52 protein-coding genes (1 of these 52 only partly in view) are annotated in these 57,671 nt (G+C 71.2%); 18 read left to right on the top strand and 34 right to left on the bottom strand.

The window, feature by feature from the left end; all coding sequences use genetic code 11:
• Both LO763_RS17000 and LO763_RS16995 read left to right on the top strand, forming a co-directional pair.
• Positions 1–389, top strand: the 3' end of a protein-coding gene (locus LO763_RS17000) for a mechanosensitive ion channel family protein (RefSeq protein WP_230786479.1). 622 nt of this gene lie to the left of the window's left edge; the window shows 389 of its 1,011 coding nt (coding positions 623–1,011); the start codon falls outside the window, past its left edge; its stop codon occupies positions 387–389.
• Between the two features lie 76 nt (positions 390–465).
• Positions 466–906 carry a globin gene (locus tag LO763_RS16995; RefSeq protein ID WP_230786478.1) on the top strand — a complete coding sequence of 147 codons (441 nt, stop codon included), beginning with the start codon at positions 466–468 and terminating at the stop codon, positions 904–906.
• A gap of 267 nt (positions 907–1,173) precedes the next feature.
• Here the strand turns inward: LO763_RS16995 and LO763_RS29430 are convergent, their stop codons facing one another.
• From LO763_RS29430 to ettA, 5 genes are all read right to left on the bottom strand, one after another.
• Positions 1,174–1,983, bottom strand: coding sequence for a hypothetical protein (locus LO763_RS29430; RefSeq protein WP_304608844.1), 810 nt, complete (start codon positions 1,981–1,983; stop codon positions 1,174–1,176).
• Between the two features lie 224 nt (positions 1,984–2,207).
• Positions 2,208–2,984 carry a type III secretion system chaperone family protein gene (locus tag LO763_RS16980; RefSeq protein WP_230786474.1) on the bottom strand — a complete coding sequence of 259 codons (777 nt, stop codon included), beginning with the start codon at positions 2,982–2,984 and terminating at the stop codon, positions 2,208–2,210.
• Positions 2,985–3,322: 338 nt separating this feature from the next.
• Positions 3,323–3,889, bottom strand: coding sequence for a DUF8185 domain-containing protein (locus LO763_RS16975; RefSeq protein WP_230786473.1), 567 nt, complete (start codon positions 3,887–3,889; stop codon positions 3,323–3,325).
• A gap of 13 nt (positions 3,890–3,902) precedes the next feature.
• A complete protein-coding gene (locus LO763_RS16970) occupies positions 3,903–4,304 on the bottom strand; it encodes an acyl-CoA thioesterase (RefSeq protein WP_230786471.1) in 402 nt (133 codons plus the stop codon).
• A gap of 2 nt (positions 4,305–4,306) precedes the next feature.
• Positions 4,307–5,986, bottom strand: a complete 1,680-nt coding sequence (gene ettA / locus LO763_RS16965) for an energy-dependent translational throttle protein EttA (protein WP_230786470.1) — start codon at positions 5,984–5,986, stop codon at positions 4,307–4,309.
• A 163-nt stretch (positions 5,987–6,149) separates the two neighbouring features.
• On the opposite strand from ettA, the gene LO763_RS16960 reads away from it, so the two are divergent.
• From LO763_RS16960 to LO763_RS16950, 3 genes are all read left to right on the top strand, one after another.
• Positions 6,150–7,580, top strand: coding sequence for an alpha,alpha-trehalose-phosphate synthase (UDP-forming) (locus LO763_RS16960; protein ID WP_230786468.1), 1,431 nt, complete (start codon positions 6,150–6,152; stop codon positions 7,578–7,580).
• A 65-nt stretch (positions 7,581–7,645) separates the two neighbouring features.
• Positions 7,646–10,240, top strand: a complete 2,595-nt coding sequence (gene otsB / locus LO763_RS16955) for a trehalose-phosphatase (protein WP_230786467.1) — start codon at positions 7,646–7,648, stop codon at positions 10,238–10,240.
• A gap of 98 nt (positions 10,241–10,338) precedes the next feature.
• The gene (locus tag LO763_RS16950; RefSeq protein WP_230786465.1) at positions 10,339–12,162 is read left to right on the top strand and encodes a protein kinase domain-containing protein; all 1,824 of its coding nucleotides are present in this window, start codon (positions 10,339–10,341) and stop codon (positions 12,160–12,162) included.
• A 175-nt stretch (positions 12,163–12,337) separates the two neighbouring features.
• On the opposite strand, the gene LO763_RS16945 is transcribed toward LO763_RS16950, so the two are convergent.
• A complete protein-coding gene (locus LO763_RS16945) occupies positions 12,338–12,685 on the bottom strand; it encodes a hypothetical protein (protein WP_230786464.1) in 348 nt (115 codons plus the stop codon).
• A gap of 394 nt (positions 12,686–13,079) precedes the next feature.
• Between LO763_RS16945 and LO763_RS16940 the strand changes: the two genes are divergently transcribed.
• Positions 13,080–13,577: a DUF3145 domain-containing protein gene (locus tag LO763_RS16940; RefSeq protein ID WP_230786462.1), complete on the top strand. Its 498-nt coding sequence runs from the start codon at positions 13,080–13,082 to the stop codon at positions 13,575–13,577.
• A 54-nt stretch (positions 13,578–13,631) separates the two neighbouring features.
• Here LO763_RS16940 and LO763_RS16935 read toward each other — a convergent pair whose 3' ends face one another.
• Positions 13,632–14,279 (bottom strand): mycothiol-dependent nitroreductase Rv2466c family protein, encoded by a 648-nt coding sequence (locus tag LO763_RS16935; RefSeq protein ID WP_230786461.1) that lies wholly within the window; start codon positions 14,277–14,279, stop codon positions 13,632–13,634.
• A gap of 128 nt (positions 14,280–14,407) precedes the next feature.
• Here LO763_RS16935 and LO763_RS16930 point away from each other — a divergent pair, with 128 nt between their 5' ends.
• The gene (locus LO763_RS16930; RefSeq protein WP_230786459.1) at positions 14,408–15,259 is read left to right on the top strand and encodes a helix-turn-helix domain-containing protein; all 852 of its coding nucleotides are present in this window, start codon (positions 14,408–14,410) and stop codon (positions 15,257–15,259) included.
• 137 nt (positions 15,260–15,396) lie between these two features.
• On the opposite strand, the gene truB is transcribed toward LO763_RS16930, so the two are convergent.
• The 4 genes from truB to LO763_RS16910 form a co-directional block, all read right to left on the bottom strand.
• On the bottom strand, positions 15,397–16,296 hold the full coding sequence (gene truB / locus LO763_RS16925; RefSeq protein ID WP_230786458.1) for a tRNA pseudouridine(55) synthase TruB: 900 nt from the start codon (positions 16,294–16,296) through the stop codon (positions 15,397–15,399).
• A 226-nt stretch (positions 16,297–16,522) separates the two neighbouring features.
• On the bottom strand, positions 16,523–17,860 hold the full coding sequence (locus LO763_RS16920; protein WP_230786456.1) for an MATE family efflux transporter: 1,338 nt from the start codon (positions 17,858–17,860) through the stop codon (positions 16,523–16,525).
• Positions 17,857–18,306, bottom strand: coding sequence for a 30S ribosome-binding factor RbfA (gene rbfA, locus LO763_RS16915; protein WP_230786455.1), 450 nt, complete (start codon positions 18,304–18,306; stop codon positions 17,857–17,859). The genes LO763_RS16920 and rbfA overlap by 4 nt, the downstream gene beginning before the upstream one ends.
• Positions 18,307–18,412: 106 nt before the next feature.
• Positions 18,413–18,709 (bottom strand): DUF503 domain-containing protein, encoded by a 297-nt coding sequence (locus tag LO763_RS16910; RefSeq protein WP_230786453.1) that lies wholly within the window; start codon positions 18,707–18,709, stop codon positions 18,413–18,415.
• 149 nt (positions 18,710–18,858) lie between these two features.
• On the opposite strand from LO763_RS16910, the gene LO763_RS16905 reads away from it, so the two are divergent.
• The 4 genes from LO763_RS16905 (at position 18,859) to LO763_RS16890 (ending at position 22,770) form a co-directional block, all read left to right on the top strand.
• A complete protein-coding gene (locus LO763_RS16905) occupies positions 18,859–19,389 on the top strand; it encodes a DUF6069 family protein (RefSeq protein ID WP_230786452.1) in 531 nt (176 codons plus the stop codon).
• 76 nt (positions 19,390–19,465) lie between these two features.
• Complete coding sequence (locus LO763_RS16900; protein WP_230786450.1) at positions 19,466–20,731, top strand: sensor histidine kinase; 1,266 nt, start codon at positions 19,466–19,468, stop codon at positions 20,729–20,731.
• A 64-nt stretch (positions 20,732–20,795) separates the two neighbouring features.
• On the top strand, positions 20,796–21,443 hold the full coding sequence (locus LO763_RS29425; RefSeq protein WP_230786449.1) for a response regulator: 648 nt from the start codon (positions 20,796–20,798) through the stop codon (positions 21,441–21,443).
• Positions 21,444–21,576: 133 nt separating this feature from the next.
• The gene (locus LO763_RS16890; RefSeq protein ID WP_230786447.1) at positions 21,577–22,770 is read left to right on the top strand and encodes a sulfotransferase family protein; all 1,194 of its coding nucleotides are present in this window, start codon (positions 21,577–21,579) and stop codon (positions 22,768–22,770) included.
• Between the two features lie 42 nt (positions 22,771–22,812).
• Here the strand turns inward: LO763_RS16890 and LO763_RS16885 are convergent, their stop codons facing one another.
• From LO763_RS16885 to rimP, 5 genes are all read right to left on the bottom strand, one after another.
• Positions 22,813–24,264 (bottom strand): DUF7782 domain-containing protein, encoded by a 1,452-nt coding sequence (locus tag LO763_RS16885; RefSeq protein ID WP_230786446.1) that lies wholly within the window; start codon positions 24,262–24,264, stop codon positions 22,813–22,815.
• Between the two features lie 17 nt (positions 24,265–24,281).
• Positions 24,282–27,191, bottom strand: a complete 2,910-nt coding sequence (gene infB / locus LO763_RS29060; RefSeq protein ID WP_369432014.1) for a translation initiation factor IF-2 — start codon at positions 27,189–27,191, stop codon at positions 24,282–24,284.
• An 81-nt stretch (positions 27,192–27,272) separates the two neighbouring features.
• Positions 27,273–27,575 (bottom strand): YlxR family protein, encoded by a 303-nt coding sequence (locus LO763_RS29945; protein ID WP_369432013.1) that lies wholly within the window; start codon positions 27,573–27,575, stop codon positions 27,273–27,275.
• 46 nt (positions 27,576–27,621) lie between these two features.
• Positions 27,622–28,656, bottom strand: a complete 1,035-nt coding sequence (gene nusA, locus LO763_RS16870; RefSeq protein ID WP_230786444.1) for a transcription termination factor NusA — start codon at positions 28,654–28,656, stop codon at positions 27,622–27,624.
• A 74-nt stretch (positions 28,657–28,730) separates the two neighbouring features.
• Positions 28,731–29,207 carry a ribosome maturation factor RimP gene (rimP, locus tag LO763_RS16865; protein ID WP_230786442.1) on the bottom strand — a complete coding sequence of 159 codons (477 nt, stop codon included), beginning with the start codon at positions 29,205–29,207 and terminating at the stop codon, positions 28,731–28,733.
• Positions 29,208–29,289: 82 nt separating this feature from the next.
• Here rimP and LO763_RS16860 point away from each other — a divergent pair, with 82 nt between their 5' ends.
• The 5 genes from LO763_RS16860 (at position 29,290) to LO763_RS16840 (ending at position 34,426) form a co-directional block, all read left to right on the top strand.
• Positions 29,290–29,685: a hypothetical protein gene (locus LO763_RS16860; protein WP_230786441.1), complete on the top strand. Its 396-nt coding sequence runs from the start codon at positions 29,290–29,292 to the stop codon at positions 29,683–29,685.
• The gene (locus tag LO763_RS16855; protein ID WP_230786439.1) at positions 29,682–30,098 is read left to right on the top strand and encodes a DUF4439 domain-containing protein; all 417 of its coding nucleotides are present in this window, start codon (positions 29,682–29,684) and stop codon (positions 30,096–30,098) included. The genes LO763_RS16860 and LO763_RS16855 overlap by 4 nt, the downstream gene beginning before the upstream one ends.
• Positions 30,099–30,219: 121 nt before the next feature.
• The gene (locus tag LO763_RS16850; RefSeq protein ID WP_230786438.1) at positions 30,220–30,819 is read left to right on the top strand and encodes a PadR family transcriptional regulator; all 600 of its coding nucleotides are present in this window, start codon (positions 30,220–30,222) and stop codon (positions 30,817–30,819) included.
• A 19-nt stretch (positions 30,820–30,838) separates the two neighbouring features.
• Entirely contained in the window at positions 30,839–31,561 is a 723-nt protein-coding gene (locus LO763_RS16845; RefSeq protein ID WP_230786436.1) for an ABC transporter ATP-binding protein, read from the top strand.
• A gap of 12 nt (positions 31,562–31,573) precedes the next feature.
• Entirely contained in the window at positions 31,574–34,426 is a 2,853-nt protein-coding gene (locus tag LO763_RS16840; RefSeq protein ID WP_230786435.1) for an FtsX-like permease family protein, read from the top strand.
• A gap of 154 nt (positions 34,427–34,580) precedes the next feature.
• On the opposite strand, the gene map is transcribed toward LO763_RS16840, so the two are convergent.
• From map to LO763_RS16790, 10 genes are all read right to left on the bottom strand, one after another.
• Complete coding sequence (gene map, locus LO763_RS16835; RefSeq protein ID WP_230786434.1) at positions 34,581–35,477, bottom strand: type I methionyl aminopeptidase; 897 nt, start codon at positions 35,475–35,477, stop codon at positions 34,581–34,583.
• A 403-nt stretch (positions 35,478–35,880) separates the two neighbouring features.
• Entirely contained in the window at positions 35,881–36,408 is a 528-nt protein-coding gene (locus LO763_RS16830; protein ID WP_230786432.1) for a hypothetical protein, read from the bottom strand.
• 222 nt (positions 36,409–36,630) lie between these two features.
• Positions 36,631–37,809: a flavodoxin-dependent (E)-4-hydroxy-3-methylbut-2-enyl-diphosphate synthase gene (ispG, locus tag LO763_RS16825; protein ID WP_230786431.1), complete on the bottom strand. Its 1,179-nt coding sequence runs from the start codon at positions 37,807–37,809 to the stop codon at positions 36,631–36,633.
• A gap of 28 nt (positions 37,810–37,837) precedes the next feature.
• Entirely contained in the window at positions 37,838–39,100 is a 1,263-nt protein-coding gene (locus LO763_RS16820; protein WP_369432017.1) for a M50 family metallopeptidase, read from the bottom strand.
• A 15-nt stretch (positions 39,101–39,115) separates the two neighbouring features.
• Entirely contained in the window at positions 39,116–40,336 is a 1,221-nt protein-coding gene (gene dxr, locus LO763_RS16815) for a 1-deoxy-D-xylulose-5-phosphate reductoisomerase (protein ID WP_230786428.1), read from the bottom strand.
• 62 nt (positions 40,337–40,398) lie between these two features.
• Entirely contained in the window at positions 40,399–41,244 is an 846-nt protein-coding gene (gene purU / locus LO763_RS16810; protein WP_230786426.1) for a formyltetrahydrofolate deformylase, read from the bottom strand.
• Positions 41,245–41,380: 136 nt separating this feature from the next.
• Entirely contained in the window at positions 41,381–42,685 is a 1,305-nt protein-coding gene (locus LO763_RS16805) for an ABC transporter substrate-binding protein (protein WP_230786425.1), read from the bottom strand.
• 44 nt (positions 42,686–42,729) lie between these two features.
• Entirely contained in the window at positions 42,730–43,623 is an 894-nt protein-coding gene (locus tag LO763_RS16800) for a carbohydrate ABC transporter permease (RefSeq protein ID WP_230786423.1), read from the bottom strand.
• Positions 43,607–44,608 (bottom strand): carbohydrate ABC transporter permease, encoded by a 1,002-nt coding sequence (locus LO763_RS16795; RefSeq protein WP_230786421.1) that lies wholly within the window; start codon positions 44,606–44,608, stop codon positions 43,607–43,609. Before LO763_RS16795 ends, LO763_RS16800 begins: the two co-directional genes overlap by 17 nt.
• A gap of 212 nt (positions 44,609–44,820) precedes the next feature.
• A complete protein-coding gene (locus LO763_RS16790) occupies positions 44,821–46,983 on the bottom strand; it encodes an MMPL family transporter (protein ID WP_230786420.1) in 2,163 nt (720 codons plus the stop codon).
• A gap of 169 nt (positions 46,984–47,152) precedes the next feature.
• Between LO763_RS16790 and LO763_RS16785 the strand changes: the two genes are divergently transcribed.
• Complete coding sequence (locus LO763_RS16785; protein ID WP_230786418.1) at positions 47,153–47,923, top strand: TetR/AcrR family transcriptional regulator; 771 nt, start codon at positions 47,153–47,155, stop codon at positions 47,921–47,923.
• A 233-nt stretch (positions 47,924–48,156) separates the two neighbouring features.
• Here the strand turns inward: LO763_RS16785 and LO763_RS16780 are convergent, their stop codons facing one another.
• Positions 48,157–49,713: a Rieske 2Fe-2S domain-containing protein gene (locus tag LO763_RS16780; RefSeq protein ID WP_230786417.1), complete on the bottom strand. Its 1,557-nt coding sequence runs from the start codon at positions 49,711–49,713 to the stop codon at positions 48,157–48,159.
• Between the two features lie 130 nt (positions 49,714–49,843).
• On the opposite strand from LO763_RS16780, the gene LO763_RS16775 reads away from it, so the two are divergent.
• Positions 49,844–50,062, top strand: coding sequence for a DUF2631 domain-containing protein (locus LO763_RS16775; protein ID WP_230786415.1), 219 nt, complete (start codon positions 49,844–49,846; stop codon positions 50,060–50,062).
• A gap of 119 nt (positions 50,063–50,181) precedes the next feature.
• On the opposite strand, the gene LO763_RS30275 is transcribed toward LO763_RS16775, so the two are convergent.
• From LO763_RS30275 to rpsB, 7 genes are all read right to left on the bottom strand, one after another.
• Entirely contained in the window at positions 50,182–52,179 is a 1,998-nt protein-coding gene (locus LO763_RS30275; protein WP_230786414.1) for a DivIVA domain-containing protein, read from the bottom strand.
• A gap of 22 nt (positions 52,180–52,201) precedes the next feature.
• Positions 52,202–53,350, bottom strand: a complete 1,149-nt coding sequence (gene rlmN, locus LO763_RS16765) for a dual-specificity RNA methyltransferase RlmN (RefSeq protein ID WP_230786412.1) — start codon at positions 53,348–53,350, stop codon at positions 52,202–52,204.
• A gap of 100 nt (positions 53,351–53,450) precedes the next feature.
• A complete protein-coding gene (locus LO763_RS16760; protein WP_230786411.1) occupies positions 53,451–54,407 on the bottom strand; it encodes a phosphatidate cytidylyltransferase in 957 nt (318 codons plus the stop codon).
• A complete protein-coding gene (frr, locus tag LO763_RS16755) occupies positions 54,407–54,964 on the bottom strand; it encodes a ribosome recycling factor (RefSeq protein ID WP_230786409.1) in 558 nt (185 codons plus the stop codon). Before frr ends, LO763_RS16760 begins: the two co-directional genes overlap by 1 nt.
• Before the next feature lie 121 nt (positions 54,965–55,085).
• Positions 55,086–55,811, bottom strand: coding sequence for a UMP kinase (gene pyrH / locus LO763_RS16750; protein ID WP_230786408.1), 726 nt, complete (start codon positions 55,809–55,811; stop codon positions 55,086–55,088).
• A gap of 173 nt (positions 55,812–55,984) precedes the next feature.
• On the bottom strand, positions 55,985–56,797 hold the full coding sequence (tsf, locus tag LO763_RS16745; RefSeq protein WP_230786406.1) for a translation elongation factor Ts: 813 nt from the start codon (positions 56,795–56,797) through the stop codon (positions 55,985–55,987).
• 11 nt (positions 56,798–56,808) lie between these two features.
• A complete protein-coding gene (gene rpsB / locus LO763_RS16740) occupies positions 56,809–57,657 on the bottom strand; it encodes a 30S ribosomal protein S2 (protein ID WP_230786404.1) in 849 nt (282 codons plus the stop codon).
• Between the last annotated feature and the right edge of the window lie 14 nt (positions 57,658–57,671).

Raw genomic sequence — 57,671 nt, 5'->3', positions numbered from 1 at the left:
ACGTGCGCAACGGCCAGATCCTGCGGGTGGGGAACTCGAGCCAGGGCTGGGCGTACGTGGTGGTGGACACGCCGCTGCCGCCGACGGCGGACGTGGACGCGGCCGGGGAGAAGATCGTCGAGGTCGCCGAGGCCTTCGCCGCCGACGACGAGTGGCGCGACCACGTCCTCCAGGAGCCGGAGTACCTCGGTCCGGTCTCGGTCACGATCGACGAGATCAAGGTGCGCCTGGGCGTGCGGACCCTCTCCGACCAGCAGTGGGCGGCGGGCCGGGAGCTGCGCAGGCGCATCGCCGAGGCGCTGCGGGAGGCGGGGATGATCGACCTGGCCGCGGCCGGGCGGATCTACGTGCCGCGCGGGGCCGCAGGGGGCCCGGGGACGGCCCCGTAGGTGATGTGCGGCCCAATCGGTGTGACGCGCGCCTGATCGGCTTCCCAGCGGGGGCCGCGGTTGGCACGATTGACAGATGCCTAGTGACAGCCCGCGGGCCGTCGTGCCGATCGCCGCGAAAGTGGCGGCGCCGAACGGCCAGTCCGCCCCCCAGTCCTTCTACGAGGCCGTGGGCGGCGAGGAGACCTTCCAGCGACTCGTCGACGCGTTCTACGCCCAGGTCGCCGACGATCCGATCATGCGGCCGATGTACCCCGAGGAGGACCTCGCTCCGGCGGCGCGCCGCCTGAAGATGTTCCTCGAGCAGTACTGGGGCGGCCCGCACGCCTACTCCGAGGAGCGGGGCCACCCGCGCCTGCGGATGCGCCACGCGCCCTACACGATCGGCGAGCGCGAACGCGACGCCTGGCTGCGGTGCATGCGCCACGCGATGGACGAGGTCGCCCTGCCGGCCGAGCACGACCAGGCGATGTGGGAGTACATGGTCCGCGCGGCGGACTTCATGCGGAACGCATGAAGCATGGGCGCAGTATGCGGAACGCATGAAGCGTGAGCGCAGTATGCGGAACCCATGAAGCATGAGGGCAGTACGCGAACCCGGTGAAACGTGACCGCGGTACGCGGACCCGTGAAGCGCTGGCGCACTGTGCGGATCCAGTGAAACGTGAGCCCATCGCGCGGAACCCATGAAGCGAATCATCGACGAACGGGTCCGGCCCGACCGCTCAGCGGTCGGGCCGGACCCGTTCGTCGCACCCGGCGGCTCCGCCGCCGGTTCAGGGGGCTACGGCGAGCACCTGACGACCACTTCCTGGTAGAGCTCGGTGAGCTCGTTCTGGTAGTCGATGTACTCGTCGGTGAAGATCTCCTCGAGGTTCTCGGCGTTGGGGTCGATGTCGCCCTCGAACTCGAGGCTGTCGTACGCCTCGAAGGCGGTCTGGCAGGCCTCGTAGTCGTCGGCGGTGAGCTGGAGTCCGGCGAGGTCGCTCACGAGTTCGCTGTTCTCGGCTTCGAGCTCCTCCTCGGCGGCGAGCAGCTCCTCGATCTCGGCGGCGCGCGCGTCGGCCTCGCCGGCGGCCTGGGTGTACAGGTACGCGAAGGTGCCGGCGACCAGGGCGACCACCGCCAGGGCGATCGCCAGGGTGACGACCCCGGCCTTCGAGGGCCTGCGAGGGAGGGGCGGCGCGGGGAGCGCGCCGGTGGGGATCGGCCCGGTGGCCATCGGCGGCGGGGCGGCCGCGGGCGGGGGCGTCATGAACGCGCCCTGAGGCGGGGCGGGAGGGGGCGGCAGCTCTCCCGGCATGGGCGAGGGGGCGGGACCGGCGGGCGGCGCCGCGGGGAACGCGGGGCCGCCGGTGAGGGCGGTCTGCGGGCCGCTCGCCGGGGCCTGGGACGCGGCCGGAACGGCGGTCGGGGGCACGGTGGGGGTCCCGGCAGGAGGCGGGGAGGCTGCGGCCGCGGCGGGCCCGGGACTCGCCGAGGCGGCGAGGGCTTCGGCCGTCGGCGGTCCGGCGGGGTTTTCGGCCGTGGGCTGAGCGGGGTTCTCGGCCGCCGGGGGCTCGGCCCGCGGGGTCTCGGGGGTCGGGAGGGTCATGGGCGCTCCTGTATTCACTTAATGAAAAGGGAACTCACATATTACCCGCCATCCGGTGGCCGCGCGGTCCGGTTTCGTTCGGCACAGGGTCGTTTCCGCAGGTAATGGTCTCTTTTTCAGCGAACCGGACCGAAATCGACCGGGCAATGGGGATGATCGAGTCGCACCGGAACGAGAACGGGGCCGGACCGCTGTCGCGGTCCGGCCCCGTTACGACGGTGCGTCTAGAGCAGCTCGCCTTCGAGCCACTCGACGAAGGTGCCGGAGATGGCGGTGCCGCAGTCGATGAGCTCCTCGAGCAGGGCGGTGGTGATGCCGGGGCGGACGGGGACCTGGATCTCGCCGAAGACCGGGAGCGCGCCCGATTCGGTCGGCTCGCCGAGGTAGGCCTTCAGGAAGCGGCGGGTGCGGTTCCACTCGTTCATGGCGGCGTAGCCGCGCTCGGCCCACTCGCGGGGGACGGTCTGGTAGGCGCGGGCGCGCAGGACCAGGATGTCGGCGTCGGGGCCTTCGGCGCGGACCTGGACGATGTGACGCTCCCAGAGGGCGACGATGCCGCCGTTCTCGTCCACCAGGTAGCGGATGTCGAGGTTCTTCAGGGACGCGATGATGCGGTCGCCGTCGAGCGGCGAGGCCTCGTCGCGGGCGTCCGCGGCGATCTGCTCGAGGTCGCTGATGAACTCCGGGTCGATCTCGGCGAGGTCCTGCTTGATGAGGTGCCAGCGCTCGATCTCGGAGATCTGCTCCTCCTCGGGGCCGAGGAGGAGCTGCTCGGCGGTGAGCTCGTGCCGCAGCTCACGTGAGGCCAGGCCGACCTCGACCTCCAGCTCGGCGCTGTCGGTCTCGGGGGCCCCCTCGCGCTGCTCGGCGCGCGGGGTCGGGACCGCGCTGGGCTGGCTGCCGCGCGCCTGGGCGCGTTCGGCCGAGCCGCCGAGTTCGCTGTCGGTCTCGGTGATCGAGTCTTGCTGCGCGTCGCGTTTTCTGCTGCGCCACCATGCCATGGTGTTGTCCGCCTTCCCACCCAAAATGCGAATCACTGGCAATGCTTGGGTACTTCGTTGGCATTCCTGTTTGGCTGAACCATTGGTTGTGGTTGGTAGTGCTTCGCCGGGCAGTGCCAAGTTACGTCGCGTTGCAGGGAGCAGACTAGGGCTCGACACCGACTTGGCACAACCGTCAGCCAATCCTGACCAAAAGTATGAACCGTCGAGCGTTTGTTCGCAGGCCCCTTCTGGGTACTGTCACCGGTTTCATATGTATCAGAACGGGAAGGGCCGTCCCATCCTCCGGACGTCGGCAATGCGTCACTGAACAGCGGGTCGCGTCACAATGCGATCACTCAGAGGAGCGGGAGGCCCCGGTCGCGGTCCCAGACCGCGCCGTAAGTGGCGGCGAGGCCCACGCGGCGGCCCGCGCTGAGGACGCGGACGGGGTCGTCGGCGAGGAACCCCATGCGGCACAGGGCCGCCACGAGCCGGACCTCGACGGACCAGGTCGCGCCCCCGTGTTCGACGCTCAGGGCCACGTGGTCGAGCATGGCGTCCCGCAGGCGCCGGTCGCCGACGCCGTGGCCGCGCCGCTCCCGCAGGGCCGCGGCGGCCTTGCGGTCGATGTCGGCGACGTCGGCCGCGGGCACGGTCTCGACGGTCGTCCAGGGCCGCTGCGGCAGCCTGCCGCGCCACGCGGCGGCGGGGCGGGGCGCGCCGGCGCCGGCGGCGAGGTCGCCCGCGCGGTGGACGCCCTCCAGCGGCTCCCAGTGCTCCCCCGCGTCGCGGACGGCGAGGGCGCCGAAGGGCAGGGCGGCCCAGAGCCTGCCGTCGCGGACGAGCACGGGGGCGTCGGGGTCGAGCCGGGCCACGCGGGCCGCGAAGGCCGCGTGGTCGCCGGCGGTGGTCGCGTCGTTCATCGCGGGGTCGGCATCAGCCGGTCCACTGCTCGAGGAACGCGCGCTCGGTCGCGGTGATGCGCCGGGGCCGCTGGGTCTCGACGTTGAACGGGACCATGACGCTCTTCGCGCGCAGGGCGAGCTTGTCGTCGGCGCTGAGCTCGTACGCGAACGTGAACGAGGAGTTCCCGATCCGGTCGATCCACAGCTCCACGGCGGTCTCGGCGGGCACCGTCACCGGCAGCAGGAAGTCGACCTCGTGGCGGGCGACGACCACGCCCCGCCGGAAGCCGGAGACCCCGGCCTCCTCGGCGGCGGTGAACATCATCGCCACCCGCGCCTCCTCGAGCAGGACCATGAACTTGTTGTTGTTCACGTGCCCGAAGGTGTCCATGTCGGACCAGCGCAGGGCGACGTCGACCTTGAAGCGGGCCACGGCTAGTCCCGGGTGAGCTTCCGGTGGGTGACGCGGTGCGGCTTGGCCGCCTCAGCGCCGAGCCGGTCGACCTTGTTCTTCTCGTAGGACTCGAAGTTGCCTTCGAACCAGAACCACGCCGGCTCGCCGGTGGCCGGGTCGCCCTCCCAGGCGAGGATGTGGGTGGCGACCTTGTCGAGGAAGGCCCGGTCGTGGGAGATGACCACGGCGCAGCCGGGGAACTCCAGGAGGGCGTTCTCGAGGCTGGAGAGGGTCTCGACGTCGAGGTCGTTGGTGGGCTCGTCGAGGAGCAGCACGTTGCCGCCCTCCTTGAGGGTGAGCGCAAGGTTGAGGCGGTTGCGCTCGCCGCCGGAGAGGACCCTGGTGGGCTTCTGCTGGTCGGGGCCCTTGAAGCCGAACGCGGCGATGTAGGCGCGGCTGGGCATCTCGACCTTGCCGACCATGAGGTAGTCGAGGCCGTCGGAGACGACCTCCCACACCGACTTGTCGCCGTCCAGGCCCGCGCGGTTCTGGTCCACATAGGAGAGCTGGACGGTGCCGCCGACGTTGACCTCGCCCGAGTCGGGCTTCTCGAGGCCCACGATGGTCTTGAACAGGGTGGTCTTGCCGACCCCGTTGGGGCCGATGATGCCCACGATGCCGTTGCGCGGCAAGGAGAACGACAGCCCGTTGATGAGGGTGTTGCCGTCGAAGCCCTTGTAGAGGTCCTTCGCCTCGATCACCGTGGAGCCCAGGCGCGGCCCCGGCGGGATCTGGATCTCCTCGAAGTCGAGCTTGCGGGTCTTGTCGGCCTCGGCGGCCATCTCCTCGTACCGGCCCAGGCGGGCCTTGGACTTGGTCTGGCGGGCCTTCGCGTTCGAGCGGACCCACTCCAGCTCGTCCTTGAGGCGCTTCTGGAGCTTGGAGTCCTTGCGGCCCTCCACCTTCATGCGCTCGGCCTTCTTCTCCAGGTAGGTGGAGTAGTTGCCCTCGTACGGGTAGGTGCGGCCGCGGTCGAGCTCGAGGATCCACTCGGCGACGTTGTCGAGGAAGTACCGGTCGTGGGTGATGGCGATGACCGCGCCCGGGTAGGAGGCGAGGTGGCGCTCCAGCCACAGGACCGACTCGGCGTCGAGGTGGTTGGTGGGCTCGTCGAGGAGCAGCAGGTCGGGCTCCTCGAGGAGGAGCTTGCACAGCGCCACGCGGCGGCGCTCGCCGCCGGAGAGGTGGTCGACCGACTCGTCGCCGGGCGGGCAGCGCAGGGCGTCCATGGCCTGCTCGAGCTTGGAGTCCAGCTCCCAGGCGTTCGCGGCGTCCAGCTCCTCCTGGAGGCGGCCCATCTCGGCCATGAGCTCGTCGGTGTAGTCGGTGGCCATCTCCATGGCGACCTCGTTGAACCGGTCGAGCTTCGCCTGGATCGGCGCGACGGCCTCCTGGACGTTCTCCATGACCGTCCTGCCCTCGGTCAGCGGCGGCTCCTGCGCGAGCAGGCCGACCGTGGCGCCCGCGGCGAGCTTGGCCTCGCCGTTCGAGACCTGGTCGATCCCGGCCATGATCTTGAGCAGGCTGGACTTGCCGGCGCCGTTGGGGCCGACCACGCCGATCTTCGCTCCCGGGTTGAACCAGAGGTTGACGTCATCGAGGATGACCTTGTCACCGTGCGCCTTGCGCGCCTTTTCCAGGGAGAAGATGAACTGCGCCACGCTGATCCTTCGCTTTGCGACGAGCTGTACGGAACTGACCGGTACCAATGATGTCAAGCCCGGGGGGCGATCCGCCAATCGGGCCGTCCGCGGTACCGACTGCGTCACCGCGGCCCCCCGGCCACCGGCCGCCGGTAGGCTTGCGGAAAGGAGGAAAACCGAATTGAGCAACGCATCTTTCATTGTCGTGGCCAACCGCCTCCCCGTCGACGCCGTCGTCGACGACGAGGGAAACCGAACCTGGCGCCGATCCCCTGGCGGCCTCGTCACCGCCCTCGAACCCGTTCTCCAGGCCAACCAGGGCACGTGGATCGGCTGGGCCGGCATCGCCGGCGAGGCCCCCGCGCCCTTCGAGTCCGACGGCGTGACGCTGCTGCCGGTCGAGCTCAGCGAGGACGAGATCTTCCGCTACTACGAGGGGTTCTCGAACGCCTCGCTGTGGCCGCTCTACCACGACGCGGTCGAACCGCGCGTCTTCCGCCGGTCCTGGTGGAAGTCCTACTACGAGGTGAACGCCCGCTTCGCGGACGTCTGCGCCGCGGAGGCCGCACCCGGCGCGGTCGTGTGGATCCAGGACTACCAGCTCCAGCTGGTGCCCGGGATGCTCCGCGAGCGCCGTCCCGACCTGCGGATCGGGTTCTTCCTGCACATCCCGTTCCCGCCGGTGGAGCTGTTCATGCAGCTGCCCCACCGCATGGAGATCCTCAAGGGCCTCCTGGGCGCCGACCTGGTCGGCTTCCAGCGCCCGCTCGCGGCGCAGAACTTCCTGGCGCTCACCCGTCACCTCCTCGGCTACCGGCCGCGGGGCCACTACGTCACCGTCGACGACCGGCTGGTGCGCGCCGACGCCTTCCCCATCTCGATCGACACCGCCGCCAACGAGGAGGTCGCCGCCACCGAGCGGGTGCAGCAGCGGGCCAAGGAGATCCGCTCCGAGCTGGGCGAGCCCGAGACGGTCATCCTGGGCGTCGACCGGCTCGACTACACCAAGGGCATCCAGCAGCGCCTCAAGGCCTTCCGCGAGCTGCTGGAGGACGGGCGGCTCCAGGTGCCGAACGCGGTCATGGTCCAGGTCGCGACCCCCAGTCGCGAGCGGGTGGAGCAGTACCGGACGCTGCGCGACCGCGTCGAGCGCGAGGTCGGGCGCATCAACGGCGAGTACGGGCAGGTCGGGCTCCCCGCCGTGCACTACCTGCACCAGTCCTTCGACCGGTACGAGCTGGCCGCGCTGTACCAGGCGGCCGACGTCATGGCCGTCACACCGCTGCGCGACGGCATGAACCTCGTCGCCAAGGAGTACGTCGCGAGCCGCATCGACAACCGCGGCGCGCTCGTGCTCAGCGAGTTCGCCGGCGCCGCAGGCGACCTGCGGCAGGCCTTCTTGGTGAATCCGCATGATTTGACTGATTTGAAAGACGGATTTGTGACAGCGGCGAACGCGACAGCCGACGATAAGATGAAGAGAATGCGCGCGATGAGGCGGTACTTGCGCAAGCACGACGTGAGTCGCTGGGCTCGCAGCTTCCTCACGGCGCTAGGAGTTCCGGAGCGCAGCGCGGCGTACAATCCGGGCAGCCAGCCCGCCGCTGACTGAAATGCGGCAGAGGGACGGGTAGGCACACAGAATCCACAACGACGGTGTTGGAGAGATACGCCACGATGACCGCACCACGCCCTGAGGGCCCCGCGTCCGGAGACTTCAGTTCCTCCGAGGAACTGCGCTCGGCCCTCACCCTGCTCGCACGCGTTCCGCAGCTGCTGATCGCATGCGACTACGACGGCACGCTCGCCCCGATCGTCACCGACCCCTCGCAGGCCAAGCCGATCCCCGAGTCCGTCTCGGCCCTGCGGACGCTCGCGAACCTGCCGCAGACGAAGGTCGCGGTCATCTCCGGTCGCGCCCTGCGCGACCTGGCGGCCCTGTCCCGCCTCCCGTCCGAGATCCACCTGGTCGGATCCCACGGATCCGAGTTCGACGTCGGCTTCACCCGGGCGCTCTCCAGCGAGGACCAGCGACTGCGCGACAAGCTCGTGGCCGAGCTGTCGGCGATCGCCGAACGCTACGAGGGCGTCCGGGTCGAGCCCAAGCCCGCCGGGTGCGCGCTGCACGTGCGGGAGGCCTCCGAGGCGGACGCGGCCAAAGCGGTCGACGACGTCCGCGGCGGCCCCTCCACCTGGGACGGCGTGCAGACCACCGAGGGCAAGGCGGTCATCGACCTGTCGGTGGTCACCACCCACAAGGGCGACGCGCTCGACAAGCTCCGCCACCAGCTGGGGGCCTCCGCGGTCCTGTTCCTGGGCGACGACGTGACCGACGAGAATGCGTTTGCGCATCTCCATGGCCCGGACGTCGGCGTCCGGGTCGGCGCGGGACCCACCCGCGCGACCTATCGCATCGGCGACCCCGAGGACGTCGCGAAGCTCCTGGCGGGCCTGGTCGACACCCGCCGCGCCTGGCTCCAGGGCGAGTCCGCGCAGCTCATCGAGCGCCACACCATGCTCGCCGACGGCGCCAACCACGCCCTGCTGACGCCGGACGGGCGCGTCACCTGGATGTGCCACCCCAAGCCCGACTCCGGGTCGGTCTTCGCCGACCTGCTCGGCGGCGACCACGCCGGGCACTTCACCGTCCAGCCGGTCAACGCCGGCATCCCGCTCGGCCAGCGCTACGTGGCCGGCACCATGTCTGTCGAGACCCGCTGGTCGGGCCTGTCGGTCACCGACTGGCTCGACTCGACCCCGCGCCGCCGCGGCGACCTCAACGCCACGGTCCTGGTCCGCGAGATCACCGGCGAGATCCCCGTCCGGATCACCTTCGCGCCGCGCCCGGAGTTCGGGCAGCTGCCCGTGCAGCTCCAGCCGGTCGGCGACGACGGCCTCAAGGTCCTCGGCGGCCGCGAGCCGATCACCCTGCGCTCCCCCGGCGTGGACTGGCACATCGAGTACGACGGCCAGCACTCCCTCGCCGTCGCCACGGTCGACCTCGCCCAGGCGGGCGGCTCGCTCGTGCTGGAGATGCGGGCCGGCATGGACGACCTCCAGGAGTGGACGCCGCCGGTCAAGGTCCGGCGCCGCACCACCGAGGCCGGGTGGCGCAACTGGTCCGACTCGCTCAAGCTGCCGCGCGTGGAGACCGAGACCGTGGGGCGCTCGGCCCTGACGCTCAAGGCCCTGTGCTACCAGCCGACCGGCGCGATCCTCGCGGCCGGGACCACCTCGCTCCCCGAGGAGCTGGGCGGGGTGCGCAACTGGGACTACCGGTTCTGCTGGATCCGCGACGCGGCGATGACCGCGAACGCCCTCGTCGACCTCGGCTCGCTCCAGGAGGCCGAGTCGTACTTCGAGTGGGTCGCCGGGATCATCGACCGCACCGCGGGCCACCCCGAGCGCCTCGCGCCGCTCTACGACATCGAGGGCCAGCCGCCCTCGCCCGAGGCGATCATCGACACGCTGCCCGGGTACGCCGGGGCGCGGCCGGTGCGCATCAACAACGCCGCCTCCAACCAGGTCCAGCTCGACGTGTTCGGCCCCGTGGCGATGCTCATCGAGGCCGTGGCGCAGCGCCGCGGGCACCTCTCGGAGTTCGAGCAGCAGATCATGGGCAGCATGGTCGAGGCCGTCGCCAAGCGCTGGCACGAGCCCGACCACGGCATCTGGGAGGCCCGCCAGGCCCCCCGGCACCACGTGTACTCGAAGGTCATGTGCTGGGTGACGGTGGACCGCGCGCTCAAGGTCGCCGAGCAGTTCGGCATGGAGTACGGCCAGGACTGGCCCGAGCTGCGCGACCAGATCGCCCGGAACGTGCTGGAGCTGGGCTGGAACGAGGACGTCGGGGCCTACACGGCCGCCTACGGGCACGACGACCTCGACGCCGCCTCGCTGTGGATCGGGCTGTCGGGCCTGCTGGCCGCCGACGACCCGCGCTACCTCAAGACGGTCCTGCGGATCGAGGCCGGCCTGCGCTCGGGCGCGGCGGTCTACCGCTACCACCGCGACGACGGCCTGCCGGGCACCGAGGGCGGGTTCATCATCTGCGCCGCCTGGCTCGCCGAGGCGTACCTCCAGGTAGGCCGCCGCACCGACGCCGAGGAGCTGTTCGAGCAGATCCTCGCGTGCGCGGGCCCGACCGGGCTGCTGCCGGAGCAGTGGGACCCCATGGCCGAGCGCGGCCTGGGCAACCACCCGCAGGCGTACTCGCACCTGGGCCTGATCCGGGTCGCGAACCTGCTGAACGGCCCGACCGGACACATCTGAGGGATGCTCGGGGCGGAGGCTAATCTGTTCGGGAAGAGTGCTTCACACGGCGAAGCCCGCGAGCCGTGCACGACCGAGCCTGACAGGACGCCTCCGCCTTGAGCTCCCCCACTCCGGCAATCCCCGGCTACAGCGACTTCGAGATGGTCGCGCACGGGTCGACCGCGTTCGTGTACCGGGCCGTCCAGGACCGGCTCGACCGGACCGTGGCGGTCAAGGTCCTGCTCGTCGACGACGACATGACGACCGCGGACTCGGTGGAGAAGGAGCTCGAGGCGACGGTCGCCGTCTCCAACCACCCCCACATCGTCTCGATCATCGACACCGGGCACACCGAGGCCGGCCAGCCGTACATCGTCATGGAGTACTGCGAGGGCGGGTCCTACTCGGCGATCCTGAAGGCGGACGGGCCGCTCGCGGTGGCGGACGTGACCGACGTGGGCGTCAAGATCGGGCAGGCGCTCCAGGCCGCCCACAACGCCGACATCCTCCACCGGGACGTCAAGCCGCAGAACCTCCTGCGCGGCCAGTACGGGCCGGCCCTGGCGGACTTCGGGATCGCGCGCACGGCCGCGGCCCTGGCGGCGACGGCCGCGATCGACAAGCTCACGCCGCTGCACGCCTCCCCCGAGGCGCTGCTGCGGCAGGCCCAGACGCCCGCCAGCGACCTGTACAGCCTCGCCTCCACCATGTGGCACCTGCTCGCCGGGTTCGCGCCGTTCGCGAACCCCGCCGGCGGGACCGACCCGGACACGCACCGGCAGCGGGTGACCTCCGACGAGCCGCCGCCGAAGATCCCGCGCACGGACGTCCCCGAGTGGCTGGAGGGCCTGCTCGTGCAGGCGCTCTCGCGCGACCCGGCGAGGCGCCCGGCCTCGTGCCAGGCGTTCGCGGACGAGCTCCAGCGGGGCATGTACGGCGGCGGGGTCGGCAAGGCCGCGGCGCCCCAGGTCATCGGGGACGTCTCGAACGAGGAGACGGTCTACCGGCCCGAGGTCGCCTCGCGCGGCACGCGGGTGCCGCTGGACCCGTTCGCGCCCGTGCCGCCGATGCCGCACTCGGAGTACGGGAGCACGCTCGGCTCGACCGCCGGGGGGATGACCGGCGGCGGCACCGGCGGGTTCGGCTCGCAGCTGGGCCAGGCGTACGACCCGCGGTACGAGCAGCAGCTCGGCGGGGCCCCTCCGGGCGCGCCGCCGGTCTCGGCCGCACCGTTCTCGGGGGCACCGCTCTCGGGGGCGCCGCGCGGCGCCGTCCACGACGCCGCCGCGCCGAGCGTCGCGCCCTACTCGGCGCCGCCGCAGGCGCCGGTGAGCATGCAGCCCCCGCCCGCGCCGTGGACGCCGCAGCAGGCCCAGGCGGGCGCGCCGATGCGGCAGCACTCGGCCCCGCCCGAGCAGCAGGTGTTCGCCCCGCCCGTGATCGGGCGCGAGGGCGCGAAGCCGCGCAAGGCCAAGGCGTACAAGGCGCCCAAGCAGGTGCAGCCGCGCCAGAAGGACGGGCAGGGCCTCAAGTCCTACGTCGTGCTCGGCGTCGCGATCACGGTGGTGCTGGGCACGGTCATGACCGTGTGGCTGTGGCTCCTCTCGTCGAACAGGGGCGGCGACGACCTCGACCAGGCGAACACCGAGGGCCAGGGCGCGCCCGAGTCCGTGGCGATCGAGAGCTGGAGCGGGGGCGAGGTGACCCTGACCTGGGAGGCCCCGGCCGAGGGCGAGGAGGGCCTGCGGTACATCGTGTTCGCGCAGCGCGTGGGCGACGACAAGGCCGAGGCGCTCAACGAGCAGGGCACCACCGAGACCGCCTTCACCACAGGGGGTCTCATCCCCGAGGCGGACTACTGCTTCAAGGTCAGCGCATTGTGGAGCGTCGACAGCGTGCCGATGTCCGAACCGGTGTGCACCGCCGATCTCGCGGACTGAACGGGCGCCGGATCGCCCGATCGGGGGAACCGCTCGGGCCGGGCGGTTTTATTCGGGGGCCTCGGCAATCGCCCGACGGCCATTATCGAACAAATGATCGAGTAATTGCGGCGGGGAAAAGAAAAGCGCCCCACGCCCTCTCGGGCATGGAGCGCGCACTTCGCGGGTGCGAGGCCTAGGCCGCGACGGCCTCGGCGGCGAACACGTCCGCCTCCTCGAGGCCTTTGAGGGTGGCGTCCCAGCCCTGCTCCGCGGGGAGCGAGGCCGCGAGGCCCTCGATCTCGGCCTTGATCTTCTCGCCGTGGCCCGCGGCGGCGAGGGCCTTGATGGCCTCGGTGAACGCCTCGGAGCCGGTGGCGAGGTGCAGGGTCTTGCCGTCGGTCAGGTTGCGCAGGTAGACGTGCTTCCCGTTGTTGAGCGGGATCAGGTACTTGAACTCGCCGAGGACGTTGAGCCCGGCGCCGCCCTTGCTCTGGCCGGCCTTGACGGAAGCGCGTGCTGTCTTGGAAGTGTTGGCTGCCACGCCGGACTCCTCACCTTGTCGTGTAAGACGGATCTTCGGCCTGACACAGGAAGAGCAGCCCTTTGGGCGGGCACTGAACCTGGGTTGGACCACAAAAGAAAACCGACAGTCTGCCGGTCATGCGCAAGTGTAGCTCAGGTGCCGCCTGCGACGACTAGCACATGCACCCGGTGTGATGCATCGAATGATCGAAAAAGTGAGCGCCCGAGCCCCTTTAAGCCTAGCGCGATGCTTTCGAAGCTGTCAGTATGTAACTGAGCGGAATAGCGCGCCGGGTTCGAGTTCATCCCCCTCTCGACCCGGCCGATACCCGTTGCACGGCTTCATGTCGTAGCTGAATGACCACAAGGAGTGAGCCAGTACTCAGAAACGCCGATTCCCAAGGAGGTGCGCGATGCAGACACGCGGCGTGATCTACATCCACTCCAGCCCGCCGGCGGTCTGCCCGCACGTCGAGTGGGCGATCGGCCGTGTCCTGGATCGGTCCGCGACCGTGAAGATGGGCTGGACTCCGCAGGAGGCCGAGCGCGGCACCATGCGCGCCGAGCGCGCGTGGAGCGGCTACGCCGGCATGGCGGCCGAGTTCGCGAAGGCGTTGGCGCAGTGGCCGATGCTGCGCTTCGAGGTCACCGAGGACCCGAGCGCGGGCGTTGACGGCGAGCGCATCATGCACGTCCCCGGCCGCGGCGTCTACCGCGCCGTGACGAGCGCCGGCGGCGACATCATGATCGCCGAGGACCGCATCCGGGCGCTCCTGGCGACCACGACCAGCGCCGAGGCGCTGCGCAGCGGGCTGGACCAGCTGCTGGGCCTGGAGTGGGACCGGGACCTCAAGCCCTACCGGCAGGCCACCGGCGGCACCGAGCAGTCCTGGCTCTCCCAGGTCAGCTAGACCTTTCGAAGGACCGGGCCCCGCGCATCGCGCGGGGCCCGGTCCGCTGCCCCCCTAGAGGTCGAAGGCGAGGTTGTCGAAGTTCGGGCCGTCGGTGCGCGAGCGCTTGAGCTCGTAGAAGCCCGGCGTGGTGGTCACGGCGTAGACGCCGTCCCACAGCTTCGCGGCGGCCTCGCCCTGCGGCGCGGGCGTCACGACGGGGCCGAAGAGGCCCACCTGCACGCCCTCGTCGTTCTCGACGGCGACGACCGGGGTGCCGACGTCGGTGCCGACGAGGCCGATGCCGCGCTGGTGCGAGGCCCGGAGCGCCTCGTCCCACTTGTCGGTGGCGGCGGCCTCGGCGAGTTCGGCGGGGAGGCCGACGGCCTCGAGCGCGGCCGGGATGTAGACCTCGGGGTCCTTCTCGCCGCCGAGGTGGATGCGGTTCCCCAGGGCGGTGTAGAGGCGGCCGAGGGTCTCGTTGTCGTGCTGCTCGGCGACGGCGGTCGCCACGCGCACGGCCGGGAGCGTCCCCGGCATGAAGGCGCGGTACTGCTCGGGCAGCTCGTCGAGCTTGGGCTCGTTGAGCACGTAGAGGCTCATGACGTTCCAGCGCACGTCCAGAGCGCGGTACTCGGCGGCCTCGATGATCCAGCGGGAGGTCATCCACGCCCACGGGCACGCCGGGTCGAACCAGAAGTCAACGGTCTTGCGTTCGGTCATGGGGACTAGGGTACGTCGCGATCGTGACGATGATCCGCATCGCCGATCTCGACCCTGAAACCGGCCGATAATGGATAAACTCACTGCCGATGCTGGTGAATACGCGACAAGATGACATAACGGACCGGTTGTTCGGACCCGGTGCCGAGTCCGGCCCGTGCGCGGCCTCCCCGCTGGAGATCCTGACGTTCGCGCGGCTGCGCGAGAGCGGGGCGGGCGCGCCGGCCCGGCCGTTCCGCTCCGACCGGCACTGCCTGGTCACGTTGACGTCCGGGACGCTGCGGCACGCGGTGGACTTCACCGAGTACCGCCTGGAGCCGGGGCAGTGGCTGTGGGCGAGGCCGGGCCAGGTGCGGCGGTGGGGCGGCCTGGACGGGGCCGAGGGCGTCGTGATCCGGTTCGCGACCGGCTTCCTCGACACCGACACGGCGATCGGCGTGTGCGCGGACGACCCGCACGCGCCGGTGCTGCGGGTGCCCTCGGGCGAGGACCACGCGCTGCTGCGGGCGGCGACCACGCAGCTGCAGTGGGAGTACACGGCGGACCGGCTCGCGCCGGAGATGCGGCAGCAGGTGCTGCGGCACCTGCTCGCGGTGCTGGTGCTGCGGGTGGCGAGCCTGCCGGGCGCGGAGGCCGGGCCGGAGCCGAGCGAGGTGTACCTGGCGTTCCGCGACGCGGTGGAGCGGGACTTCGCGAACACGCGGCGGCTCGCGGACTACGCGGCGGCGCTGGCGTACTCCCCCAGGACGCTGTCGCGGGCGACGATCGCGGCGGCGGGGATGCCCGCGAAGGAGTTCATCGACAAGCGGGTCGTGCTGGAGGCCAAGCGGATGCTGGCGTGCTCGACGGTCCCGGCGGCGAGGATCGGGCAGCGGCTGGGGTTCTCGAGCCCCACGAACTTCAACAAGTTCTTCGCCCAGCGCGCCGGGACGACGCCGATAGCGTTCCGGAGCGAGGCGGCGGCCCCGATCGCCGACTGACGGCCGAGCCCGCCGGAAGCCGGGCACCGCGGAAGTCCACCGGGGCCTCGGGGTCGGGCCCCCGGTTCGCAACGGTGCCCGAGGGGTCCGACGATTCGGGGGCGCCGCGGTGCGGGTGTGAGGCGGATCGCCGTCCGCTAGGCGGCGGCGAAGACCGTCTCCGGTTTCGCCTGGGCGCCCTGCTCGGCGACCACCGCGAGCAGTCCGCCGTCCCCGTCCAGCACGGCGTAGCGGCCCTCGATGCCCGCCGACTCCAAGGCCTTGCCGTACGACAGCGCCTTCGCCTCGGCCTCGGTCGCGGTGCGGACCGGCATGAGCCGCGCCGCAGCCTCGCCCATCGTCAGCGCGCCCAGCGGCGCGCCCGCCTCGGCGCGTTCGGCCAGCGCCTCCAGCGTCGCGGCCGCGTCGAGGCCGAAGCCGCCGATCCTGGTGCGGCGCAGCGCGATCAGGTGACCGCCGACCCCGAGCGCGTCGCCGAGGTCGCGCGCGATCGCGCGGATGTACGTGCCCGAGGAGCAGGAGACGTCGACGTCCACATCGGTGAAGGCGCCCTCGCGGCGGATCTCGCCGATCCCGATGCCGGCGATGGTGACCCGCCGGGCCTTGAGTTCGACCGCCTCGCCTTCGCGCACCCGCTTGTACGCGCGCTGCCCGTCGACCTTCACGGCGCTCACGGCGCTCGGCACCTGGTCGATCTCGCCGGTCATCGCGGTGAGCCCGGCGCGGATCGCCTCGTCGGCGACCGCGGAGGCGTCGGCGCTCACGGTGACCTCGCCCTCGGCGTCGTCGGTGACCGTGGCCTGGCCGAGCCTGATCGTCGCGGCGTAGGACTTGTCGAGGCCCGACACGTAGGTGAGCAGCTTCGTGGCCTTGCCGACCGCCACGATGAGGACGCCGGTGGCCATCGGGTCGAGCGTGCCGCCGTGGCCCACCTTGCGCGTGCCGCAGATGCGGCGCATGCGGGCCACCACCCCGTGCGAGGTGATGCCCTGCGGCTTGTCGACGACGATGAGGCCCGGTGGCTGCGCGGTGGTCACGGTCGTACAGGCTAACGGGCCGCCGGCGTGTGCGGCGCGGCGGTGCCTACTGGTGGCGGTCGAGGGACTCCTGGAGGGCCCGCAGGGCCTCCGCCTTCTCCTCATCCCATTTACTGGGACGGACGCGGCGCTTCCGTCGAGGTGATGCAGTGGTCTTCATCCTCGATACCTTAACGAACGTTCAAGCGTTCCGACACGATGAAACCATATGCTGGGACGGGAATGTTCAGGCGCGCTCGGCCCCGGTGACGGCCCAGGCGCCCGAGCGCAGGCGCCACAGGACGAGCCCGAGGCGCACCAGCATGTAGACGGCGATGCCGCCCCAGACGCCCGCCAGGCCCCAGCCGAAGACGAGCGTGAGCCACGTGAACGGCAGCCCGCTCGCGATCGAGACCACGGTCATGTTCCGCATGAACCGCAGGTCGCCCGCGCCGATGAGCACGCCGTCGAGCGCGAACACGACGCCCGCGACCGGCAGCAGGAGCACCAGCCAGGGCCAGATGTGGACCAGCTGGTCGTGGACCGAGGCGTCCGCGGTGAACAGGTCGGGCAGGACCGGCAGGAGCGCGAACACCAGCACCAGGAACAGGACGCCGTAGCCGACGCCGACGAAGGTGATGCGCCTGGCCGAGGCCCGCGCGGCCTCGGGCCGGCCCGCGCCGAGGTCGGCGCCGATGAGGGCCTGCGCGGCGATGGCGACCGCGTCGAGCGCCAGCGCGGCGAAGAACCACAGCTGCATGCCGATCTGGTGGGCGCCGAGGGCGGCCGTGCCGACCCGGGCGGCCACGGCGGCGGCCGAGAACGAGCTGACCTGGAAGGCGACGCCGCGGACGATGAGGTCGCCGTTGGCGACCAGCTGCCTGGACATGAGCGGCCAGTCGACGGCGAGGCTCACGCGCTCGCGGCGCAGCGCGAGGAGGAACAGGGTGCCGGAGACGGCCTGCGCGACGGCGTTGGCCCACGCGGAGCCGACCAGGCCGAGCCCGGCGGGGTAGACCAGGATCGGGGCGAGGATCGCCGAGAGCAGGAACGAGGCGGACACGAACCACATGGGGCGCCTGGTGTCCTGGACGGCGCGCATCCAGCCCTGGCCGGCGCCGGCCACGAGCAGGAACGGCGCGCCGAGGATCGCCACGCGCAGCCACTCGGCGGCCGCGGCCTCGACGGCGGGGTCGTCGCCCATGAGCCCGGCGAGGGGGCCGGCGAAGACCTCGATGGCGAGGATCATGAGCAGGCCCGCGGCCAGGGCTATCCAGGTCCCCTGGACGCCTTCGGCAACGGCACCGGCCCGGTCGCCCGCGCCGTAGCGGCGGGCGGCGCGGGCGGTGGTGCCGTAGGCGAGGACGGCGCCGACGAGCGGCGCGAGGCCCATGATGACGCCGCCGAGGGCGAGCCCGGCGAGCGGGACGGCGCCGAGGTGGCCGACGACGGCCGTGTCGATGAGGAGGTAGATCGGCTCGGCGGCGAGGACCACCAGCGCGGGGAGCGCCAGGGAGGCGATCCGCCGGTAGGAGGCGGGTCTCGGCGGCGCCGGAACCGGTGCCGCCGAGGCGTCCGGGCTCACTTCGAGGGCTCTTCTGCCGCCTCGTCCTCGTCGTCGTCGGCGTTGTACGGGTTGGCGTCGCCGGCGTAGGCGGCGTTTTCGGCGATCCGGTGGACCTCGGCGTCGGCGGCCGCGGCCTTCGCGAGGAGCTCCTCGATCCGGTTGGCCTGGTCGGGGACCGTGTCGGCGACGAACTTGAGGGACGGGGTGTGGCGCATGCCCAGGGCTTGGCCGACGGTGGTGCGCAGGTGCCCGGTGGCGCGCTCGAGCCCGGCCGCGGAGTCCTTCACCTGGTCCTCGTCGCCGAGGACGGTGTAGAAGACCGTGGCCTCGCGCAGGTCGGGGGTCATGCGGGCGTCGGTGATGGTGACCATGCCGACCCTGGGGTCCTTGAGCTTGCGCACCGCCTGGGCGGTCAACTCCATGACCCGCTTGGACACCTGGGCCCGCTTCGCCGCGTCTGCCATCGCTCTGTACCTTCCGTTCGTCGCGCACCTCGGTCCGGGTGCGCCTTGCTCTGCCGCGCGCCGCTCGGCGCGCCGCTACTGGTCGGGGCCGCTCGCCTGCCGGCGGCTAGTCGTCCTCGGGGCCGAACACGCGCCGCCTGGCGCTGAGCAGCTCCACTTCGGGGCGGCCCGCGACGTGGTGCTCGCAGGCGTCCAGGATCTCCTGCACGTGGCCGTGGTCGCCGGCGACGGCGGCGACGCCGATCGTAGTGCGTCCGTGGAGCCGCTGGCCGCCGACCTCGGCGACCGCCACCTCGTACTTCCGCAGCGAGGCGACGATCGGGCGCACGTAGGAGCGCTTGGCCTTGAGGGAGCGGGAGTCTTCCGGCAGGAGGAGGTCGAATTCTGCGCATCCGGTGAACACCGCTCCAGGTTACGCGCCGCCGCCGACATCCCCAAGATCTTTTGCGCCGCCCGGAAGCACCGGTTTCGCGGCGTCCGTCACGGGTACCTGCTGAAAGAGCCCGAGCGAGCCGTTTCCGTCGCTCGCGGGCCGCTTGAGAGGGAGGAACCATGTCGGCACCGGAAGGCGGCTGGGACCGGAACTACGAGGAACCGACGCGACCGTACCCCCCGGTCGTGGAACCGCCGGGCGAGCAGCGCCCCGCGGTCAACATCGGCAGGCTGTGGGCCGGAGGGGTCGGCACGGCCGTGGTCGCCGCGCTCGTGGCCCTCGTGGGCATCCTGCTCGTGCGCGGGGTGCTGGGCATCCACATCCTCTCGCCGTCCGAGGCGGGCATGTACGGCGACACGACCACGACCACGTACGCGTTCGGGGCCTTCGCGGTCGCGATCCTCGCCACCGGGCTGCGCCACCTCCTGCTGCTGGGGATGCCGCGGCCGATCAGCTTCTTCAACTGGATCATGCTCCTGGTGATCGCCGTGGGCGTGCTCATCCCGTTCACCGTGTCGGCCGAGCCCGAGTCGCAGTTCGCGACCGCCGCGCTGAACCTGGTCATCGGGCTGAGCATCATGAGCCTGCTCAACTCGGTCTCGGCGATCGCCATGCGGCCCGGCCGCGCGGAGGGCATCGGGCTGCCCTGAGGGTAGGGCTGTCCCTACCTCCAAGACGGCGGACGGCCGGGTCGCCTCGCGCGCCCGGCCTTTCTAGTGTTGACGCATGCGTACAACCCTGCGGCAATTGGGCGTCGACACCGGCTACCTGCTCTCGATGTTCTTCATCGCCCTGCCCGCCTTCATCATCAGCATCGTGGGCTTCTGCCTCGGCCTCGGGACGGCGGTCATCTGGATCGGCGTGCCGATCGCGGCCGCGACCCTGTTCGCCATGCGGGGCATGGCCGCGGCCGGCCGGGCCCAGCTGCCGCTCGTGCTGCGCCGCGACATCGCCCGGCCGCGCTACAAGCAGGCCAAGGAGGGCAGTTCGGCGCTGCGGCGGTACCTGACCGCGCTCACCGACGGGCAGTCGTGGCTGAACCTGCTGTGGGCCGTGACCGTGTTCCCGGTGGCCGTCGCCGGGTTCGTCATCGCGATCGCCTGGTGGTGCGCGACCGCCGCCACGCTCCTGTACCCGCTGTACAACTGGATCATCGAGGCCGCCGTCGGCGAGGAGAACAACGACGGGCTCTCGTACGCGACCGAATGGCTGGGCTGGGGCACCTCGTACCTGGCCTCCTCGGTGCTCGCGGTCCTCGGCGGCGTCGTCATGGCCTTGACGCTGGTCCCGGTCGTCCGCGGCATGGCGCTGGCCCAGGCCCTCATCGGCAAGGGCATGCTGACCTCCCTCAGCGGCCTGCACGAGCGCATCGACCAGCTGGAGGAGTCGCGCGACGCGGCCACCTCGGCCGAGGCCGACGCGCTGCGCCGCATCGAGCGGGACATCCACGACGGCCCGCAGCAGCGGCTGGTGAGCCTCGGCATGGAGCTGGCCCGCGTCCGCCGCCAGCTCGCGGTCAACCCCGAAGCGGCCCAGGAGACCCTGGACGCGGCGATCTCCCAGACCCGCGAGACCATCGACGAGCTGCGCGTCCTCTCGCGCGGCATCGCCCCGCCGATCCTCACCGACCGGGGCCTGGAGGCCGCGCTCGCGGCCCTGACGGCGCGCTCGCTGGTGCCGGTCGAGCTGGACACCGACCTGAACGGCCGCTACCGGGCCGCCGTCGAGAGCACCGTGTACTTCGTGGCGGCCGAGTGCCTCACGAACGTCGCCAAGCACTCCCAGGCGACCAAAGCGACGGTGTCGGTCGAGGACTGGGGAGATAGGCTGGTGCTCTCGGTCGGCGACAACGGGGTCGGGGGCGCGCACGTCTCGAAGGGGCACGGGCTCTCGGGCCTGGCCGACCGGGTCAAGGCCGTCGAGGGGCAGTGGACCGTCGACTCCCCCGACGGCGGTCCGACCGTGATCGTCGTGGAGATCCCCTGCGGATGAACAAGGTTCACTCCGGCTCGGGGCGGGGCGCCGCCCTCAGGCGCCGTGAGAGGGAGTGTGGTTCGTGCGCGTAGTGGTGGCCGATGACGCGGTGCTCATCCGGTCGGGGCTGGTCAAGCTCCTGGAGGAGTTCGGCTGCGACGTGGTCGCCGAGGTCGGCGACGGCGACGCCCTCGTGGAGGCCGTCGCCGAGCACCGGCCCGACGTGTCGGTGGTGGACGTGCGGATGCCGCCGTCCTTCACCGACGAGGGCCTCAGGGCCGCCACCCGCGCCCGGGAGCTCGTCCCGGGCGCGCCCGTGCTGATCCTGAGCCAGTACGTGGAGGTCTCCTACGCCGACGACCTCCTGGCCGACGCCAGGGGCGCGGTCGGCTACCTGCTCAAGGACCGCGTGATCGACGTCGACGACTTCATGGACTCCCTCAAGCGGGTCGCGGGCGGCGGCACGGTCTTCGACCCCGAGGTGGTCAGCCAGCTGATGGTCCGCCGCCGCCGGAACGACCCCGTGGCGACCCTCACCCCCCGCGAGCGGGAGGTGCTCGGACTCATGGCCGAGGGCCACTCCAACAAGGCGATCGGCAAGCGGCTCTTCGTGTCCGACGGCGCCGTCGAGAAGCACATCCGGAACATCTTCACCAAGCTCTCCCTCAGCAGCGAGGACGGCGACCACCACCGCAGGGTCAAGGCCGTCCTCGCCTACCTGCGGTCCTGACCGGTCCGGCGGGCGCAGCGGCGAAAAGGGACGGGGGTCCGCTCGAATCGCGGTCTAGTACGTTGAGGGTCAACGGCTTCCATGCCGGGTCCGATCCCGTGCCCACCCTCACCTCCGCGAAGCGAGTACGACCATGCAACGACTCTCCTCCGCCGCCCGCGCCATGAACGTGCTGCTGGCCCCGCGAGGGGCCGGCCGCAATCCCGACCGCGCCTGGGACCGCCTCGTCAACCAGGCCCTGGAGCGCACCGGCGGCGACACCGCCGGCAGCGAGGCGTTCATCGCCGACTACCGGGTCCTGTTCGACGACTTCATCGACGCCGGGCTCTCGCCGCTCGGCTGGCTGTCCGTGGTCGGCGAGGCCCGCGGCCGCATGGAGAACCGGTTCCGCATCAAGCGGCTCATCGCCGAGCGCCCCGAGATCACCCGGGAGCGCATCGAGGCGCCCATCTTCGTGACCGGGCTGCCGAGGACGGCGACCACGCTGACCCACAACATCATCGCCGGGTCCCAGGGGCACCGGGGCCCGCTGCTGTGGGAGCTGCACTACACCGACGTCGAAGTGGACGCCCAGACGCGCGCCGAGCGCGTCAAGGCGGTCGGCCGGCAGACCAGCGGCCTCTTGAAGTTCTCCCCCATATACGAGCTCATCCACCCGCTGTACCCCGAGAAGCCCGAGGAGTGCGTGTACATCCTGCCGCACGGGGTGCACCAGCAGACCCGCGCGACGATGCCGCGCTACCGGGCCTGGCTCGAGGCCCGCGACTTCCGGGCCGACTACCAGTATCTGAAGGAGGCCCTCCAGGTCCTCCAGTACGCGCGGGCGAAGGCCCGCTGGGTCCTCAAGACCCCCGAGCACCTCAACCACCTGGACCTGCTGGTCGAGACGTTCCCGGGCGCGAAGATCGTGTGGACGCACCGGGACCCGGTGACGGTGCTGGGCTCGGTGTGCAGCCTGGTGGAGACCACGAGCATGCTCCACATGCGCCGGGTGGACCCGCTCCAGGTCGGGCGGCTGTGGCTCGACGTCCTGTCCTCGGCCACCGAGAAGGGCCGCGCGGTCCAGCCGCTGCTGCCCGCCGGGTCCGTGGTGCACCTGCCCTACCATGCGGTCGCCTCCGACCCGTGGGCCCACCTGCCGGACCTGTACCGCAGGCTCGGCGCCGAGTGGACCGCGACCGACGAGGGCCGCCTCGAGAAGGTCATGGAGCGCCCGATCCGCGACCGCCGCCACGAGTACACGCTCGGGCGGTACGGCCTCGACCCCGACCAGGTCGAGCGCGCTTTCGGGGACTACCTCAACCTCGTCACCAGCGTCAACCGCTGAGCCCGCGGCCGGGCCGCCCCTCGCGGTCCGGCGCGCGGCGCCTCAGGCGAGGCGCAGGAAGCCGCGTTCGACGAGGCGGCGGAGCACGGGGTAGAGCTGCGCGTAGAGCATCGCGGGCTCGGCCCCGTAGGTCTCGGCCAGGAGCTGGACCTGGAGGCGGACCTCGGCCCTGCCGTCGCAGGCGCCCATGAACGCCATGACGACCGGGTCCACGGCCTCGGCGTAGCGCATCCCGTGCGACTGCTGGAGCCATTGGCGGTCGACGTCCCAGCCCTCGCCGCCGAGCACCGCGGTCTGCTGGAGCGCCACGCCGTCGGCGACGCGGAGCCGGGACTCCCACAGGGCCTCGGGTTCGACGGGGCGCTCGCGCGTCGCGAACCAGTCCTCGACGCGGTCGCTCCAGGGGGTCTCGACGGCGTGCCGGGCCTCCTCGCAGACCACTTCGGTGGGGCCGTCGATGCGGCGGACGCCGACGAATCCGAAGCCGACGCCGTCGACCTCGTTGGCCTCGAACCAGTCGAGCCAGTCGGCGGCCTGGTCGGCGTCGTGGCTCTCGCCGGAGTCGCGCTGCCAGGTGCGCACGTAGTCGAGCGGGTCGAGCACCTCGCGTTCGACGGCCCACACCCGCGCGCCCTCCTCGGGGAACCAGCCCGCGACGCGCTCGGACCAGTCCCGGCCGCGCACGTGGAGCCAGTTCGCGAGGAACTGCATGGTGCCGCCCGGGCGCAGCAGGCCGGTCGAGGCCGCGGCGAGCTCGGCGGCGACGCCGTCGGCCGCCCGGCCGCCGTCGCGGTAGGTCCAGCCGCCGCCGGGGGTCGCGACCACGAACGGCGGGTTCGCGACCACCAGGTCGAAGCGGCGCCCGGCGACCGGCTCGAGCAGGTCCCCTTGGAGCAGTTCGAGGTCGAGGCCGTTGACCGCGGCGTTGAGGGCCGCGAACGCGAGCGCCCGCCCGCTCAGGTCGGTCGCGGTGACCGAGAGGCCGCGGGCGGCCAGGGCGAGGGCCTGGACGCCGCTGCCGGTGCCGAGGTCGAGGGCATTGCCGAGAGCATTGCCGGCGGTGTCGCGCACGGCGAGGTCGAGCAGGAGCTTCGAGGCGCCGCCGATGCCGAGGACGTGCTCGCGGGTCCTGCCGCCGGTCGTGTTCGGCAGCTGGTCGGAGAAGAGGAGGCGGTCGCCGTCGAACTGGGCGCCCCACCCGGCGGTCACCGCGTCGCGGTCGGCCGCGAGCAGGCCGCAGCCGACGGCCTCGTCGAGGCCCAGGGGCGCGAAGGCCGCGGCCGCGGCCTCGGCGGGGACGGGCGCGCCGATGACGAACAGGCGGGTCCAGACCCCCAGCCGGTCGTCGCCGCACTGGGCGAGCAGGGCCCGGTAGTCGCCGCGGTCGGCCGCGGCGACGGCTTCGGGGCCGTAGACGGCCGACAGCGCGGCCCGGCTGAAGCCCTCACGGGCCTCGCCGAGCCGCGCCGCGGCTTCGGTCTCGAGCAGACGCACTCAGGTTCCCTGGGGACCTAGTCGCGCGGCTTCTCGCGCATCTCGAAGGCTTCGATGACGTCGCCCTCTTCGATGTTGTTGTAGTTCTTCAAGGTCACACCGCCCTCGAAGCCCTCGCGGACCTCGGTGGCGTCGTCCTTGAACCGGCGCAGCGAGGCGATCGTCGTCTCGGTGACGACGGCGCCGTCGCGCATGAGGCGGACCTTCGCGTTGCGCTTGATGACGCCGCTGGTGACCAGCACACCGGCGATGTTGCCGAACTTCGAGGAGCGGAACACCTCGCGGATCTCGGCGGCGCCCATCGCGACTTCCTCGTACTCGGGCTTGAGCATGCCCTTGAGCGCGGTCTCGATCTCCTCGATCGCCTGGTAGATGACCGTGTAGTACCGGACGTCCACGCCTTCGCGGTCGGCCATGTCGCGCACGCGGCCCTCGGCCCGCACGTTGAAGGCGATGATCGTCGCCGACTCGCCATCGCCTGCGGCGGCGAGGTTGACGTCGTTCTCGGTGACCGGGCCGACGCCGCGGTGGATGACCCGCAGCTGCACTTCCTCGGGGATGTCCAGCGCGACCAGGGCCTCTTCGAGGGCCTCGACCGAGCCGGCGCCGTCGCCCTTGATGATGAGCGAGAGCGTGGTGCGCTCGCCCTCGGCGATCTTGTCCATGAGGTTCTCGAGCGTGGTGCGCGAGACGCGGGCCGCCTGCTGGGCCGCGCGGCGCCGTGCCTGCCGCTGCTCGGCGATCTGGCGGACCGTGCGGTCGTCGTCGGCGGCGAGGAACACGTCCCCGGCCATCGGGACGGACGCGAGGCCCTGCACCTGCACCGGGAACGACGGGGTCGCCTCGGTGACGCGGTTGCCGTCGGCGTCGAGCATCGCCCGGACGCGGCCGTGGGCCCCGCCGGCGACGATCGAGTCGCCGACCCGCAGCGTGCCCTTCTGGACCAGGACGCTCGCGACCGGGCCGCGGCCCTTGTCGAGGTGCGCCTCGATCGCGATGCCCTGCGCGTTGCCGGTCTCCGACGCCTCCAGTTCGAGCGAGGCGTCGGCGGTCAGGAGCACCGCCTCGAGCAGGTCCGAGATGCCGATGCGCGGCTTGGCGGCGACGTCGACGAACATGGTCTGCCCGCCGTACTCCTCGGCGACCAGGCCGTACTCGGTCAGCTGCTGGCGGACCTTGCCCGGGTTCGCGTCGGGGAGGTCGACCTTGTTGACCGCCACCACGACCGGGGCGCCCGCGGCGCTGGCGTGGTTGAGGGCCTCGACCGTCTGCGGCATGACGCCGTCGTCGGCCGCGACCACGAGCACCACGATGTCGGTGACGTTCGCGCCTCGGGCTCGCATGGCGGTGAACGCCTCGTGGCCCGGGGTGTCGATGAAGGTGATCGCGCGGTCTTCGCCCTCGTGCTCGACGTGCACCTGGTACGCGCCGATGTGCTGGGTGATGCCGCCCGCCTCGCCCGCGACCACGTTGGTGTGGCGGATCGCGTCGAGGAGCTTCGTCTTACCGTGGTCGACGTGGCCCATGACGGTGACGACCGGGGGACGCGGGACGAAGGCGTCCTTGTCCTCCTCGTCGAGGTCGATGCCGAACTGCGCGAGCAGCTCGCGGTCCTCCTCCTCGGGGGACACGATCTTGATGTCCCAGTCGAGGTGGGCGCCGAGGAGCTCGAAGGTCTCCTCGGACACGGACTGCGTGGCGGTCACCATCTCGCCCAGGCCGAACAGCTCCTGGACGAGCGTGCCCGGCAGGGTGCCGATCTTGTCGGCGAAGTCCGAGAGCGACGCGCCGCGGGCCAGGCGAATGGTCTCGCCGTTGCCACGGGGCGCGCCCGACTGCATCCTCGGCGCTGCGAGGTTGTCGAACTCCTGGCGCCTCTGGCGACGCGACTTGCGGCTCTTGCCGCGGGGTCCGCCGCGGCCGAACGCGCCCGCGGCACCGCCGCCGCGCGCCTTGCCGCCGCCGCCCGCGCGACCGCCGCCGCCGCGGTAGGGGGCCGGCGCGCCGGTCGAAGGACCGGAACCGCCCGCACCGCCTGCTCCGCCGCCGGAGCCGCCGAACGTGCCGCGGTAGTTGCCACCGCCGCCGCCGGGACGACCGCCGCCGCCACCGGGGCGTCCGGCACCTGCACCGCGACCGCCGCCGCGGCCCCCGCGGGGACCGCCGCCGTCGCGGCCGCCGGCCGGACGGCCGGGCATCATGCCCGGGTTCGGGCGCGGAGGCATCATGCGCGGGCTCGGACGGGGACCGCCCGGGCGCTCGCCGCCGCCTTCGGCGGCCGGGCGCGGCTTCGCGCCGGCGCCGCCGACGCCGAACGGGTTCTTGGGGCCCGGCTTCGGCGCGCCCGGACGGGCGGCGGGAGCGGGCTTGGGGCCGGGCTTCGGCGCGGACGCGGCGCGCTTGGCGGCCTCGGCCTGCTCCTGCTGACGCTTGAGCAGCTCCTCGGCGCGCTTCTGCTCGGCGGCCACCTCGATGTCGCGGGCGCTCGCCGGCTTGGGTCCGGGCTGGGCCGCGGCCGGAGCGGGCTTGGGGCCCGGCTTCGGGGCCGCGACGGCCGCACCCGGACGGGGAGCGGCCTTCTTGGCGGCCTTGCGGGCCTCGGCCTCGGCCTTCGCCTCGGTCTTGGCGTCCTTCGCGTCGACCTTGGCCTTCGCGATCTTGGACGGGCTGGGGGCCGCGGGGCGGGGGCCCTTGGGGGCCGCCGGCTTCGCGGGCTGGGGCGTCGGGGACTCGTTGTTCCCGGCCGACGCTGCCGGGGCGCCCTGGGCGTCGGCGTATTCCTGCCGCAGCCGACGCGCCACCGGCGCTTCGACCGTGCTCGACGCTGACTTCACGAACTCGCCCATGTCGCCGAGCTTCGCGAGCAGTTCTTTGCTCGTCGTGCCCAGTTCCTTGGCAAGTTCATGTACGCGGGGCTTTGCTGCCACTGCACTCCTCACATTCGAGGTCGTACGGGCAGCGCCCGCCGACCTCAGCCTTCCACTAGCAACCAGTTCATCGGGAGAACTTCATCGCGTGGTCTTCATTCGGTCCATACCTGCTTCGTGTGCGGGAGTCGGCCTCTCGGCCGACTCCGACTCGACAAGGGCTCGCACCGCGGCGACGTCCACGGTTCCTTCGATCCTGAGGGCCCGGGTGAACGCACGCTTACGAACTGCCTGGTCAAGGCAGTTCGAGTCGTGGTGCACATGGGCTCCGCGGCCGCTGAGGCGGCGATGCGGGTCCGGAACCAGCAGGTTCTGGCGACCCTCGATGCGTTGAACGACGACGCGCAGCAGCTCGGAAGCCGATGCGCGTCGGCGGCATCCCACACAGGTGCGGACTACCGCTGCGTCACGTTGCGATCCGATGTTCAGTCTACCTCCCGGACCGCCGGCCGCCACCGGCCGGGCCGGTCTCCTCCTTCGGGGCGCCCGACACGTGCGCGTCGGACTTGATGTCGATGCGCCATCCGGTGAGCCGCGCGGCGAGGCGGGCGTTCTGGCCCTCGCGCCCGATCGCGAGCGACAGCTGGTAGTCCGGGACGATCACCTCGGTGGACCGGGTGGACTCGTCCACCACCCGCACCGACAGGGTCTTCGCCGGCGAGAGGGCGTTGGCGACGAAGCGCGCGGGGTCGGCGTCCCAGTCGACGATGTCGATCTTCTCGCCGCCGAGTTCGCTCATGACCGCGCGCACGCGCGAGCCCATGGGGCCGATGCACGCGCCCTTGGCGTTGACGTCCTTCGTTGTGGCGCGCACCGCGATCTTGGAGCGGTGACCGGCCTCACGTGCGATCGCCGGGATCTCCACGGCGCCCTCGTCGATCTCGGGGACCTCGAAGGCGAAGAGCTTCTTCACCAGCGCGGGGTGGGTGCGCGAGAGCGTGATCTGGGGGCCGCGGGCGGTCCGGTTCACCTGGATGACGATGGCGCGGATGCGCTTCCCGTGCTCGTAGGCCTCGCCGGGGACCTGCTCGTTGAGCGGCAGGGTCGCCTCGATCTTGCCGAGGTCGACGGTGACGATCCCGCGCTCGTTGCGCTCCCCGTGGGCCTGGACGACGCCGGTGACGATGTCGCCCTCCTTGCCGGAGTACTCGCCGTAGTTGACCTCGTCGGCGGCCTCGCGCAGCCGCTGGAGGATGACCTGCTTGGCGGTCTGGGCCGCGATGCGGCCGAAGCCCTCGGGGGTGTCGTCGCGTTCGGAGACGACCTCTTCCTCTTCGTTCAACACCGGCACCAGGACATTGGCGATGCCGCTGTCGCGGTTCACCACTACTCGTGCGCGCTCATCGGCCCCGGGGGTGTGCTTGTAGGCGGTCAGCAGCGCCGATTCGATAGCGCCGAGGATGGTCTCGAAAGGGATGTCGCGCTCGCGCTCCAGCGATCGCAGCGCGGCCAGGTCGATATGCACCCGTTCTCCTTAAGTCTTGAGTTGTCCTCACCGCGGCCGTTCAAGGCGTGCGAGCCGCGCCTCCGTACGGATGCTCATCTCAGCTCGATCTGCACCTTGCCGGGCCCCAGCTCGGCATAGGTAGCCGAGCGGCGCACGCCGTCGGCTTCTAGTTCGATCCCCCGCTCGCTGGTCGCCGTGACGCGCCCGGTGACGGGCTCCTCCCCGATCCGCACGGCTACCAAGCGCCCAATATTACGCCGCCAGTGCCGGGGCTCGGTCAGCGGACGGTCCACCCCCGGCGACGACACTTCCAGGGTATATGCGGCGTCGGCGAAGGGTCCGCCCGTGGCGTCGGCCTCGTCCAGCGCCTTGGAGCACGCTTTCGAGACGACCGCCACATCGTCCAGTGAGATCCCGCCGTCCTTGTCCACGAGGACGCGGACGAGCATGCGCCGGCCCGCCTTGGTGACCGCGAGTCCTTCGAGGTCGAATCCGATCTTGGCGACGGCCGGAGCCAGGATCGCCTCCACCTCTTTCGGAAGCCCCGTGGCTTGCCGCTCGGCACCCATGCGCACACCTCTCTTATCGGCTATTTCGCCGAGGTTAACCGCCCGGAGACAGAATGGAAAGGCGGCCTGGGAAACTGGGTGGGTGTTCACGACCCGACGCGGACTCCTGGTGGGGGCGGCCGTTCTCGCGGCCGCCGGGTGCACCCGGGAGAAGGCGCAGATCATCACCTCCGACGCGGACCTCACCGCCGCGCTCCGCACTGCCCGCACACTGGCGAAGGGGGCGGAAGCCTTGGGGTACGGCGACATCGCGCAGGACCACCTGACGCACGTCGAGACCCTGGAGCGGCTGCTGCTGCCCAATGTGGTCTCCGAAGAGGAGGCCGCGGCTCCGGCGGACGCCGCGGCGCTGGCAGAGGCGGAGTCGACCGGCAGCCGCGAGGCCGCCGACTCGTGCCTGGCGACCGAGTCCGACTACGCGGTGGTCCTCGGGGAGATCGCCGCGTCCCGCGCCGCCCACGCGGCGGTGCTCGCATGACGGCGGTGGACACCGGCCTGGCGGCCGAGTACGCGGCGATCTACGCCTACGGGGCGATGGCGGTCCACCTGGACGGCGACCCGCGGTCGCTGGCCGAGGCCCTCGAGGCCGAGCACCGCTCGCGGCGCGACGCGCTGCTGGACTACTACGACGCGCACGGACTCGAGGCGGCCCCGGCCGAGGCGGGGTACGACATCGAGCACGCCGGGGACGCGGCCGCGGCGGGGGCGCTGCTGCTGGCCGTCGAGCTGAACGTGACCACGGCGTGGCGGGCGGGCGTGGCCGCGACCGAGCCGAGCGAGCGCGAGATATGCCTGCGCATGTACACCGACTCGGCGGTGTCGCTGGCGCGCTGGAGGCTCGCCGTCGGCGAGCCCGTCGCGACCCCCTGGCCGGGCCGCCCGGACCGGTAGCACCGCCGTTCACCTGCGGTACCGTATATATCCATACCCCGTATCTAGAGAATGCATACCTGTTATGCCATACTCGGTATCTCTTCATGGTGAAGAGGTACCAGCGATACGGGGTTCAGACATGAGTGTCAAGCACAGCCTCCTGGCGCTGCTCGAACGCGGACCCGCCTACGGCTACCAGCTGCGGGCCGCCTTCGAGAGCGCCACCGGCAACACCTGGCCGCTCAACATCGGGCAGGTCTACACCACCCTCAACCGGCTCGAGCGGGACCAGCTGGTCGAGGCCCTGCCCGAGAACGACTCCGGCCAGCGCCCCTACCGGATCACCGACGCCGGGCGGCACCACCTCGCGGGGTGGTTCGCCTCCCCCGTGCAGGCCGCCGACCGGCCCCGCGACGAGCTGACGATCAAGCTCGCCCTGGCCGTGACCACCCCCGGCGTGGACGTCGCCGACGTCATCCAGCGCCAGCGCACCGCCACCCTGCGCCTGCTCCAGGAGTTCACGCGCCTCAAGGCCGCCGAGGACCACGCCGAGCTGGCGTGGCGCCTGGTCCTGGAGTCGATGATCTTCCGGGCCGAGGCGGAGATCCGCTGGCTCGACCACACCGAGGCCGTCGTGGCCCGGTCGGAACTCCCGGCCCCCTCCCCTTTCGCGGCCGAGCCCGACCCGGACCCGGCAGACCTCGCGAGCCCTGACCTCGACCAGACCGAAGCCCGCTGACAAGAGAGCCGATGCCCCCATGACCGTCCTGCACCTGAAAGGCGTGAGCCGCGTGCACGGCAGCGGCGAGAACGCCGTCAACGCCCTCATCGACACCGACCTCCAGATCGCCGCCGGCGAGTTCGTGGCCATCATGGGCCCCTCGGGGTCCGGCAAGTCCACGCTCCTCAACCTGGCGGGCGGGCTCGACGCCCCCACCTCGGGCGAGGTGCTCGTCGAGGGCATCGTCCTCGCCTCGCTCAACAAGAAGAAGCTCGCGGCGATGCGGCGCCGCAGCGTCGGCTACGTCTTCCAGGACTACAACCTGGTGCCGAGCCTGACGGCCGCCGAGAACGCGGCCCTGCCGCTCGAACTCGACGGGACGGGGACCGGCAAGGCCCGCAAGCTGGCGCTCGCCGCGCTCGAAGAGGTCGGGCTCGACGCCAAGCAGGCCGACCGGTTCCCCGACGAGCTCTCCGGCGGCCAGGCCCAGCGCGTCGCGATCGCGCGGGCCCTCATCGGCGACCGGCGGCTCGTGCTCGCCGACGAGCCGACCGGCGCCCTCGACTCGACCACCGGCGAGGAGGTCCTCAAGCTCCTGCGGCGCCGCTGCGACGCCGGGGCCGCGGGCCTGCTCGTCACCCACGACGCCCGGCACGCCGGCTGGGCCGACCGCGTGGTGTTCCTGCGCGACGGCCGCGTCGTCGACACCTCCGCGCCGCTCCCCGACGCCGAGACCCTCCTCGAAGGGGCGGAGTCCTAGATGGGGTCGCCGATGGGGGGCCTCCGCCTGGCGCTGCGGATCGCCCGGCGCGAGGCCATGCGCTACAAGGGACGATCGGTGCTCTCGATCACGCTGCTGGGCATCCCGATCCTGGGCGTCGCGATCGGCGCCAGCGCCTACGACACGATCGACCTGTCCGCGGAGGAGACCGCCGAGCAGCACCTCGGCGAGAACGACGCCTACATCGAGCCGGTCAGTCCCGGCGAGCCGATCACGCAGTACACCTGGGACGGCCAGTACCCGTGGTACGACATGACCGCCCCCGCCGAGGGGGAAGAGGAGGAGGCCGCGCCCGCGTCGCTCACCGACATGGAGGTCCTCGCGGCGCTCCCGGTGGGCAGCTGGGTCGTCCCCTACGACCTCTACGGCGGCGAGGAGGCGCAGGTCGAGACCCCCGACGGGGTCGGCGGCATCGGCGTCGTCGGCTACGACCTGGCCGACCGGACCTACGAGGCGGCCGGGCTGGAGTACCTCGAGGGCTCGGCCCCGGTCCGGGACGAGGTGGTCCTCACCGCCGCCGCGGCCGAGTACCTCGAAGTCGGCGTCGGCGACTCGATCACGCTCGTCGGCGGCGCCTCCGATGAGGAGCACGAGGTCAGCGGCATCATCGAGGTGCCGTGGGACCTCAACGGGCGGTACGCGATCGCCTCGTTCTTCCCGGACTCCTCGTCCGGGTGGCTGGTGGACGTCCCGGAGGAGCTGACCTACGAGGACGCGCTGGCGCTCAACGAGATCGGCGTGACCGTGTGGGCGACCTCGCTGCTCGACCGGCCCTCGACGGCGCCGGACGACGACTTCGTCATGTCCCCGGACGACGACTACCTGCTCACGATCTACGCGCTCATCGTGGTGGTCGTGGTCATGGAGGTCGTCCTCCTGGCGGGTCCCGCCTTCGCGATCAGCACCCGGCGCCGCTCCCGCGAGTTCGCGCTCATGAGCGCCAACGGCGCCACCCCCGCGCAGATCCGCAACACCGTCCTCGCCGGCGGCGCCCTCTTCGGCATCATCGCGGCCGTCGCGGCGATCGCGATCGGCGTCGCGGCGGTCGCGATCGGGATGCCGTGGCTCGAGCAGCTGTTCGGCCACCGCAGCGCCGGACTGCGAGTCCTGCCGTGGCTCCAGGCCGCGCTCGTCGCCGTCGCGATCGGCACCGGGCTGCTGTCGGCCCTCGCCGCGGCCGTGAGCGCCTCCCGCGTCAACGTGGTCGCGGCGCTCATGGGCCGCACCCCGGGCCGCAAGGGCTCCAAGCGCTGGCTGGTGATCGGCCTGGTCATGGTCGGCGCGGGCATCGCCTCGGGGCTGGCGGGCATCACGATCTGGAACATACAGCTCATGGCCGGCGCGATCGTCCTGCTGCAGCTGGGGCTGGTCTCCTGCACCCCGGCGATCCTGGCGCTGACGGCGCGGCTGGGCCGCTGGCTGCCGCTCGCGCCGCGGATGGCGCTGCGGGAGGCGGGCCGCAACCGCGGTTCGGCGGCGCCGGCGATCGCCGCCGTGCTCGGCGTCGTGGCCGGGGGCATGGCCTTCTCCATGGTCGTGGCGGCCGACAACGTCCGCATGGAGAGCCACGCGGAGCACATGCTGCCGCAGGGGTCCTTGACGCTCAACCTGTACAACCAGGGCGACTACGACCCGGAGACCGGGGAGATGGTGGAGCAGCTCGACTGGGACGCCGCGGCGGACGAGGCCGCGGTGAAGCTCGGGCAGCGCCTCGACGACCCCCGAATCACCGCGATCCCGTTCTACGACCCCGTGGGGTCCTGCGGCCGGGAGGCGGAGTTCCCCGATGAAGAGGTGTACTGCGACCTGGCCCTGCTCCGGCCCGAGGCCAACATGTGCTCGTACTGGAGCAGCCCCGCGGGCCAGGTCGCGGCGGAGGGGAACCGCCCGACCGAGGAGGAGATGGCGGCCGCCGTGGACGCGGCCCGGGAGGACCCCCGCTGCGACGAGACCGCGGCCGGCGACGGGTACGGCATCTACGGCGTCCCCGCCTCGACCGATCCGGACATCGTCGCGGCCTACACCGAACTCGAGGGCGAGGAGCTCGACGCGGCGGTGGCGCTGCTGGAGGACGGCGGCGTGATCGTGTCGGACCCGTGGGCGGTGACCGACGCGGGGACCGCGGTCTTCGAGCAGACGATGCAGCGCTACGACGAGGGCGACGGCTCCTCGGAGGCCGTGGCGGTGTACGAGGTCGAGCTCCCCGCCATGGCCGTGGACAAGGAGCTGCTCGGGTACTCCGGGGTCTTCCTCGGGCCCGGCGCCGCGGAGCGGCTCGGCATGGCCGAATGGGACTGGGGCCGCACGTACCTGGTGGAGACCTCCACCGTGGTCGACAGCGCGGTCGTCGAGGGGGTCAACGAGGACCTCGGCGGCGGCCTGGCCGACGGCGGCGCCGCCGCGGACGTCGCGATGACCGACTACAACGACCCCTTCACGTTCTACGTGATGCTGGCCGTCGCGGGGCTGTGCGCGCTCATCACCCTCGGCTCCACGGCGGTCTCGACCGGCCTCATCATCGCCGAGCAGCGCCAGGACATGACGACGCTCGGGGCGGTCGGCGCGGGCCCGGGCCTGCGCAAGCGGTTCGCGATGTGGCAGACGGTCATGATCGCCCTGTTCGGCGCCGTCCTCGGCACGGTCGCGGGGGTCCTGGGGTACGCGCTCATCCGCGAGGCGCTCAACCGGCCGCTCCAGAGCCAGTACCCGTTCGAGACGCTCTACGGCTGGGAGCTGCCGTGGGCGAACTTCGCGATCATCCTGCTGGCCGTCCCGGTCATCGCGGCGATCGGGGCGCTGGTGTTCACGAAGGCGAGGCTGCCCAGCGAGCGGCGGCTGACGTAACCGCCGCGAAGGAGAGGGCCCGCCGGTCTCGGCGGGCCCTTTCGCGTCGCTCGCGGAGGCGGCGCCGGCTCAACCCCTCGGAGACATCGACATCTCTCTGACCGGCGCCGCCCCGCCTCAGCTTAGGAAGCGGGTGCCATCGCCGGGGGCGCCGTCACCCCTGCCCCTCGGGGGTGCCGGCGGGGACGCCGGTGGAGGGCAGGGTGAGGATCTCGCAGCCGTCGTCGGTCACCAGGAGGGTGTGCTCGAACTGGGCGGTCCACTTGCGGTCGCGGGTGACGGCGGTCCAGCCGTCGTCCCACATCTCGTGCTCGGCCGTGCCGAGGTTGATCATCGGCTCGATCGTGAAGGTCATGCCGGTCTCGATCTCGACCTCGAGCCCGGGGTTGTCGTAGTGCGGCACGTAGAGCCCGGAGTGGAAGGCGGTGCCGATGCCGTGGCCGGTGAACTGGCGGACGACGCCGTAGCCGAAGCGGTCGGCGTAGGCCTCGATGACCTTGCCGACGACGTTGAGCCGCCGGCCGGGCTTGACGGCCTTGATGCCGCGCCAGGTGGCCTTCCAGGTGCGCTCGACGAGGTCGCGGGCCTCCTGGGAGACGTCCCCGGCGAGGAAGGTGGCGTTGCAGTCGCCGTGGACGCCGCCGATGAAGGCGGTGATGTCGATGTTGACGATGTCGCCGTCGCGGACGACGGTGGAGTCGGGGATGCCGTGGCAGATGACCTCGTTGACCGAGGTGCAGCAGGACTTGGGGTACCCGCGGTAGCCGAGGGTCGAGGGGTAGGCGCCCAGGTCGCACAGGTACTCGTGGACGAGCGCGTCGAGTTCGTCGGTGGTGGTGCCGGGGACGACGGCCTTGCCGGCCTCGACGAGGGCGTCGGCGGCGATGCGGCCGGCGACGCGCATCCGCTCGACGGTCTCGGCGTCCTTGACCTCGCTGCCGGTGAAGGGGGACGGCGCGGGCTTGCCGACGTACTCGGGGCGTTCGATGGAGTCGGGGACGCTCCTGCGGGGACTCTGCCGGCCTGGGCGCAGCGCGGGACGTGAACTCATCGGGCAAGCCTAACCGGGGCGGCATGCGGGACCTGCGGGACCGCTGTGACTCCGTTACCGAGACGACGCCGAAAAACCGGCCGCGGCGGGGCGAAAACCTCTTGCGTTTCGGGGCGTCAAGCAGCATCCTGATCAGACCGGCGCGCCGGGCCGAACCCGTGTTCGACCCGCGGCTTCACACCGAAGGGCCGGTCCCCGCGAAGCCTCTCCTACCGAGCCGGCGCGGGGCGCTGCTCCCGCGGTAGTGCCGCCGCCCGGTTCCGACCGGGAGGGCGGTGTACGACACCTCCCGCGGTCGAGCGCCCCGCCTGTCCAACCCAGGCGGCGTGCAGTCGCCCCGCGTCGGCTCACCACGCGCGAAGGCCCGCGGACCCCTCGGGTCGCGCGGGCCTCTGACGTCGGGTCAGGCCGATTCGAGTTCCTTCGCGGGCTCCTCGGCGTCGGCCGCGGCGGCCCGCGGGTCCTCGGCGGTGACCTCCTGGGCGAGCCGCTCCCAGAGCATCCCGCCGGAGTGGGCGAGCGCGCCGATGATCGAGGGCACGAACGGCAGGACCCAGTCGGCGAGGAAGCCGTCGTGCGGCATGTTCAGCACGAGCATGGCCGATCCGGCGTACAGCAGGCCCTGGAGGGTGCCGCGCCAGGCGGCGCGGGTGCCGTCGATGACGGCCTCGCGGCGCTCGGTCGCGGGGTCGTGGAACTCCGAGAGGCCGGCGGCGTCGCGGCGGCCGAGGTAGGCGCCCACGACCGCCAGGACGGCGGTGCCCGCGATGACGGCGGCGAGGAGGCTGTTCTTGCTGACCACGTAGATCAGGGCGAACAGGAGGCCGCCGCCCAGGACGGTCAGCGCGCCCCTGATCCAGTCGACCTTCTCCCCGGGGTACCAGTAGTACTTGGTGACGCCTTCGGATATCTGGCGTTCGAACTTCCCCATGTCGATGGCTCCCCTTTCGCGGGCGCAGGCGCCTTGCGGGCACGGAAGTCATTATGCGGGGCCCCGTCCGGCCGTCTGGCCGAATCCTCCGAGTCGCGAATGTGGAATTTCGCACAAAAAGGTCGTAATGTCGGATTCAAGCGCGAGCGGGGGCGCACTGAACTGGTGCCTCGGCTCCAGCGTAGTCAGGTCGGGATCGCCGGGGAGTCGGCGATCCGACACTCAGTGGACCTGGACGACCGGCCCCGCGAGCTCCCTGAGCTCCTCGGGGAGCTCGGCGCCCATCTGCTCGGCGAGCTTCACGGCCTCCTCGATGAGGGTCTCGACGATCTGCGACTCGGGCACGGTGCGGATGACCTCGCCCTTGACGAAGATCTGGCCCTTGCCGTTGCCGCTGGCGACGCCGAGGTCGGCCTCGCGGGCCTCCCCGGGGCCGTTGACGACGCAGCCCATGACGGCCACGCGCAGCGGCACCGGCAGGCCCTCGAGCCCGGCGGTGACCTGCTCGGCGAGGGTGTAGACGTCGACCTGGGCCCGGCCGCAGGAGGGGCACGAGACGATCTCCAGGCCCCGCTCGCGCAGGCCCAGCGACTCCAGGATCTGGTTGCCGACCTTGACCTCCTCGACCGGCGGGGCCGAGAGGGAGACGCGGATGGTGTCGCCGATGCCCTCGGACAGGAGCGCCCCGAACGCGGCGGCGGACTTGATGGTGCCCTGGAAGGCGGGCCCGGCCTCGGTGACGCCGAGGTGCAGCGGGTACTCGCACTGCTCGGACAGGAGCCGGTAGGCCTTGATCATGACGACCGGGTCGTTGTGCTTGACCGAGATCTTGATGTCGCGGAAGTCGTGCTCCTCGAACAGCGACGCCTCCCACAGCGCGGACTCCACCAGCGCCTCGGGGGTGGCCTTGCCGTACTTCTGGAGCAGGCGCTTGTCGAGCGAGCCGGCGTTGACGCCGATGCGGATCGGCGTGCCCGCGTCCTTGGCGGCCCTGGCGATCTCCCCCACCCGGTCGTCGAACTGCTTGATGTTGCCCGGGTTCACCCGCACGGCCGCGCAGCCCGCGTCGATGGCCGCGAAGACGTACTTGGGCTGGAAGTGGATGTCGGCGATGACCGGGATCTGCGACTGCTTGGCGATGACCTTGAGCGCGTCGGCGTCGTCCTGGGTCGGGCACGCGACGCGGACGATCTGGCACCCGGTCGCGGTGAGCTCGGCGATCTGCTGGAGCGTCGCGCCGATGTCCGAGGTCCTGGTGGTGGTCATCGACTGGACCGAGACCGGGGCGCCGCCGCCGACGAGCACGCCGCCGACGTTGAGCTGCCGGGTCCGCCGGCGGGGCGCCAGCGGCTCGATCTCGTGATCGTGACGCTTGGTGGGGATACCGAGGTTCACTGCCATGGGTCTAGTTTTCACCTGTATTCGCGGATTAATTGAAGATGGTGATCGGATTGACGATGTCGGCGGTGATCGTCAGCAGCATGAAGCCGCCCAGGAGGACGATCACAGCGTAGGTCAGCGGCATCAGCTTGAGGTAGTCGACACGCCCCGGGTCGGGCCTGCCGCGCTTGGCGGCCACCCACGAGCGGGCCTTCTCGTACCAGGCGATGGCGATGTGCCCGCCGTCCATCGGCAGCAGCGGCAGCAGGTTGAAGATGCCGATGAAGTAGTTCAGGACCACCAGGAGCATGAAGAACATGGCCCACTGGTCGTACTGGACCATCTCGCCGCCCAGGCGCGAGGCGCCCACGACGCTCACGGGCGAGTCGTCGCTGCGCTCGCCGCCGAAGATCGCGTCCCACAGCGGCGGGATCTTCGAGGGCAGCTGGCCCAGGGCGATGAAGGTCTCCCGGAACATGTCGCCGGTGTAGCTGAAGGTCTCGCCGACGCCGTCGACCGCGCCGACGGCGGTGGTGGGGCTGACGGCGGGGTCGGTGTAGACGTAGACGCCGAGGCGGGCGACGGTCTCGGTCCCGCCGTCCTCGGTCTCGGCCTCGGCGGCGTAGGGGGTGACCTCGACGGTGCGCTCGGCGCCGCCGTTCGCGACGGCGACCTCGACCGGCTCGCCGGGGGTCAGGCCGGAGACGGCCTCGAGGAGGGAGTCCCAGTCGGCGACGGCGGTCCCGTCCACGGTGGTGATCGAGTCGCCGCTCTCGATCCCGGCGGCCCAGGCCGGGCCCTGGATCTGGCCTTCGGCGCAGTCGCCCACGGCGGCCTCGGGGTCGGTGCCGGCCAGGCACTCGGCGACGGAGACCCGCACGTCCTCCTGCGACCGCTCGAGCTGCTCGGCGTAGGCGGGGTTGGCGACGACGCCGACGAAGGAGACGAGGATCCACAGGGCGACGAAGCCGATGACGAAGTGGGTGAAGGAGCCGGCCGCGAGCACGATGGTGCGCTGCCACAGGGGCTTGCGCCAGAACACGCGCTTCCTGTCGGCCTCGGTGACCTCTTCCTCCTCCTCTTCGAGGGGGGTCATGCCGACGATCTTGACGAAGCCGCCCAGCGGGATGCCCTTGACGCCGTACTCGGTCTCGCCCCGGTGGAAGGACCACAGCGTGGGCCCGAAGCCGACGAAGTACCGGGTGACCTTCATGCCGAAGCCCTTGGCGGTGAGCATGTGGCCGGCCTCGTGCAGGCTGACGGAGATGAGGATCGCCAGCGCGAAGAGGATGATCCCGGTGATGTAGGCCAGCAAGTCTGTCTCCTTCTAACGCTCGGACGCGTCCAACACTAGCCGTCGGGCGCACGAACGCGCCCAGCTCTCGGCTTCGAGTACGTCTGCGACACCGGCGGGTTCTCCACTGCGCCCTGAAAAACCGTCCGGCGCGGCCGCGAGGACGGCCTCGACGGCGTCGACGATGCCGAGGAACGGGAGGCGCCCGTCGCGGAAGGCGGCGACGGCCTCCTCGTTGGCGGCGTTGTAGACGGCGGGCAGGAGCCCTCCGGCGCGCCCGGCGCCCTTGGCGAGCCCGATCGCGGGGAAGGCGGCCTCGTCGAGCGGCTCGAAGCGCCAGTCCGAGGCCCGCGTCCAGTCGACGGGGCGGGCGGCGCCGGGGAGGCGGTCGGGCCAGGCGAGGGCGTGGCCGATGGGCAGGCGCATGTCGGGCGGGGAGGCCTGGGCGATGGTGGAGCCGTCGGTGAACTCGACCATGGAGTGGACCACCGACTGGGGGTGGACGACCACGTCGATGCGGTCGTAGTCGATGCCGAACAGCTCGTGGGCCTCGATGACCTCGAGGGCCTTGTTGACCATGGTCGCCGAGTTGATGGTGACGACCGGGCCCATGGCCCAGGTGGGGTGGGCGAGGGCCTGGTCGAGGGTGACGTCGGCGAGCTGGTCGCGCGTCCTGCCGCGGAAGGGGCCGCCGGAGGCGGTGAGCACGAGCTTCGCGACGCGCTCGGGCGCGCCCGAGCGCAGGCACTGGGCGAGCGCGGAGTGCTCGGAGTCGACGGGCACGAGCTGGCCCGGTGCGGCCGCGTCCCGCACCAGCGGGCCGCCCGCGACCAGGGACTCCTTGTTGGCGAGGGCCACCTGGCGCCCGGCCTTGAGGGCGGCGAGGGTCGGCTCGAGGCCGATGGACCCGGTGATGCCGTTGAGGACGGTGTGGCACGGCCAGGCGGCGAGCTCGCTCATGGCCGAGCGACCGGCGAGGAGCTTCGGCATCCTGAAGCCGCCCGCGGTCCAGTCGCGGTCCTTCGCGGCGGCGAAGAGGCGCAGCTGGACGGCCTCGAGCTGGGTGGCGTCGGCGACGGCCACGACGTCGACGCCGAGCGCCACGGCCTGGTCGGCCAGGGCGGCGGGATCGGACCCGGCCGCGCCGATGCCGACGACGCGGTACTGCTCGGGGTTGGCGCGGACGATGTCGATGGCCTGGGTGCCGATGGAGCCGGTGGACCCCAGGAGCACGATCTCGCGTTGGTCAGTCACGACGTCATTATCCCCGGGCGGCCTCCGGAAGGGCCTGCCCGACCCCCGCGGCGTGCGACCACTTATCTAAAGACGACCGTGGAGTGGCCGTTGAGCAGGATCCGCTGATCGAGGTGGGCGGCGAGGCCGCGGGCGAGGCAGGTGGACTCGAGGTCGCGGCCGGCGGCCACGAAGTCCTCGGGGCTCATCGCGTGGTCGACGCGGGCGACCTCCTGGTCGATGATGGGGCCCTCGTCGAGGTCGGCGGTGACGTAGTGGCAGGTCGCGCCGATGAGCTTGACGCCGCGGGCGTGCGCCTGGTGGTAGGGCCGGGCGCCCTTGAAGCTCGGCAGGAACGAGTGGTGGATGTTGAGGATGCGCCCGGGCAGCTTCGCGCAGAACTCCGAGGAGAGGATCTGCATGTAGCGGGCCAGGACCACGACGTCGATGCCCTCGGCCTGGATGAGGTCGAGGACCTGCTGCTCCTGGGCGGCCCTGCCCTCGGCGCCGACGGGCAGGTAGTGGAAGGGCACGCCCGAGGAGGCGGCCAGGTCGGCCCAGTCGGGGTGGTTGGAGGCCACGGCGGCGGCCTCGCCGTGGAGGGCGCCGATCCGGAAGCGGTAGAGCAGGTCGTTGAGGCAGTGCCCCTGCTTGGAGGCCATGATCAGCACGCGGGGCTTGACCGAGCGGTCGTGGAGGCGCCAGTCCATGTCGAACTCGCGGGCGATCTCGGCGAAGCCGACGGCCAGCTCGTCGCGGGGGGCTTCGGTCCTGAACTCCACGCGCATGAAGAAACGGCCGGATCCGTGCTCGGAGAACTGCTGGGAGTCCTCGATGTTGGCGTCGCGGCGGGTCAGGAATCCCGAGACGGCGTACACGATGCCGAGGCGGTCGGGGCACGAGAGCGTGAGCACGAACTGGCTGGTCATCCCAGCAATGATACGGAGCGGTCCGGCGGTGCGGCAATCGCGTCGGCGCCGTCCCGGATACCGCCGGTGACGCGAGGGGGCGGGCCCGGTGCGGCTCGTCGCCGCGGCCGGGCCCGCCCCTCGCGTCACCGGCGCCTTACGCGGCGCCGATGGCCGCGGAGAGCTGCTCCATGAACGCCGCGGTGGTCTCCTCCACCGTGGTGTCGTCGAAGATCAGGGTCTCGAAGACGCCGAGCATGATGTCGGCGGCGACGCCGGAGCCGACCGGCGGCACCGGCGGGCCCTCGGCCAGCTCGGGGGTGATGGCCGCGATGAAGTCCGCGCCGAGCTTCTGGTCCGCCGGGAGCGAGGGCAGGATGCGCTCGCGCTGGGCGGTGTTCGACGGCAGGCCGCGGTCGCCGAGCATGAGGTCGAGGGACTCGTCGCTGTTGAGCAGGAAGTCCACCAGCTTGCCCGCGGCGGCCTTGTCGGAGGTGGTCCGCGAGACCGACCAGAACATGGCCGACTTCAGGTAGAGGCCCGGCTGGACGCCGGTGGACTCGCCCGGGACCCGCAGCAGCAGCAGGTCCGAGCCGAGCACCGACTGGATGGCGCCGATCTGGTTGGTCCAGTAGAACTCGGTGACGCCGGTGGCGGTGGCGAGCGGCGCCTGGTCCTGGCCGGCCGCGAAGGCCTCGACGATCTTGGAGGCCTCCGGGATCGCTCCCGCGTCGCGCATGTCGACGACCATCTGCCACCACTCGTTCATGGTGGCCTCGGTGAAGCCGAGCTGCCCGTCGTCGGTGTAGAGGCTCTCGCCCTTCTGGCGGGCGAACACGTTGAACAGCGACTCGTTGCTGAAGGAGATGGCCGAGTTGCCGACCGCGTCGCCCTGGGCCGACAGGTCGGTGGTGAACTGCGCGAAGTCGGCCCACGACCAGGTCGTGTCGTCGGGCATGGTCAGGCCCGCCGCCTCCACGAGCGCCGGGTTGACCAGCAGCGCGAAGGAGTTGACGCCGGTGGCGATGCCGTAGGTCTTGCCGTCGAACTGGCCGGTCTTGAGCGTGTTCTCCTCGATGTTCGACAGGTCGATGTCGAGCTCTTCGAGCGGAAGGAGGGCGTTCTTGTCGGCGTAGTCGCGGAGGTACCGGTCGTCCTGCTGGAGGACGTCGGGCGCGTTGTTGCCCGACACCGAGACGTTGAGGGCGTCCCAGTAGGCGTCGAACTCGTTGGGGCTGGGCTTGATCGTGATGCCGTCGTTCTTGGCGGTGAAGGCGTCGACGATCTTCTGGGTGTACTCGTGGCGGGGGTCGGAGCCCCACCACCAGAAGTCCAGCTCGCCGTCGCCGTCGCCGCCGCCGTCCTCGCCGCAGGCCGCGAGGAGGGGTGCGGCCGCGGCGCCGAAGATCCCGGCTTTGGCGAGCGTTCTGCGCGAGACGCCCGAGGGGTTGGTCGCATTCATCGTCTTCGTCCTTTCAGGACTCTGTGAGGGTTGGTTGCCGAATGTTACTTGATGCCGGTGGTCGCGATTCCTCGGACGAGGTACCGCTGGCCGGCGAGGAAGAACCCGAAGATCGGGCCCAGGGCGACGATCGACATCGCGAACAGCGCCCCCCAGTTCGTGGTGCCCGTGGAGTCCATGAACAGGCGCAGGGCGAGGGGTACGGTCTGGAGGTCGACGTCCCGCAGGTAGATCAGCTGCGAGTAGAAGTCGTTCCACGTCCAGATGAACGTGAAGATGGCGGTCGTCGCCAGCGCGGGCATGCACAGCGGCATGATGATGCGCAGGTAGGTGCCCCAGTAGCCGCAGCCGTCGATCGAGGCGGCCTCGTCGAGTTCGCGCGGCAGGCCGCGGATGAACTGGACCATGAGGAACACGAAGAACGCGTCCGTCGCCAGCAGCTTGGGGACGATCAGGGGCCAGAAGGTGTCCACCCAGCCCAGGTTGTTGAACAGGATGTACTGCGGGATGATCACGACGTGGATCGGCAGCATGATGGTGCCGAGCATGACCGCGAAGAGCATCCCGCGCATCGGGAAGCGGAGCCGCGCGAAGGCGTAGGCGGCCATCGAGCAGGAGACCAGGTTGCCGACGATGGAGCCGGCGACGAGGATCATCGAGTTGAAGATGTACTTCTCGAACGGGTGCGGCAGGGCGTTCCAGCCCTCGGAGTAGTTGCTCCACTCCCAGGTCGAGGGGATCAGGCCCGGGTCGGAGAAGATCTCGTCGAGCGGTTTGAAGCTGGCCGAGAGCATCCACAGCAGCGGGTAGATCATGACCAGGCCCGCGATGATGAGGACCAGGTGGAAGACGAAGCGCTTGAGTCCGCCCGAGACCGCGCTGCGCTCGGAGCTGCGGCGGGCCGGCGCCTGAGGCCGCGTCTTAGTCGTTGTCGCCATAGAACACCCAGAATTTCGACATGAGGAAGTTGAGCGCGGTGAAGATCGCGATGATGGCCAGGAGCAGCCAGGCGATGGCCGAGGCGTAGCCCATGTTGAACTGGGTGAAGCCCTGGTCGTAGAGGTACAGCGTCAGGAACAGCGTCGAGTCGGCGGGGCCGCCCTTGCCGCTGGAGACGATGAACGCCTGGGTGAACGACTGGAACGAGTTGATGATCTGCAGCACGAGGTTGAAGAAGATGATCGGCGTGAGCAGCGGGAGCGTGACGCTCACGAAGCGGCGCATGACGCCCGCGCCGTCGACCTTGGCGGCCTCGTAGTACATGGTGGGGATCTGCCGCAGGCCCGCCAGGAAGATGATCATCGGCGAGCCGAAGGTCCACACGTGCAGCAGGATCAGCGTGCCGAGGGCGTAGTCGGGGTGGGAGACCCAGCCTTCGCCCTGGATGCCGAAGAGCGCCAGGAGCTGGTTCACGAGGCCTTCGGTGCCGAAGACCTGGCGCCACATGATGGCGATGGCAACCGATGCCCCCAGGAGCGAGGGCAGGTAGAAGATCGAGCGGTAGAACGACATGCCGCGCAGGCCCCGGTCGAGGACGATCGCGAGCAGGAGCGCGGCGCCGAGCTGGAGCGGGACCGACACGAAGGTGTAGATCGCGGTGACCTTCACCGACTGCGCGAGGCGCGGGTCGTCGAACATCCGCTGGTAGTTCTCCATGCCGACCCACTCGCCGTATCCCAGGCTGTAGTCGGTGAAGGACAGGTAGAACGAGGCGACCATGGGCCCGACGGTGATGGCCAGGAGGCCGATCAGCCACGGGGACATGAAGCTCAGGGCGGCCCACCGCTCCCGCGAGCGGATGGTGTTGCCAATGCCCCGGCGGGCCCGTTCGGGCCTCGGAGCGGGTGCGCCGGCGGGCGGCCCGGGTGGGGCGCCCGAGCTGCGCGGCTTCGAGCGCACCACGGCGACATCGTTGTCGGACATAAGGTATTGGGACCTTTCGGAGGGGGTTGGCTCCTAGATCACACCAGGCTATGCAACCGCTTGCCGCTTGTCAACAGCTCGACTTAAATTCTTGAATATCTTTTGTATCAAGGAGGCAACAAAGATCCCGAAGAGGGAGAAATCCGCCCCGGTCCGCGAGACGGCGGACGGCCCGCCCGAGTCGCCTCGGGCGGGCCGTCGGTTTCCGGTGGTCAGACCTTGACGGGCGTGCGCTCCTCGGCGGGCGCGACGGACTCGTCGGTCTCCTTGATCCCGTACTTGGCGTAGAGCCGCCCGAGGGGCCCGGGGACCCACCAGTTGGCCCGGCCCAGCAGGCGCATCGTCGCGGGCACCAGGAGCATCCGCACCACGGTGGCGTCCAGGAGGATCGCGATCGCCATGCCGAGGCCGATCATCTTCATGAAGGTGATGCCGCTGAAGGCGAACGCGCCGACGACCACGATGAGGATGAGCGCCGCGGCGGTGATGATCGAGCCGGTGGACTGCATCCCCCGCAGCACGGCGGTGCGGTTGTCGGCGCCGAGGTCCCACTCCTCGCGCACCCGCGAGAGCAGGAAGACCTCGTAGTCGGTGGCCAGCGCGAACAGCAGGGCGATCATCAGGAGCAGGTTGGACGGGTCGATGTAGCCCGAGGGCGTGAAGTCGAGCAGGCCCGAGAGGTGGCCCTCCTGGAAGATCCACACCACGACGCCCAGGGCCGCGCCGAGCGAGACCGCGTTCATCAGGACCGCCTTGATCGGCAGCAGGATCGAGCCGAAGGCCAGGAACAGGACCACCATGGTCACGATGACGATGTACCCGAGCATGTAGGGCAGGCCCTCGCCGATCGCGTCGAGCATGTCGACCCGGTCGGAGGCGCCGCCGGTGATGTACAGGTCGGCTCCGGTGTCGAGGCCGCGGGCGTCCTCGATGAGCGTGCGGGCCTCGGCACTGAACGGGTCGAGGTCGTAGAGGACGTCGAGCAGGAACGCGTCGGCGGTCGGCTCCTGCGCGGGCAGGACGTCGTCCACGTGGTCGAGCGCCAGCAGCTCCTCGGTCGCCTCGGCGGCCGCGGCCTGGTCGCCCACGACCATGACCTGGAACCGCTCCTCCTCGCCGCCGGGGAAGTCCGCGGCGAGGGTCTCGGTGACCACGCGGGACTCGGCGTCCTGCGGCATGTCGCGCTCGTCGACCCCGCCGGGCTGGAGGTCGAGGATCGGGCTGGCCAGCAGCGCCATGAAGGCGAGCACGGGGAGCAGGACGAGCACGGGGCGGCGCATGACGCCCGCGGCCAGGCCGTGCCAGAAACCGGCGTCGGTCTTCGCCGGCGCGCTCGCACGCCGGCGCAGGCGGCCCTTGTCGACGCGGTGGCCGAGCAGGTAGAGGAGCGCGGGGAGGGCCACGAGGGCCGAGAGCATGGCGACGCCGACGGCGGACATGACGCCGTAGGCGATGCCGTGCAGGAACGGCACGTCGACCAGGAGCAGGCCGCCCATGGACAGGACGATGATGAGGCCCGAGACCATCACGGTGCGCCCGGCCGTGGCGACGGTGTTGAGCACCGCGGTGCGCTTGGTCCGGCCCTGGGCCAGTTCCTCCCTGAAGCGCCGCAGCACGAACAGCGAGTAGTCGATGGACATGCCGAGGCCGATGATGGTGATGACGTTCGCGGCGAACACCGAGACGTCGGTGAACTCGGCGATGACGCGGGTGATGGCGAAGCCGCCGAGGATCGACATGCCGCCGATGAGCAGCGGCAGCGAGGCGGCCACGAGGGCTCCGAAGACCGCGATCATGATGAGCAGGAGGATCGGCAGCGAGATCATCTCGGCGATCTCCAGGTCGTGCTGGACCTGCTCGTTGAGGTCGGCGAAGACGGCCGCGCCGCCCCCGAGCGACACGTCGAGGCCGCCGGTGTCCCCGGCGCCGCGCAGCTCGTCCTCGATCTCCTCGTAGATGCCGGAGTTCTCGTCGTCGGAGGCGCCCGCGAGGGTGACGGCCGCGAAGGTCGCGTGGCCGTCCTCGGCGACGAATGCGGGCGACCGCGTGCCGGAGTAGGATGCGACGCTCTCGACCTCATCGATGCCCTCGATGTCGGCGACGGCGCCCTCGACGGCGTCGGCGAAGGCGGGGTCGTCCATCGTCATCGTGTCGGAGGAGTACAGGACCACGACGTCGGCGCCGATCGATCCGAACTCCTCCTCGATCGTCTCGGCGTCGAGCACCGATCGGGACTCGGCGGACACGAAGCCGCCGTCGGTGAACTCGTCGAAGACGCCGAGGCCCCAGGTGGCGCCGACGGCGAAGACGGCGGCGATTCCGGCCACGATGAGCCATCGGGCCTTGATGACCGCACGGCCTAGCAGGGAGTACATGGGTTTTCTCCTATGAGTGTTGCGGAGAGGGGGTGTGTGACCGCTGGTGCCGGAGCGCCGTTCGGCGGTACGATGGTAAGCGTCGATCATTTAGCTAACGCCGTTCACTCTAATGAACGCCCCTCATGAGAGTCAACGCTGTTAACCGATTTGTAGCAGAAGGAGTCCAGTGACTTCGAACACCGCGGGCGGCCCGACCCGCCGCGAGCGGATGCGCGCCGAGACCATCGCCGAGATCAAGGCGAGCGCCCGGAAACAGCTCCAGGAGCTGGGGCCGAGCGGGATCTCCCTCCGCGCGATCGCCCGGGAGGTGGGAGTCACCCCTGCGGCCCTCTACCGGTACTTCGACAGCCTCGACGCCCTCCTGATCCAGTTGTGCTGCGATTTCTACGACGAACTTATCGGCGACACCCGCGAAGCCATGGACGCATCGCCGCCCGAGGACCACCTCGAACGGATGAAGGCCTGGGTCTGGACCTTCCGCGGCTGGGCGGTGGGGCACCGCCGCGAGTTCGAGCTGATGATCTCCTATCCCGAGGGCAACGGCGCCATGTCCGTCGACGGGCGGCGCCTGGAGCAGGCGCCCGAGGACGTCGACCCGATCACCCTGAAGTCCCTGGAGCACTCCCAGCTGTGCGGGCGCGAGTTCGCCGGGTTCTGGAAGCAGACCGAGCGCGAGGGCGGCGGGACCCCCGGGGGCCCGCCGATGCCCGAGGTCTCCGAGGCGCTGGCGAAGGAGCTCCAGGACCAGTGCGGCGCCTTCATCGTCGGCGAGCCCGTGCCGCTGCCGTGGGTCTTCACCTTCACCTCGGCCTGGATCCGCGTGTTCGGCCTGGTGGTCATGGAGACCTTCGGCAGCCTGCCCGTCCAGGAGAACGTCGACGAGTACTACAAGACCCAGATCATGGCCATGCTGAAGGACTTCGGCCTCGAAGTCTGACCGCCGAGTCCGATATCGGACAGGCCGGCTCGGCCGAGGGCCTGCGGCCGCGCAGGCGGCTCCGGACAAGCCCGACGCGCCGGTGCTCGACGAGTAGCGGGAACGTGTGAGGGCGTGCCGCGATCGCGGCACGCCCCTCACACGTCGATGCGCGAAGGCGGCCGGGCTTCAGCCCTCGGCGCGAGCGCTTCTGCTGCGCTCATGCATCCTCAGCGCGAGCACTTCGACCGGACTCACGCATCCTCAGCGCGAGCACTTCGGATGTCGTGCCCCACGGACGTCATGCACTTGCCGGACTTCAGGTTCCACTTCCAGCCGTGCATCTGGCAGGTGAGGACGCCGTCCTCGACCTTGCCGAAGACCGACAGGTCGGCCTTGAGGTGCGGGCAGCGGCGCTGGAACTGCCAGCCCTGCACGGTGATGTCCTCGTCGTCGGGGCGCTGCTCGGCGTACCAGCCCTCGGCGTACTGGAGCCGCTCCTCGGAGAGGCACTTGAAGAACGCATACACGTACTCGTTGTACTGCCCGATGCGCGCGGCGGTGAACCGGCAGGACAGGAACAGCGAGTTGACCCAGTCGACCTCGCGGATGTGCAGCAGGTGCTCGATGAGGCGCCGCTCGGTGCGGAAGCGGTAGCGGACCTTCGCGCCGTCGTCTGGGTAGATCCTGCGCTCGAGGAAGTCGAAGATGATCGACTCGACCACGTCGTCGGAGTCGGGCGCGGTCAGGTCGAAGCGGACCGGCCCGCCGACGCCGGTGGCGATGTGCTCGGCCTGGGCCATGAGCGGCTCGATGCGCTCGCGCAGGGTCTCCAGGACGTCGATCTCGGGGTGGGACCAGGAGGCCTTCTCCGCGGCGATGCGCGGCTGCATCCGCTCCTTGAACTCGTCCAGGTGCTGCTTCTTGTTCGCGAACCACTCGCGCAGGTCGTCCACGGGGTGCTCGACCGAGCCGCTGCCGTCGGCCTTGACCTCGGCGACCGAACCGGGCAGCAGGACGATGTTCTTGTCGTGCCCCTGCTCCTCGAGCCAGTCCGTGTACGACAGCTGGTCGGGGAAGATGTTGCCCTCGTCCCCGAACACGTCGTTGAACTGGTAGAGCTCGTCGTCCAGGAAGCACGGCGGGCCCGCGATCGGGAAGACCCAGTCGCCCTTGACGTCGTCGATGTAGCGCAGCGAGCGGTCGAAGCCGCGCTCGCGCTTCTGCTTCCCGAAGGCGCGCTTGGCGCTGTCGGGCAGCTCGTAGACCATCGGGAACCAGATCGCGCCAGAGAACTGGAGCAGGTGGGCGTGGATCTTGCCGTGCTGGAGGAAGACGCTCATGTCGGTGGGGCGGGCGTCGTTCTGGTTGAGCAGGCGCGTGCCGTCGGCGTCCTCGACCCACAGGGAGGAGTCGCCGATGGGGCCGTCGGTGGGGCTGGTGAGCGCCTGGATCATGACCTTGACGCCGCCGGGGAGCTCCACGATCTCCTCGGACACGGTCTTGATGAACTTGTGGAAGCCCAGGGCCCGCAGCTCCGACTCCAGCTCCGAGGTGGGGTACTCCGGCAGCAGGACGGTGGTGTCCTTGCTGATGTGCTTCGTGAGGTTCTCCTCGTCGAAGTGGTCCCGATGGAGGTGCGAGACGTAGAGGTAGTCCGCCTGCCCGAGGGTGTCCCAGTCGAGCCGCGAGTTGTCGGGGAAGGGGAACCAGGAGGCGAAGTACGCGGGGTTCACCCAGGGGTCGCACAGGATCGATCCTGCGGCGGTCTCGATGAACATGCTGGCGTGGCCAGTACCGGTGATGCGCACGGTTACCCTTCCGGAAGCACGGGGACGACGAACACTCACTCTACAAGTCACAGCTCGGACGGGGCCGGGACGTTCGCGCATGTGGCGTGCGAGACTGTCTGCGACCACCGGAGAGGTTGGAGGAGTTCACATGGCTGCCGAAGAGCAGATTCTCGCGCCCGACCAGCGCAAGCCCACCAGCCGCAAGGCGCTGTACACCGCGCTGGGCGTCGGCATCGTCATCAACCTGGCGTACCTGTTCGGCAACCACACGGGCTGGGTCGAGGACGCGTTCCTCATCATCACCGCGGTGGTGCTGCTCGGCGTCATCGTCTCCGACGCGTGGCTGCGCAAGACGGGCCTTCGCTAGCGCCCGACACCGACTTGGGGGAACCGGCCGCACCGCGGCCGGTTTCGTCGTCTCCGGGGAGGACCGGGACGCGAGAGGGGGCCGCCGCAGCGGCCCCCTCTCCCCGTCTCGCGGACGGCTCAGTGCATCATGCCGCGGCGGGCGAACATCTCGCGCACCTCGCGCAGCGCCGAGTCCACCTCCGCCTCGAAGTAGCCGCCCTGCACGAGTGAGAACTGGCTGGTGTCGAGCTCGCGGTCCGACAGCGGCACGGGGTTGCGGCCGGTCATGGCCGCGGAGACCGCGTCGAACATCTGGTCCACCTGGCCGGGGTCGTAGCCCGAGCCGAAGCGCCGCGGCTGGAAGGCCCGGCGCAGCTGCTCCAGGCGCTGCACGTCGTCGGGGGTGAACGGGGAGTCCGAGGCGCGCATCTCGGTGGTCATCTCCTCGCGGCCGTGGCGCCCCGGGGCCTCGAACGCGCCGCGGCCCTCGTAGGGGTTGCGGCGGCCGAAGTCCGGCGGCGTGGCGGCCCCGCGGCCGGGGCCGCCGAAGCCGGTGTCGGCCGGGCCCGGCTGCGGCGCGAAGCCGTTGTCGGGGCCGGGGGGCGGGCCGAAGCCGCCGGTGGGCTCGTGCGCCATGCCGCGGTCGTAGCCGCCCTGCATGGGCGGGCTCGGCGCGGCCGCGCGGCGGCCGTACCCGGTGTCCTCCTGCTGCCCTTGGGGGCCGAACCCGCCCTGGCCGTACTCGCGTCCGCGCGGGGCGCCGTAGGGGTCGGGCTGCTGCGGTTCGGGGCGGCCCATGGGCGGCACCATGCTCTGCGGGATCGCCTGGGTGGGCGCGGCGGGCGGCATCGGCTCGGGTTCGGGCTGGTTGTAGCGCCCGGCCTGCGGGATGGAGCCGGTCGGCGGCCCCTGGTGGCCCATGGGGCCCTGGGGCATCGGCGGCTGCGGGGACTGGTGCGGCATGGCCGCGCGGCGGTTCCCGGTGTCGCCGAACTCGTCGTCGTAGGCCGCGCCGAACCCGGGCGCGGGGTCGGGACGGCGGCTCTGACCATAGACGCCAGGGGCGTCATTAGAGGGATAGCCGCCCGGGCCGTCGTTCGGGGCATAGCCGCCCGGGCCGTCGTTGGCGGGGTAGCCGGGGACGTCGTTCGGGGCGAAGCCGCCGCGTCCGGCGTCGGACTGGAGCGGCAGCTGCTCGGTGGCGCCGTGCGGGACGGGGCCCGCCTGGGGGCCGTCCTGGGGCATGCCGGCGCGCGGGCCGGACGGCGCGGGCGCCCCGAAGTCGCCGCGTGCCGGTTCGGCGCCGCGGGGGCCGCCGAAGTCGTTGCCGTAGACGCCCGGTTCGGGGCCGCCGCGGGGGCCGAAGCCGTTGCCGCCGCGCGGGGCGGCGAACTCGTCGCGGCCGAAGTCGCCTTGGCCGAAGTCACCCTGGCTCGGCCCGAAGTCGTCGCGGGGGGGACCGAAGTCGCCCTGGCCGCGGCCGCCGAAGTCCTGGCCGCCGCCTCGTCCGCCGAAGTCAGGGCCGCCGAAGTCAGGGCCGCCGCGGCCCTGGTCGGCGCCGCCGCGCTTGGCGAACGGGTCGTCGTAGTCGTCGCCGGGAGGTCCGGCGAGGAAGCCGAAGCCCTCGTCGTCGTCGCCGCGCAGGTCGCCGAAGCCTTCGGCGTCCGGCGGGGCGGCCGCGGCCCGGGCGGCGCCGCGTCCGCGGCCGACCGGTTCGGGCGCGGGCGGCGGGGGCGCCATCTCGCGGGCGGCCATCATGTCCTGAGCGGGGATGACCTGGGTGGCCTGCGTCTCGGGGGCCCGGCGCGAACCGGGGGCCTGCTGCGCGGGCGGGGCGGGAGCGGCCGTGTCGGGCTTGCCGTAGTCGGGAGCGGGGGCGGTGCCGAGGACGCCGCGCTCCTCCAACTCGGCGAGCTGACGCGCGACCCGGTCGAGGTAGACGTCCACCTGCCACTCGTCGTAGCCGCCGAAGCGGACCCTGAAGACGACGTCGTCCACCTCGTCGGCCGACACGGGGCTGCCCACCGGCTCGCCGGCCAGTGTCGCCTCCACGCGGTCCAGGAACGCGTCGACCTCGTCGACCTTGTAGCCCCGGCTCAACGCCCGGCGCCGGAACCGGTCACCATGACTCGCCACTACCAAGCCACCCTTCTCCGCCTCATGCCGCGGCGCCGGAGGCGCCGCCCGGCTTCGCGCCGGCGCGACCGGGGGTCCCGGCCTCCCGGACCGAAGCGGCCAGCTGCCCGCAGGCGCCGTCGATCTCTTGGCCGCGCGTATCGCGCACCGTCGTGGACACACCCGCGGCTCGCAGCCGCCGAACGAACTCCGCCTCGACCGGTTTGGGACTGGCGTCCCACCGGCTCCCCGGCGTGGGGTTCAGAGGGATCAGGTTCACGTGGACGAGCTTGCCCGCGAGCAGCTTCCCGAGGAGGTCCGCCCGCCAGGGCTGGTCGTTCACGTCCCTGATCATCGCGTACTCGATCGAGACACGACGTTTCGTCACTCGAGCGTACTCCCAGGCCGCCTCCAGGACCTCGGCGACCTTCCAGCGCGTGTTGATCGGGACGAGCTCGTCGCGCAGCTCGTCGTCGGGGGCGTGGAGCGAGACCGCCAGCGTCACCGGCAGGCCCTCCTCCGAGAGCTTCCTGATCGTGGGCACCAGGCCGACCGTGGAGACGGTGATGTTGCGGGCCGAGAGCCCGATCCCGTCGGGCACGGGCCCGGTGATGAGGCGCAGGGCGCTCTTGAGCCGGGCCCAGTTGGCCAGCGGCTCGCCCATGCCCATGAAGACGATGTTGGAGAGGCGCCCCAGGCCGCGCTCGGCCGCGATGCGCGCGGCGGCGACCACCTGGTCGACGATCTCGGCGGTGGTGAGGTTGCGCGTCAGGCCGCCCTGGCCGGTGGCGCAGAACGGGCAGGCCATCCCGCATCCGGCCTGTGAGGACACGCAGGCGGTCACCCGGTCGGGGTAGGCCATGATGACGCTCTCGACGAGCGCGCCGTCGTAGAGGCGCCAGACGGCCTTGACGGTCTGCCCGTCGTCGCAGGAGTCGACCCTGACCGGCTGGAGCAGCTGCGGGAGCAGCGCCTCGCCGATGGCCTCGCGGGAGGCGGCCGGCAGGTCGGTCATGAGCGCCGCGTCGCCGACGTGGCGGCCGAAGTACTGCTGCCGCAGCTGCTTGGCGCGGAAGGCGGGCTGGCCGATCTCGGAGAGGACGGACTGGCACCCGGCCAGGTCGAGGTCGGCGAGGTGGCGGGGCGCGGCCTTGCGGGGGCGCGGTTCGGTCAACGTGAGTGCTACAGACATGTCACGACCTAGTCTCGCATGACAGGCACTGGACCCGCCAACCCCGGATCGCGGAATTCACCCCGGGCCCTCCTTCAACGGATACACCAATCAGGACACATCACCCGAGCAGGTAACGGAACCACACATAGGCCACCGGGGCCACCATGAGGATCGAGTCGAGACGGTCCATCACCCCGCCGTGGCCGGGGATGAGATTGCTCATGTCCTTGATGCCGAGGTCCCGCTTCAGCAGCGAGACGGACAGGTCCCCCAACGTAGCGGCCAGGGCCACGCACACGCCGAACGCCACGCCCAGCGGGATGGAGACGCCGAAGAACACCCAGAGGGTGACCGAGCCGCCCAGGGCGGCGGCGACGATCGACCCGCCCAGGCCCTCCCAGGACTTCTTGGGGCTGATGCGCGGGGTCATCTGGTGGCGCCCGAACATGACCCCGGCGGCGTACCCGCCGGTGTCGGAGCAGACGACGGTGAACAGGGCGATGATGACCTGCGCGGCCGCGCCGTCGATGAAGCGGGCCGAGTCGTTCTCGGACGCGGCCAGGAGCATCACGAACCCGGCCAGGAACGGCACCTGGACGAGGACGAGCGCGGCGGCGGGGATGTCGGTCCGGTAGCCGGTGGCGCCCTCGGAGAGGCGCCACACGAACAGGGCCGCGACGCCGACGGCGGTGCCCAGGAGCAGGCCCGTGGCCCCGCCGAACCAGGCGAGGACCACGATGAGGACGCCCGCGGCGGCCAGCGGGATCACCGGGACGTTCTTGCCGCCCCTGCGCATCGCGGTGCCGGTCTCCCAGCAGGCGACGGCGATGGCGACGACGGCCAGGCCGAGGAAGGCGACGGGCTGGATCAGCAGGGAGGCCAGGACCACCGCGGCCATGCCGAGGCCGGCGCCGATGGCGACGGGCAGGTTGCGGCCGGCCTTGGGCTTCCGCTCCTCGGCGCCGGTCGCTTCGGGGCCGGTCGCTTCGGGGCCGGTCTCGGCGGCGCCGGGCCCTCGCTCGTCCGGGGACGGCCGGGGGCGACGGCCGGGCGAACCGTCGGGAATCGCGCTCATCAGATCTCGAGCAGCTCGGACTCTTTGGCGCTGACGAGTTCGTCGACGTGTCCGGTGAAGCGGCCGGTGAGGTCGTCGAGCTCCTTCTCGCCGGAGCGGCCCTCGTCCTCGGAGACCTCGCCGTCCTTGACGGCCTTGCCGATCTCGTCCTTGGCCTTGCGGCGGACGTTGCGGATGGCGATCTTGGCGTCCTCGCCCTTGGTGCGGGCCACCTTGATCATCTCGCGGCGGCGCTCCTCGGTCATGGGGGGCAGGTTCAGCCGCAGCTGGGTGCCCTCGTTGGCGGGGTTGACACCGAGGTTGGAGTTGCGGATGGCGTCCTCGATGTCCTTGAGCTGCGAGGCGTCGAAGGGCTTGACGAGGACCATGCGCGGCTCGGGGATCGCGATCGAGGCGACCTGCGGGATCGGGGTGGGGGCGCCGTAGTAGTCGACGGTGATCCGGTTGAACATGGCGGAGGAGGCGCGACCGGTGCGGATGGCCGCGAATTCCTCCTTGGCGTGCTCGATGGCCCGCTCCATCTTCTCCTCGGCTTCGAGGAGGGTGTCGTCGATCACGGTGTTCTCACATTCTCTCGCGGCTTGACAGCACTTCTGACCGTACCGTCCCGCTGTCGGTCCTCGGTGGCGTGGATGTCCTCAGCGCGGCCGGGTCCCGGCCGGGGCCGGGGCGCCGGGCTCAGTCGTCGGCGGCGTGGATGAGGGTGCCGAGCTGCTCGCCGACGATGGCGCGCCGCAGGTTCCCGTCGTCGTCGGCGCCGAAGACGAGCATCGGCAGGGAGTTGTCCTTGCAGAGGCTGAAGGCGGCCTGGTCGACGACCATGAGCTCGCGCTTGAGGGCCTCGTCGAAGGTGATGTCGTCGAGGCGCTGCGCGGCGGGGTCGGTCTTGGGGTCGGCGGTGTAGACCGCGTCGACGCCGTTCTTGCTGACGAGGACGACCTGCGCGCCGATCTCCAGGGCCCGCTGGGCCGCGACGGTGTCGGTCGAGAAGTACGGCATGCCGGCGCCGGCGCCGAAGATGACGACGCGGCCCTTCTCGAGGTGGCGGATGGCGCGCAGCGGCAGGTAGGCCTCGGCGACCTGGGCCATGGCGATGGCGGTCTGGACGCGGGTGTCGACGCCCTCCTTCTCCAGGAAGTCCTGGAGGGCCAGGCAGTTCATGACGGTGCCGAGCATGCCCATGTAGTCGGCGCGGGCGCGGTCCATGCCGCGGCGCTGGAGTTCGGCCCCGCGGAAGAAGTTGCCGCCGCCGACGACCACGGCCACCTGGACGCCCGCGGCCACGCCGGCCGCAATCTGGCGGGCGACGCCCTGGACGACGTCGGGGTCGACGCCGACGGACCCGCCGCCGAAGGCCTCGCCGGACAGTTTCAGCACGACCCTGCGGTACGTGTCTTGACTCATGGCACTCCCCTGCTCTGCGCGCGGTCCCGCTGGCGACGACCGGGCGGCGCCGTCCGGTCGCGGTGACCGCGGCGGTGTCTTCCCCAGGCATGGAACGGGGCGGCGGCCTGCGCCGCCGCCCCTTCCCGTGCTTACGGCTGGAGCCAGTGTAGTCCGCTCGCGCGGACCGCTCGCTACTCCTGGCCGACTTCGAAGCGGATGAAGCCGGTGACCTCGGTGCCGGCCTCGGCCAGGACCTGCTTCACGGACTTCTTGTTGTCGATGACCGAGTTCTGCTCGAGCAGGGCGAAGTCGCGGTAGTAGGCGTTGACCTTGCCTTCGACGATCTTGTCCCAGGCGCGCTCGGGCTTGCCCTCTTCCTTGGCCGTCTCCAGCGCGACGCGCTTCTCGCCCTCGATGATGTCCGCGGGGACCTCGTCGCTGGCGAGGTACTTCGGGCGCATCGCGGCGGCCTGCATGCCGACCTGGCGGGCGGCCTCGGCGTCGCCGGTGTAGGCGACGAGGATGCCGACGGCCGGCGGGAGGTCGGCGGCCTTGCGGTGCATGTAGACCGCGACGTCGCCGTCGAGGGAGCCGACGCGGCCGACGACGAGCTTCTCGCCCAGCTTGACGGACTCGTCCTGGACGACCTCGGCGACGGTCTTGCCGTTCAGCTCGGCCTTGGCGAACGCCTCGCCGTCGGCGGGGCGGACCTCGTCGGCCAGCTCGACCAGGGTCTGGGCGAGCTCGATGAACGCGCCGTTCTTGGCGACGAAGTCGGTCTCGCACAGCAGCTCGAGCAGCGTGCCGCCCGACTGGGCGACCAGGCCCTGGGCCGTGGTGCGCTCGGCGCGCTTGCCGACGTCCTTGGCTCCCTTGATGCGCAGGGCCTCGAGGGCGGCGTCGTAGTCGCCGTCCGCGGCTTCGAGGGCCTTCTTGACGTCCATCATCCCGGAGCCGGTGGCTTCCCGGAGCTTCTTGACGTCAGCCATCGTGAAGTTGGCCATTGCTCCCCTTCTTACTTCTCGTCGGTGGTCGGCTCGCCGGCCTCGGCGGCCGGGGTCTCGGCGACGGCCGGCGCCTCGGCAGCGGCCGGAGCCTCGGCGGGCTTCTCGCCCTCGACGAGGAGCTCCTTCTCCCACTCGGCGAGCGGCTCGCCCTCGGCCTTCTCGCCTCGGCCGCCGGAGCGGGCCAGGAGGCCTTCGGCGGCGCCGTCGGCGATGATCTTCGTCAGCAGCGCGACGGAGCGGATCGCGTCGTCGTTGCCGGGGATCGGGAAGTCGACCTCGTCGGGGTCGCAGTTGGTGTCGAGGATCGCGACGACGGGGATGCCGAGCTTGCGGGCCTCGTCGACGGCGATGTGCTCCTTCTTGGTGTCCACGATCCAGATCGCGGCCGGGGTCTTCTCCATGTCGCGGAGGCCGCCGAGCGTGCGCTCGAGCTTGTCCTTCTCGCGCATGAGCTGGAGCATTTCCTTCTTGGTGCGGTTGGCCGCACCGTTGGCCTCGATGATCTCGAGTTCCTTGAGGCGCATGAGGCGCTTCTGGATGGTCTGGAAGTTGGTGAGCATGCCGCCGAGCCAGCGGTGGTTCACGAACGGCATCCCGACGCGCTGGGCCTGCTCGGCGACGGCCTCCTGGGCCTGCTTCTTGGTGCCCACGAACAGGACCTCGCCGCCCTCGGCCACGACGTTCTTGACGAAGTCGTGGGCCTTGGCCGCGTAGTCGACGGTCTGGCGCAGGTCGATGACGTAGATGCCGTTGCGGTCGGTGAGGATGAACCGCTTCATCTTCGGGTTCCAGCGACGGGTCTGGTGGCCGAAGTGCACGCCGCTCTCAAGCAGCTGCCTCATGGTGACAACCGACACGGTTGTGTTCCTTT

Origin of the sequence: Glycomyces amatae (assembly GCF_020991375.1) — a bacterium.
Lineage (GTDB): Bacteria > Actinomycetota > Actinomycetes > Mycobacteriales > Micromonosporaceae > Glycomyces > Glycomyces amatae.
This window is presented reverse-complemented; position numbering and strand designations above follow the sequence as displayed.

What these genes read in the sequence shown, in the direction of transcription:
- LO763_RS16995 (WP_230786478.1), top strand. Translation starts at nt 466, where the DNA reads ATGCCTAGTGACAGCCCGCGGGCCGTCGTGCCGATCGCCGCGAAAGTG.
- LO763_RS29430 (WP_304608844.1), bottom strand. Translation starts at nt 1,983, where the DNA reads ATGACCCTCCCGACCCCCGAGACCCCGCGGGCCGAGCCCCCGGCGGCC.
- LO763_RS16980 (WP_230786474.1), bottom strand. Translation starts at nt 2,984, where the DNA reads ATGGCATGGTGGCGCAGCAGAAAACGCGACGCGCAGCAAGACTCGATC.
- LO763_RS16975 (WP_230786473.1), bottom strand. Translation starts at nt 3,889, where the DNA reads ATGAACGACGCGACCACCGCCGGCGACCACGCGGCCTTCGCGGCCCGC.
- otsB (WP_230786467.1), top strand. Translation starts at nt 7,646, where the DNA reads ATGACCGCACCACGCCCTGAGGGCCCCGCGTCCGGAGACTTCAGTTCC.
- LO763_RS16940 (WP_230786462.1), top strand. Translation starts at nt 13,080, where the DNA reads ATGCAGACACGCGGCGTGATCTACATCCACTCCAGCCCGCCGGCGGTC.
- LO763_RS16935 (WP_230786461.1), bottom strand. Translation starts at nt 14,279, where the DNA reads ATGACCGAACGCAAGACCGTTGACTTCTGGTTCGACCCGGCGTGCCCG.
- rbfA (WP_230786455.1), bottom strand. Translation starts at nt 18,306, where the DNA reads ATGGCAGACGCGGCGAAGCGGGCCCAGGTGTCCAAGCGGGTCATGGAG.
- LO763_RS16905 (WP_230786452.1), top strand. Translation starts at nt 18,859, where the DNA reads ATGTCGGCACCGGAAGGCGGCTGGGACCGGAACTACGAGGAACCGACG.
- LO763_RS16900 (WP_230786450.1), top strand. Translation starts at nt 19,466, where the DNA reads ATGCGTACAACCCTGCGGCAATTGGGCGTCGACACCGGCTACCTGCTC.
- LO763_RS16890 (WP_230786447.1), top strand. Translation starts at nt 21,577, where the DNA reads ATGCAACGACTCTCCTCCGCCGCCCGCGCCATGAACGTGCTGCTGGCC.
- rimP (WP_230786442.1), bottom strand. Translation starts at nt 29,207, where the DNA reads ATGGGTGCCGAGCGGCAAGCCACGGGGCTTCCGAAAGAGGTGGAGGCG.
- LO763_RS16855 (WP_230786439.1), top strand. Translation starts at nt 29,682, where the DNA reads ATGACGGCGGTGGACACCGGCCTGGCGGCCGAGTACGCGGCGATCTAC.
- LO763_RS16850 (WP_230786438.1), top strand. Translation starts at nt 30,220, where the DNA reads ATGAGTGTCAAGCACAGCCTCCTGGCGCTGCTCGAACGCGGACCCGCC.
- LO763_RS16845 (WP_230786436.1), top strand. Translation starts at nt 30,839, where the DNA reads ATGACCGTCCTGCACCTGAAAGGCGTGAGCCGCGTGCACGGCAGCGGC.
- LO763_RS16840 (WP_230786435.1), top strand. Translation starts at nt 31,574, where the DNA reads ATGGGGGGCCTCCGCCTGGCGCTGCGGATCGCCCGGCGCGAGGCCATG.
- map (WP_230786434.1), bottom strand. Translation starts at nt 35,477, where the DNA reads ATGAGTTCACGTCCCGCGCTGCGCCCAGGCCGGCAGAGTCCCCGCAGG.
- LO763_RS16830 (WP_230786432.1), bottom strand. Translation starts at nt 36,408, where the DNA reads ATGGGGAAGTTCGAACGCCAGATATCCGAAGGCGTCACCAAGTACTAC.
- ispG (WP_230786431.1), bottom strand. Translation starts at nt 37,809, where the DNA reads ATGGCAGTGAACCTCGGTATCCCCACCAAGCGTCACGATCACGAGATC.
- purU (WP_230786426.1), bottom strand. Translation starts at nt 41,244, where the DNA reads ATGACCAGCCAGTTCGTGCTCACGCTCTCGTGCCCCGACCGCCTCGGC.
- LO763_RS16805 (WP_230786425.1), bottom strand. Translation starts at nt 42,685, where the DNA reads ATGAATGCGACCAACCCCTCGGGCGTCTCGCGCAGAACGCTCGCCAAA.
- LO763_RS16800 (WP_230786423.1), bottom strand. Translation starts at nt 43,623, where the DNA reads ATGGCGACAACGACTAAGACGCGGCCTCAGGCGCCGGCCCGCCGCAGC.
- LO763_RS16795 (WP_230786421.1), bottom strand. Translation starts at nt 44,608, where the DNA reads ATGTCCGACAACGATGTCGCCGTGGTGCGCTCGAAGCCGCGCAGCTCG.
- LO763_RS16790 (WP_230786420.1), bottom strand. Translation starts at nt 46,983, where the DNA reads ATGTACTCCCTGCTAGGCCGTGCGGTCATCAAGGCCCGATGGCTCATC.
- LO763_RS16775 (WP_230786415.1), top strand. Translation starts at nt 49,844, where the DNA reads ATGGCTGCCGAAGAGCAGATTCTCGCGCCCGACCAGCGCAAGCCCACC.
- rlmN (WP_230786412.1), bottom strand. Translation starts at nt 53,350, where the DNA reads ATGTCTGTAGCACTCACGTTGACCGAACCGCGCCCCCGCAAGGCCGCG.
- LO763_RS16760 (WP_230786411.1), bottom strand. Translation starts at nt 54,407, where the DNA reads ATGAGCGCGATTCCCGACGGTTCGCCCGGCCGTCGCCCCCGGCCGTCC.
- pyrH (WP_230786408.1), bottom strand. Translation starts at nt 55,811, where the DNA reads ATGAGTCAAGACACGTACCGCAGGGTCGTGCTGAAACTGTCCGGCGAG.
- tsf (WP_230786406.1), bottom strand. Translation starts at nt 56,797, where the DNA reads ATGGCCAACTTCACGATGGCTGACGTCAAGAAGCTCCGGGAAGCCACC.